Below are 57,259 nucleotides of genomic sequence, written 5' to 3' on the forward strand. Positions count from 1 at the left end.
GATGAGTGCGTTCCTGCTCCTGCACGGCCAGCAAGGTCTGGGTCAGTTGCGTGTTGTCGGTGCGCGCCTGCGCCAGCGCCTCGGTCATGCGGTTGAAATACGCCGCCAGTTGCCGCGCCTCGGGTACGCCTTCGTCGCGCAATCGCACCTTGAGCTGGCCGTCCGAGACCCGTTGCAAGGCGTGCAGCAGGTCATCGAGCAAACCCATGCCACGGCGCACGGCCCAGCGAATCGTCAACAGGCTCAACAACAGCGCCAGACCACACAGGCTGAGCAATTGCTGAAGGGAATCCCAGACTTCGTCGATTTCATCCCGTGGATCGACCGCGATCTGCACCCGTCGGCCATCCTGCAAATCAAGAACCCGCGCACTGTGCCGGGCCTCGGCAAACAACAGTCGCCCGAGCCAGGCATCCAGCCCGTCCTGCACCGGCAGGCGGGCCGCTTCGCCGGGTCCGAGCCAGCGCACGCGCACGTGACGCAGGCTTTGCGTCAAGCGCGGTTGCAGGTTGACGGGATCGCGCGCGGCGGTTTCGCTGAGGTATTCGACCACCGCTTCGGCGGATTGCAGCTCGCGCTCGACATCCGCCAGCGCCTGGTGCACCAGCAAACCCATGCACGCCAGGGTGACCAGGGCAAAAAAGCCGCAGACCCACAGGTTGATCCGCCACAGGGCCGACATGCCTAGTGCCCCGGCGTCACGGGCATGACCAGCAGCGGCGCGGGACGCGGGCCGTGAAGTTTGTCGACGCCGATCAGGCTCAGAATCAGTAACAACGGCAGGAGCAGTGCTTTGAAAATCCGCATGTTCGATCTCCTCCAGTGTGATGGCTGTTGAAGCCCATGCTAAAACCGCGCCGCCCGGTGCGAGCTACTACCTTGGTACTGCCTCACTGGTACTTTCTGCATATTTCATCCCGCCTTCAGCCTTCCTATGCTGGCGCTACCAGGAATGGAGTGCCCTATGCGCCAGCTTGCCCCTTACGCCCTGATCTACCTGCTGGCGATTGCCTGCGCCGCCGGGCTGGCGACCATAAGCCAGGCTGCCGATGCGCCGTTGCAGGTGCAGATCGGCTACCTGGCCTATCGCCCTGATCCAGGGCCATTGCTCTCCAACATCATTCCCGAACCCGTCGACGCCGGGCTGCGCGGCGCCGAACTGGCGATCACCGACAGCAACAGCACCGGGCGTTTTCTCAAGCACAGCTACAGTCTGGTCAGCGCCAACACCGACAATCCCGACGCCTTGCTTGAAGCCGCCAAGGCGCAACACGCTCAAGGCCTGCGGCTGTTTGTGGTGAATGCGCCGATGGCCAGCCTGCGCCAACTCAGTGCCGCCCTGCCCGACAGTCTGCTGTTCAACGCCGGCAGCCCGGATGACAGCCTGCGCACCACCGATTGCCTGCCAAACGTGCTGCACACACTGCCGAGCCGGGCGATGCTCGCGGATGCGCTGGCGCAATTCCTGGTGGTGCGCAAATGGCAACGGGCGCTGCTGATCGTCGGCCCCACCGCCGACGACCAGGCCTATGCCGCCGCCCTGCGCCGCGCGGCGAAACGCTTCGGCCTGCAACTGGTGGCCGAGAAAGCCTGGAGCTTCGATAACGATCAACGCCGCAGCGCCCAGGCCGACATGCCGCTGTTCACCCAGACCGCCGAGTACGACGTGGTGCTGGTGGCGGATGAGCGCGGAGACTTTGGCGAGTACGTGCCCTACCAGACCTGGTACCCGCGTCCGGTGGCCGGCACCCAGGGCCTGACCCCGGTGGGATGGCACAAAACCGTGGAAACCTACGGCGCCGCGCAATTGCAGAAACGCTTCGAAGCCATGGCCGGCCGCTGGATGAACGATCGCGATTTCGCCGCGTGGATGGCCGTGCGCAGCATCGCCAGCGCGGTGAGCAAATTGCGCGAGACCGACCCGATGGCCATCCGCGCCCTGGAAATCAGCGATCAATTGCCACTCGATGGTTTCAAGGGTCGCAAGCTCAGTTATCGCCCATGGAACGGCCAGTTGCGCCAGCCGATCCCCATCGTGCAACCCCGGGCCCTGGTGAGTGCCTCGCCCCAGGACGGTTTCCTGCACCCCTTCAACGAAATGGACAGCCTGGGCTACGACAAGCCCGAGGTCAGTTGCCGCTTTCCCTGATGTCACCACCACAACAATAAGGAATCTGCCATGCGCCGCACCCTGCTTTCATGCGCCCTGCTGCTCGCCGCCGGGCACGCCGCGGCCAGCACCGCCTGGGTTTCCAACGAAAAAGACAACAACCTGAGCCTGATCGACATGCAGACGCTGCAAGTCACCGACACCCTGCCGGTCGGTCAGCGTCCACGCGGTTTGCTGCTGTCCCACGACAGCAAGCTGCTGTACATCTGCGCCAGCGACTCGGACCGGGTCCAGGTGATGGACGTCGCCACCCGCAAGATCATCAAGGAGCTGCCGTCGGGCAAGGACCCCGAGCAATTCGCCCTGCATCCGAACAATCGCTGGCTCTATGTTTCCAACGAGGACGACGCGCTGGTCACGGTGATCGACACCGAAACCTCCAAGGTGCTCAGCCAGATCAATGTCGGCGTCGAACCTGAAGGCATGGCCGTGAGCCCCGACGGCAAATGGGCAGTGAACACCAGTGAAACGACGAACATGCTGCACTGGATCGACACCAGCACCCAGACCCTAGCCGACAGCACACTGGTGGACCAGCGCCCGCGTTTCGTCGAGTTCGCCCCCGACGGCAAGCAACTCTGGGCCTCGGCGGAAATCGGCGGCACGGTGACTATCCTTGACGTCGCGACCCGCCAGGTTCTCAAGACCCTGAACTTCCAGATCAAAGGCGTGCACCCGGACAAGGTGCAACCGGTGGGCATCAAGCTCAGCGCCGACGGCAAATACGGTTTCGTCGCCCTCGGCCCGGCCAACCATGTGGCCGTCATCGATGCCAAGACCTTCGAGATTCTGGATTACCTGCTGGTGGGCCGACGCGTGTGGCAGATGGCGTTCAGCCCGGACCAGAAGCAATTGCTCGCGACCAATGGCGTCAGCGGCGATGTGTCGGTGATTGATGTCGACAGCCTCAAGGTGATCAAGTCGGTGAAGGTCGGGCGCTATCCGTGGGGCGTGGTGGTGACGCCATGAACGCCCTGGAAGTCAGTGACCTGAGCTTCGCCTACGGCGCGCGGGAGGCGTTGCGCCAAGTGAGTTTCAGCCTGGCGCCCGGCCGTTTCGCCGCGCTGCTGGGGCCGAACGGCGCGGGCAAGTCGACGCTGATTGCCCTGCTGACCCGGCTCTACGATGTGCAGCGTGGCGACATTCTGGTGGGCGGCTGTTCGCTGCGGAACGCGGCACGTCCGGCGCTCAGGCAATTGGGCGTGGTGTTCCAGCAAAGCACGCTGGACCTGGACCTCAGCGTCGAACAGAACCTGCGTTATCACGCTGCGCTGCATGGCCTGTCGCGGCGTGAAACCGCGATTAGGGTCGATGCCGAACTTGCGCGCCAGTCCCTGAACGAACGCCGCCGCGAGCGGGTACGTGAACTCAATGGCGGCCATCGTCGCCGCGTGGAGATCGCCCGCGCGCTGCTGCATGAGCCGCGCCTGTTGCTGCTCGACGAGGCCAGTGTCGGCCTCGACCCGGCCAGTCGCCTGGCGCTCAATCAGCACATCCGCAGCCTGTGCCGCGAGCAAGGCATCAGCGTGCTCTGGACCACGCACTTGCTGGATGAAGTGCAGCCCAGCGATGACTTGCTGATTCTCCATCAAGGCCGTTTGGTCGCCAGCGGCCAGGCCGATGCGTTGAGCCTGGAGCACGGCGGCGACCTCGGCTCGGCCTTCGCTCGCCTGACGACCTCGGGAGCCGTCCAATGAATGCTTACTGGCAATGTTTCAGCGGCATCGTGCTGCGCGAATGGCTGCGTTTTGTGTTGCAGCGCACGCGGTTTCTCAGTGCGCTGGTGCGGCCGCTGCTGTGGCTGCTGGTGTTCGCCGCCGGTTTTCGCGCGGCCCTCGGGATTGCGATCATCGAGCCTTACGACACGTACATTCCGTATGAGGTGTACATCATTCCAGGGCTGGCCTGCATGATCCTGTTGTTCAACGGCATGCAAGGTTCACTGTCGATGGTCTACGACCGGGAAATGGGCAGCATGCGCGTGCTGCTGACCAGCCCCCTGCCCCGCACGTTTCTGTTGTGCAGCAAACTGCTGGCCACCTCGCTGATTTCGCTGTTGCAGGTGTATGCCTTCCTGGCGATTGCCTGGGTGTACGGCGTGCAGCCACCGGCGATGGGTTTTTTGCTCGCGCTGCCGGCGTTGCTGCTGGTGGCGCTGATGCTGAGCGCCTTGGGGTTGTTGCTGTCGAACGCGATCCGCCAACTGGAGAACTTCGCCGGGGTGATGAATTTCGTGATCTTCCCGCTGTTTTTCCTGTCGTCGGCGCTGTACCCGCTGTGGAAGATGCGCGAGTCCAGTGAGTGGCTGTACGGGTTGTGCGCGTTGAACCCGTTTACCCATGCGGTGGAACTGGTACGGTTTGCCTTGTACGAGCGCTTCAACCTGCTGGCCATGGCGGTGTGCGTCGGCCTGACGCTGGTGTTCTCGCTGCTGGCCGTCCTCACCTTCAACCCCCAGCACGCCGCCCTGCGCAAACTCAGCTAACCCCAGTCCATCGCCAGCAAGCCGGCTCCTACAAGGAATGTGACCTGCCGTTATTCTCGTGAACGACATCAAACTGTAGGAGCCAGCTTGCTGGCGATCCAGGCAACGCGGTGTATCAGACGCACCGCCATCGCCGGCAAGCCGGCTCCTACAGGAATCTGGGAAACACCGCTATTTTGTGAGCGACATCAAACTGTAGGAGCCAGCTTGCTGGCGATCCAGGCAACGCGGTGTATCAGACACACCGCCATCGCCGGCAAGCCGGCTCCTACCAGGGATGTGACCTGCCGTTATCGTGTGAGCGACATCAAACTGTAGGAGCCGGCTTGCTGGCGATCCAGGCAACGCGGTGTATCAGACGCACCGCCATCGGGATTGGCGTTTAGCGCACCAAAATTACTACTTTAGTACTGGTTAACCTGTCTATCGTCGCATTCCCAACGCACCGCGACTGGCATGTAATGGGTCCATAACTATAAGGACCGAACCCCATGCCGCGTGCCCGACGTCGTCTGCTGCGCCCTGCCCTTGCCGCGCTCTCGCTGAGCCTGTTGCTCGGCGCCGCCCAGGCCGAAACCCCGCTGTTTTCCGCTGAAGGCTATCGCATCAGCCTCTACCGCAGCCCAACGCCAAATCAGGCCGCTGGCGCCGCCATCATCGACACCGCCGCCCTGCAAAACCTGCTCGAACAAACCCCGCGTCCGGTGCTGATCGATGTCTATCACCGCCAATGGCTGCAAGGCCGCTTCATCGAAGACCAGCCCCACGAAAACCTGCCCGGCAGCCACTGGCTGGCCAATACCGGCGATGGTGACCTGACGCCCGACTGGCAGGATTACTTCACGCGCAATCTGGAAAAATTCACCGCCGGCGATCTCCGGCAACCGCTGGTCTTTTACTGCCGCTCCGATTGCTGGTTGAGCTGGAACGCGGTCAAGCGTGCCGCCGCCATGGGCTATAAGACTCTGTATTGGTATCGCGATGGCCTGGATGCCTGGCAAGCGGCGAACCTGCCCGTGACGCCGGCACAGCCCGAACCCTTTCCCTGAAGCTTTACGCGTGCGCGCTGTTGCCACACCATAATCAAAATAACGAGGTGAAAGGCTATGTACAAAATTCTGATTGCCGACGATCACCCGCTGTTTCGCGAAGCCATTCATAACGTCATCAGCGATGGGTTCCCGGGCAGCGAGGTCATGGAAACCGCCGACCTCGACAGCGCCCTGGCGCTGACCCAGGACCACGACGACCTGGACCTGATCCTGCTCGACCTGAACATGCCCGGCATGCACGGCCTTAACGGGCTGATCAACCTGCGCAACGAGTCACCGACCATTCCAGTGGTGATCGTCTCGGCGGAACAAGACAAACAGATCGTGCTGCAAGCCATCACCTACGGCGCGGTGGGTTTCATCACCAAGTCCTCGCCACGGGTGCAGATGACCGACGCCATTCAGCAGATTCTCAACGGCAACGTCTACTTGCCCCCGGACATCATCCGCACCCAGAAAAGCAGCACTCACCGCCGGAACGACACCCCGAGCTTCCCGCCGGAACTGCTCCAGGCCCTGACCCGCAAGCAGTTGCTGGTGCTGGAACGGATGACCAAGGGTGAGTCGAACAAGCAGATCGCCTACACCCTGGAAATCGCCGAAACCACGGTCAAGGCCCATGTGTCGGCGATCCTGCGCAAACTCAATGTGCACAACCGGGTGCAGGCGATCCTGAGTGCCGGGGATATTGATTTCGGTTCTTACCTGCGGCGGTAAACCCGCCCCCCTCCTGTAGGAGCGAGCCTGCTCGCGAAAAACCCGAGAGCGCCACGGGGTGTCAGGCCCCCAACGTTATCGTTGACGTCCATCGTCGGAACGCCGCCCGGAGCCGACTCGCTCCTACAGGCCGAGCAAATGACTCATCGCCGTCTTCAGCTTCATCGGCCGCACCGGCTTGTGCATCAACGTGTGCCCCAGCTCTCGGATCTGCAGCTTGAGCTCATTGCTGTAGTTGGCGGTGATCATCATCGCCGGGATCGCTGAAGCGCGACGGGCGTTGATCCGCGCCACCGCATCCACCCCGTTCTGATCGTCATCCAGGTGGTAGTCGGCAATCAGCAGATCCGCTTCGGCATGGTAGTTGTCCACCTGCCGCGCCAGATCCTGTTCCGACAACGCCGTCACCACCACACAGCCCCAGCCTTCGAGCAAGGTGCGCATGCCGGCACAAATCGCCGCGTCGTTGTCCAGCACCCACACCCGCGCGCCGCGCAGACGTTCGAGCATCGGTTCGCTCATCAACGGGTTGGGCAAGCTTTTCGGTGCCGTGGCGCTCAACGGCACCTCGACGGAAAACATCGAGCCCTTGCCCGGCCATGAGCGCACATGAATCCGGTGCCCGAGAATCCCGGCGATTTTCTCGACGATCGCCAGCCCCAGGCCCAGCCCGCGATCCTGATCCGGACGTTGCACATCACCGCGCTTGAACTCCTGGAAAATCTCCTCCAGCCGGTTTTCCGCGATGCCCATGCCGCTGTCCCACACCTGGATGGACAAGCGTTGATGGTGACGCCGGCAACCCAGTACCACACGCCCGCTGTAGGTGTAGCGAAGTGCATTGCTCAGCAGGTTGCGCAGGATCCGCGCGAGCAATTGAATGTCGCTGCGCACCAGCGCCGAACAGGCGATGAAGTGCAATTCAAGCCCTTCACTGCGCGCCACCTGGGTGTATTCCGCCGCGAGGTTTTCCAGCAGCTCGCTCAGTGCGAACGGCGCAATGTCCGCCTTGATCACCCCGGCATCCAGCTTGGAAATATCCACCAGCGTGCCGAGCAGGTTTTCCACGTCCTCCAGGGAATTGCTGACGTTGCGCACCAGAATCTCGTTGGCCAGCGGTTCCCGGCGTTCGAGCAAGGCGCTGGTGAACAGGCGCGCGGCATTCAGCGGTTGCAGCAGGTCGTGGCTGACGGCAGCAAGAAATTTGGTTTTCGACAGGTTGGCCTGCTCGGCTTCAAGCTTGGCTTCCCGCAGGCGGGATTCCACGCGCCGGCGTTCGTCGATCTCGCGCAGCAACTGGTCATTGAGGGTTGTCAGTTCCGCCGTGCGTTCGCGCACCCGCAGTTCAAGGTTCTGATAGGCCTGATGCAACGCCTCGGCCGTGCGGCGGCGCTCGGTGATGTCGCGGATCAACACGAAAATCCCCACCACTTCCCCGGTGGCCAACCGGTTGGGCACGTAGGAGCGCAGCATGTAGCGCTCCTGATTGTTGATGTTGGTTTCGGCGAACTCGAAGGTCACGCTCTCGCCGGCCAATGCCCGCGCCACGTAGGCTTCCAGGCGTTGGTAATGCTGCTCGCTGTGCACTTCGCGCAGGCTCTGCCCGAGCATCACGCCGCGCGGCCAGCAGTACCATTCTTCGTAGACTTTGTTGGTGAACTCGTAGACCAGGTCGGCATTGAGATAGGCGATCAACGCCGGTACGTGGTCGGTGATCAGGCGTATCCAGCGCTCGCTTTCGCTCAGTGCTTCGGCGTGCTGGTAGCGCTCGGTGATGTCGGTGAAGGTGTTGACGAAGCCGCCCGTGGGCAGCGGATGGGTGCGGATTTCCAGGACGCGGCCGTCGCAGAGGCGTTGCTCGCACTCCTGCAAGGGGCGCCCGTTGGCACTGCGACTGGCCGGGGTCAGCAGGTTCAGTTCGCTGTCGGCGATCACTTCGGCGAACGGCCGGTGCGCCGCCACCGGCGCCAGGCCGCTGAGTTCAAGAAAACGCCGGTTCCACAATTCCAGGATGCCCTCGGCGTTGACCATCGCCACGCCCTGGGACAGGTTGTCGACCGCCCGTTGCAGCAAGTGTGATTTCTGCGCCACCGCCTGCTCACGCCGCACGGTTTCACTGAGTTTGACGTCGGTGATGTCGGTGAACAGGATCACCCGCCCGCCTTCCTGGGTCGGCCGCTCGCTGACTTGCAGCCAGCGCCCGTTTTGCAGGCGATACAGCAGGTTTTCATCGGCCTGCCCGCGCGGTTCCTCGGTAAACAATCCGGTGGCCGACATCAGCCGCTTCACCTCCGCCAGGCGCATGCCGGCGTTGATCCGCACCCGGCTGTTGCCCCAGAACGCCTTGAAGCGGCTGTTGAACAGGACGATGCGTTGTTCGGCGTCGAACAGGACAAAGGCATCGGAAATGCTCTCGATGGCGTCGATCAAGTACCGGTGCGCGGTTTCCGCCCGCAGCCGCGCTTCGCTGAGCAAGTGATTGCCCGACTTGAGTTCGGCCATGGCCTGGTTCAGGGCGTCGGTGCGTTCGCGCACCTGCTCGGCCAGCACCACGGAATGCTGGAACGCCGCGTACGGATCGTTGCCACGGGTGACGCCGGACTCGATCCGCTCGATCAACGCGCCATTGATGCGCTGCAGCTTGTGATTCTCGCGGCGCAGGCTGGCCAGTTCGGCCTGAAGCTCAGCGATTTCCAGGGGAGCGGCCTCGGGCAATGGCAACCCCGGTGAAGGTCTGGTTGATGTGCATGCCATTGAACTGTTCTCCGTAGGTGTTGAAACCGATCACCCGTTGCTCGCGCAAAAACGTGCCGATCGGTTCCAGGCCGCCACTGTCTTCCAGCTCCAGGCGCCGGAGAAAACAGTCGCAACCGATGGTCAGCAACAGGTCGCCGAGGCGTTCCTGCAAACCGTCGAACAAGGTTTGCAGGTTCGGCAGCAACGGGCCCGGGGTCATGACGGTGAGGACGATGCCGTTTTCCACCGCGCAGTAAAAACCCAGGCTCAGGTCCGGATGAACCTGCTGGATGGCCCGCACGTAGTACTGGTCGTTGATCCGTACCGCCAGCGGATGCGCGGCGAAGATCCGGTGATCCAGCTCGGAGACCGGCACGCCGATGTGCCGGGCGTATTCCTCGGCGGCCGGTTCGGCATTCAGTTCGAAGACCCGGCGCGAGGCGCTGTCGGCGCCGGTGACTACCAGCTTCTCCGCTCTCGGCAGGATGTGATGGGTGGTGAAAACCTCGAAATCGAGCCAGGTGTTGACCAGCACCACCACGGCCGCGCCGCTGTGGAACTCGCCACCGAAATAGACGTGGGTGTGGGTCAGGTAATTGTCGTCACCCGCCGAGCCGCCGAAATGCGGGATGTCGCCCAACGCGGCGCTCAATGCCGCGAGCACCATTTCCTCACGGCTGGACAAGCCGTCGAGCAAGGTCAGGGCAAAACTGTTGCCCTTGATCGGCGCCAGGGTATTGCTGCGACAGCCACTGACCAGGCGCTCGACCATTTGCTGGGCATCGATCAGGCTGAAGTGCTCCATCTCGTCGATGAGTTCGGCGTCGATGGAAAAGTGCCGGTGGTCGAAACCCACGGCGGTCACGCAATTGCGACCGTAACCCTGCGGCGTGATTTCCCCGGCGCTGGTGCAGCCCACCAGGCGAATCCCGCCGAAGCCTTGCTGCAACGCATGACCGAGCGCCTGCAAGTCGTACTCGGCGGAACAGAAGAACAAGACGAACCCGAGGTGCGGATGCAGCAACTGCCGCGCCAGCTCCTGCGCCACCTGCTGCGCATCGGTGGCCTGGGACATCGCACTGACGACACCTTCACTCTGAACCTGCTGCATCGTCGCCTCCCGCAGGTGCGCATGTGTGAGGCTCGAGTGTACGAAGGCCGGGGGCGGCACCGTATGCTACTTGGGTAGCGGTCAGGCGGTTCGATGGGATGAGTCATCCACGGCACGCCACTTTCTGCATCACACAAAACCTGTAGGAGCCAGCTTGCTGGCGATGGCGATTCCGAAACCGCCATCGCCGGCAAGCCGGCTCCTACAAATCCGCGCCAGGCACGCCATCTTTTCGCATCACACAAACCTGTAGGAGCCAGCTTGCTGGCGATGGCGGTGGGACAGACACCAATGAAGGTGACTGATGCACCGCAATCGCCGGCAAGGCGGCTCCCACAAGGGATCGGGGTTACCAGGTCAACACTGCCCCCACTGCAAAGGTGTCGGTGTCTTCGTTCTGCGCGCTGGTGTCGTGGCCGTTGATTTCGAACTGGTTGTACTCGGCCACCAGCTTCAGGTTGTCGTTGACGTCGTGGAACAGCGCAATGCCGCGGGTCTCGTAATCCGCGCCGCTGCCGACCACGCCGTTGCCGTCGTCCTTGGTCTTGCCGTAGGACAGGGCCAGACGGTTTTTCCCCAGTTTGTACGAGCCCTGCAACAGGTAGCCGTCGCTGTCGACATTGCGCAGCGTCGGTTCCCCGGCGTTGTTGGTGAAAAACGGGTTGATGCCCTTGGCCTGGAACCCGGAGCCGGTCAGCGACAACCCGCCCATTTTCGCCTGCACGCCATAACCGACGCCTTTGGAAGTCACGGATTGAACCGTGGAATCGGTGTTGTCCGAGGTCTGATAGCTGCCGTTGACCCAGCTGTAGATCTTCGCCCCGGCGACGTCGAACTGGTAGGTGATCTCGCTCTCGGTGCGCGGATTTTCCTGATAAGCCTTGCCCGTCGGGCTGCTGTCGTTGGTGTCCACCGGGTCCATGATCCCCACTGCCACCCGCAGGCCGTCCATCACCGGCGTGCGGTAGGTAATCTGCGACGTCGGAAACGGGTACGGATAGCCGCTGCCGATGTTGCCGAACGACACCCCGCCACCGTCGACCAGCCCCAGCGTGTCGCTGACCTGGCCGTAACCGGCAAGCAACTCGTCGAGCAGGATGTTGGAACGGGCAAACAGGCCGAAATCCTTGCCGATCAGCACCTCGCCCCATTCCGGGTTGGCCACGGTGCCGTAGAACTGACGCACATCGATGGCGGTGTCGGTGCCGTTGGTTTCGCTGTCGTTGATGGTCACCCAGAACGACGCCCGGGCGCCGAGCTTGAGGTCATCGACCTGCTTGCCCATGTTGAAACCCAGGTAGTTCGGCAGGAAGCCCATTTTCACCCGCGCCTGGCGGCGGTCGTATTGGTCGCCGGCGCGGTCGACATCGCTGTTCACGTAGAACGCGTTGATGTAACCGTCGGTGGAAAACGTGGTCTGGTCCTTGTCGTACAGCATGATTTCGGCATCGGCCATGGAGCTCAAACCGAGCGTGGACAGGCTGGCAATGAAGGCTGGCAAGTAACGATGCGTGAAGTTCTTATTCTTGTGCATGACGCGCTCCGCAGCAGGGGACTGGATGTCGGAGGCGATTATCGAAAGCGGACCGGCGGCGTCATACGCTGCCTTGGAGGCGGTTTTGAAGTGCTTTGGCGTGGCCGCAGGCGTGCGACAAATTCGATGTAAGACCGGGCTGCAACGAGGCCCGGAACTTAGGGTGTAAGACTCGTTAGGCGCCGGCCCGGAACAGCATGTAGGCAGCGACCGCAACACAGACGCTGGCGAAGCCGACCTGCAGGACCCGGGCGGGTACTCGCGCGCACAGTTTCCGGCCAATGATCATGCCGACGACGCTCGCGACGATGAACGCCACACCGACAGCATCGATCCTCACCCCGGCATGAAACGCGCCGATCACGCCGATGGCGGAAATCAGGCTGATCACCATCAAGGAGGTCGCGATAATGCCGCGCATCTGCACGTCAGTCAGTTGCTTGAACGCCGGCACGATCAGGAATCCGCCGCCAACGCCGAGCAGCCCGGAGACCACCCCGGTGACCGCACCGAGCGCCGCCAAAGTCGCGGTGCATTTGGCGGTCCAGGAAAAACGCCCGGTCTGCTGATCGAGCATGCAGTTTTTTTGACCCCAGTTGGCGTGGCCGTGGTCGCTCGGTCCTTCTTCCTCGCGTTCGCGTCGCAACATCCGCCAGGCCACCATGACCATCAGCAGGCTGAACAGGATCATCAGGATTTTTTCCGGTAACTGATGGGCGAAGTAGATGCCGACCGGGGAAAAGATCGCCCCCAGCAACGCAATCAACAGCGCCGCGCGATAACGCACCAAGCCGTGGCGCAAGCCGTCAATCGCACCGACCGCCGCCGCGCTGCCCACCGCAAACAGGGCGACCGGGGCCGCCTGAGTCATGGTCAGCCCCAAGCCCAGCACCAAGGCCGGTACCGCGAGAATGCCACCGCCGGCACCGGTCAATCCCAGGACCAGGCCCATCACCACACCGAACAGACTTGCCAGCAACATAAAACTCTCGTGATCCGCGAAAAATGCCGGGAGCGCCCGGTATCGATGATTGACAGGATAGAGCCCGCGCAGTTTTTTACATCAATTGAATTGTCGAGGGGCTGGTCAGCGCAGGGAAAATCACACTACCCTCATGGCTTGTCCCAGAAGAAACGGCCACCATGCCTGCCTTGATTGAAGCCTTCCTCGACCCCGCCTCGTCGACCTACAGTTACGTGATCTACGAGGCCGACGGCGGCCAGTGTGCGATCGTCGACCCGGTGCTCGATTACGACCCGGCTGCCGGGCGCACCGCCACCCTCCAGGCCGACAAGATCGTGGCCTTCGTCCGCGAACACCGCTTGCAGGTGCAATGGCTGCTGGAAACTCACGCCCATGCCGATCACTTGTCCGCCGCGCCTTATCTGCGCCGGGAACTGGGTGGCAGGATTGCGATTGGCCAGTCGATCAGCAAGGTTCAGGGGGTGTTCAAGGGCCTGTTCAACCTTGAGCCGGAATTTGCCGTGGACGGTTCGCAGTTCGATCACCTGTTCGCCCCGGACGAATCCTTCATGATCGGCAACCTCAAGGCCACGGCGCTGCATGTGCCTGGCCATACGCCGGCAGACATGGCCTATCTGATCGACAGCGACGTGATGCTGGTGGGCGACACGCTGTTCATGCCGGATGTCGGCACTGCGCGCTGCGACTTTCCCGGTGGCAATGCCAACCAGTTGTTTGCCTCGATCCAGAAGATCCTGGCTTTTCCGGCGAGCGTGCGGCTTTACGTGTGCCACGACTATCCGCCGGAGGGGCGAGCGCCCCAATGCGAAACCACCGTGGGTGAGCAACGCAAAGGCAACATTCACGTCCACGACGGCATCGATGAAGCCGCGTTCGTCGCCATGCGCACCCGCCGCGATGCCGGACTGGGCATGCCGACGCTGTTGCTGCCGGCGATTCAGGTCAACGTACGGGCGGGGAATTTACCGCCGGCCGAAGACAATGGCGTCACCTACCTGAAAATTCCCCTGAACAAACTCTGAGCCTTGGCGGCGATGTCAAGGACGTCATCGCCAGCAAGCCGGCTCCTACAATTGCGGGGTGTCACACCAATCCCGAATCCGCCCCAAATCCTGTAGGAGCCAGCTTGCTGGCGATGGCGATTCCGAAACAGCCATCGCCGGCAAGCCGGCTCCTACAATTGCGTGGTGTCACACCCAACCCGAATCCGCCCCAAATCCTGTAGGAGCCAGCTTGCTGGCGATGGCGATTTCAAGGACGCCGTCGCCGGCAAGCCGGCTCCTACAATTGCGGGGTGTCAAACCAATCCCGAATCCGCCCCAAATCCTGTAGGAGCCAGCTTGCTGGCGATGGCGGTTTCAAGGACGCCATCGCCGGCAAGCCGGCTCCTACAATTGCGCGGTGTCACACCCAACCCAGATCCACCACAAAACCTGTAGGAGCCAGCTTGCTGGCGATGGCGATTTCAAGGACGCCATCGCCGGCAAGCCGGCTCCTACAATTGCGCGGTGTCACACCCAACCCAGATCCACCACAAAACCTGTAGGAGCCAGCTTGCTGGCGATGGCGATTTCAAGGACGCCATCGCCGGCAAGCCGGCTCCTACAAAGTTTGGGGGCAGGTCAATTCCCCAGGGTCAACCCGTTCGCCGGCAACGGCAACGCGGTTTTGTAGCGCACCTGCTTGAGCGCAAAGCTCGAACGGATGTTGGCAACGCCAGGGACTTTGGTCAGGAAGTCCATCATGAAACGCTCCAGCGACTGAATGGTCGGCACCAGCACCCGGATCAAGTAATCCGGATCACCCGCCATCAGGTAGCACTCCATCACTTCCGGGCGATCCGAAATCGCTTCCTCGAAATGCTGTAACGCCTCCTCCACCTGCTTCTCCAGGCTGACGTGAATGAACACATTCACATGCAAGCCCAGCAGATCCGCGTCCAGCAGCGTCACTTGCTCGCGAATCAGCCCCAATTCTTCCATCGCCTTGACCCGGTTGAAGCACGGCGTCGGTGACAGGTTCACCGAACGGGCAAGGTCGGCGTTGGTGATGCGCGCGTTCTCCTGAAGGCTGTTGAGAATGCCGATATCGGTACGGTCCAGTTTGCGCATGAGACAAAACCACCTGTTTTTTATGTTTATGCAGATTTTTTATCCTCAAATGATCTCAAGCGCAACGAAACAGAGAGAAATATTCTCCTGCGCCGGGCCTATGATGTTTGTAGGACAAGATTTCCATAACACGTGGGATGACGGTCAGCTCACTACAAGAAATTCACAAGATCGAGCGTAGAAGCCATGAACCAAGCGTACGAACCGCTGCGCCTGCACGTCCCTGAACCCTCGGGCCGTCCCGGCTGTAAAACCGACTTTTCCTACCTGCATCTGACCGATGCCGGCACGGTGCGCAAACCTCCAATCGACGTTGAACCCGCCGACACGGCCGATCTGGCCCGCGGCCTGATTCGCGTGCTCGACGATCAGGGCAATGCCCTGGGCCCGTGGGCTGAAGGCGTACCGGTGGAGATCCTGCGCAAGGGCATGCGCGCCATGCTCAAGACGCGGATCTACGACAACCGCATGGTCGTCGCCCAGCGTCAGAAAAAAATGTCGTTCTACATGCAAAGCCTTGGCGAAGAAGCCATCGGCAGCGCCCAGGCCCTGGCGTTGAACATCGACGACATGTGCTTCCCGACCTATCGCCAGCAAAGCATCCTGATGGCGCGCGAAGTGCCGCTGGTGGACCTGATCTGCCAGTTGCTGTCCAACGAGCGCGATCCGCTCAAGGGCCGTCAGCTGCCGATCATGTACTCGGTCAAGGAAGCCGGTTTCTTCACCATTTCCGGCAACCTCGCCACCCAATTCGTCCAGGCAGTCGGCTGGGGCATGGCCTCGGCGATCAAGGGCGACACCAAAATTGCCTCGGCCTGGATCGGCGACGGCGCCACGGCCGAATCAGACTTCCACACCGCCCTCACCTTTGCCCACGTCTACCGTGCGCCAGTGATCCTCAACGTGGTCAACAACCAATGGGCCATCTCCACCTTCCAGGCCATTGCCGGGGGTGAAGCCACTACGTTCGCCGGCCGTGGCGTTGGTTGCGGCATCGCCTCCCTGCGGGTCGATGGCAACGATTTCTATGCGGTCTACGCCGCTTCGGCCTGGGCTGCAGAACGCGCCCGCCGCAACCTCGGCCCGACCATGATCGAATGGGTCACCTACCGCGCTGGCCCGCACTCGACCTCCGATGATCCGTCCAAATACCGTCCTGCCGACGACTGGAGCCATTTCCCGTTGGGCGATCCGATTGCGCGCCTGAAGCAGCACCTGGTGAAAATCGGCCAGTGGTCCGAAGAGGAACACGTCGCCGTCAGCGCCGAACTGGAAGCCGAAGTGATCGCCGCGCAGAAAGAAGCCGAACAATACGGCACCCTCGCCGGCGGCCAGATTCCGAGCGCCGCGACCATGTTCGAAGACGTTTATAAAGAGATGCCGGAGCACTTGAAGCGCCAGCGTCAAGAGTTGGGGATCTGACATGAACGATCACAACAACAATATCAAGCCGGAAACCGCCATGACCACAACCACCATGACCATGATCCAGGCCCTGCGCTCGGCCATGGATGTGATGCTTGAACGTGACGACAACGTCGTGGTGTTCGGCCAGGACGTCGGTTACTTCGGCGGCGTGTTCCGTTGCACCGAAGGCCTGCAGAACAAGTACGGCACCTCCCGCGTGTTCGACGCGCCGATCTCCGAAAGCGGGATCGTCGGCGTCGCCGTGGGCATGGGCGCCTACGGTCTGCGCCCGGTGGCCGAAATCCAGTTCGCCGACTATGTGTACCCGGCGTCGGACCAGATCATTTCCGAAGCCGCCCGTCTGCGTTATCGCTCGGCCGGCGAATTCACCGCACCGATGACCCTGCGCATGCCTTGCGGCGGCGGCATCTATGGCGGCCAGACCCACAGCCAGAGTATCGAAGCGATGTTCACCCAGGTCTGCGGCTTGCGCACGGTGATGCCGTCCAACCCGTACGACGCCAAGGGCTTGCTGATTGCCTCCATCGAAAACGATGACCCGGTGATCTTCCTCGAGCCAAAACGCCTGTACAACGGCCCGTTCGATGGTCACCACGAACGCCCGGTGACGCCATGGTCGAAACACCCGGCCGCGCAGGTTCCAGACGGTTACTACACCGTACCGCTGGACGTCGCCGCCATCACCCGTCCGGGCAAGGACGTGACCATCCTGACTTACGGCACCACCGTCTATGTGTCGCAGGTTGCCGCCGAAGAAAGCGGGATCGACGCTGAAGTCATCGACCTGCGCAGCCTGTGGCCGCTGGACCTGGAAACCATCGTCAAGTCAGTGAAGAAAACCGGCCGCTGCGTCATCGTTCACGAAGCGACCCGCACCTGCGGTTTTGGCGCCGAACTGGCCGCCCTGGTGCAAGAGCATTGCTTCCACTACCTGGAAGCGCCGATCGAACGCGTCACCGGTTGGGACACCCCCTACCCGCACGCGCAAGAGTGGGCGTATTTCCCTGGCCCGTCCCGAGTGGGCGCGGCTTTGCATCGGGTCATGGAGGTCTGAATGGGCACGCACGTTATTAAAATGCCGGACATTGGTGAAGGCATCGCAGAAGTTGAATTGTCTCAGTGGCATGTGAAAGTCGGCGACCTGGTCGTCGAGGATCAGGTGCTGGCCGATGTGATGACCGACAAGGCGATGGTCGACATCCCTTCGCCCGTGCACGGCAAGGTCATTTCGCTGGGCGGCGTGCCCGGTGAAGTCATGGCGGTTGGCAGCATCTTGATCAGCATTGAAGTCGAAGGCGCGGGCAACGTTAAAGAGTCGGCCCAGCCAGCTGTCGTGAAGGAAGCGCCGGTTTCGGCGCCGAAAGTCGAAGCCGCCGTGGAAAGCAAACCCGTTCCGGCACCGGCCCCGCGCGCTGCGGTGTGTCAGGGCCCGATGGTCGCTCGTGAAGCCGATGAACGCCCGCTGGCCTCCCCGGCCGTGCGCAAGCATGCACTCGATCTCGGCATCCAGTTGCGATTGGTGCGTGGCACTGGCCCGGCCGGTCGCGTGCTGCATGAAGACCTCGACGCCTATCTGGCGCAAGGTCAGTCGAACGCATCGACCGCCCCCGCCGCTTACGCCCAGCGTAACGACGAAGAGCAGATCCCGGTGATCGGCATGCGCCGCAAGATCGCCCAGCGCATGCAGGACGCCACTCAGCGCGCCGCCCACTTCAGTTATGTCGAAGAAATCGACGTCACCGCCGTGGAAGAACTGCGCGCGCACCTGAACGAAAAACACGGGGCAACCCGCGGCAAGCTGACGTTACTGCCCTTTTTGGTCCGCGCCCTGGTCGTCGCCCTGCGCGATTTCCCGCAGATCAACGCCCGTTACGATGACGAAGCCCAGGTCATCACCCGCCTAGGCGCGGTGCATGTGGGCATCGCCACCCAGGCCGACATCGGTTTGATGGTGCCAGTGGTGCGTCACGCCGAAGCCCGCAGCCTGTGGGACAGCGCCCAGGAAATCTCCCGCCTGGCCAGTGCCGCGCGAAACGGCAAGGCCAGCCGAGATGAATTGTCCGGCTCCAGCATCACCCTGACCAGCCTCGGCGCGTTGGGCGGTATCGTCAGCACGCCAGTGCTGAACCTGCCGGAAGTGGCGATCGTCGGCGTGAACAAAATCGTCGAAAGGCCGATGGTGGTCAAAGGCCAGATCGTGATTCGCAAGATGATGAACCTCTCCAGCTCCTTCGATCACCGCGTCGTCGATGGCATGGACGCGGCGCAATTCATCCAGGCCGTGCGCGGCTTGCTCGAACAACCCGCCACCCTGTTTGTGGAGTAAGCAATGCAGACTTTGAACACCACGCTGCTGATCATCGGCGGCGGCCCTGGCGGTTATGTGACGGCGATTCGCGCCGGCCAACTGGGCATCTCGACCATTGTGGTGGAAGGTGAATCCTTGGGCGGTACCTGCCTGAACATCGGCTGCATCCCGTCGAAGGCACTGATTCACGTGGCCGAGCAATTTCACCAGACGCAACACCATAGCCAGCACTCGGCCTTGGGCATCAGCGTGTCCGCGCCGACCCTCGACATCAGCAAAAGTGTTGAATGGAAGGATGGCATCGTCGATCGCCTGACCACAGGCGTTTCGGCATTGCTTAAAAAGAATAAAATTCAGGTTATTCAAGGCTTTGCGAAAGTTATCGATGGTAAAACCGTAGAAGTCGGCGACACGCGCATTCAGTGCGAACACCTGGTGCTCGCCACCGGTTCGAAAAGCGTGAACCTGCCGATGCTGCCGATTGGCGGGCCGATCATCTCCTCCACCGAAGCCCTGGCACCCAAGTCGGTACCCAAACGGCTGATCGTGGTCGGTGGCGGTTACATCGGTCTGGAGCTGGGGATCGCTTATCGCAAACTCGGCGCAGACGTCAGCGTGGTTGAGGCGCAGGATCGTATCCTGCCGGCCTACGACGCTGAACTGACCCAGCCTGTTCACGATGAATTGAAAAAACTCGGCGTGAAGCTTTACTTGAAACATAGCGTTCAAGCCTTTGATTCAAATAACAATACCTTGCAGGTTAGCGATCCGGACGGTGACACTCTCAGCCTGGAAACCGACCAGGTGCTGGTGGCGGTCGGTCGCAAACCGAACACCCAGGGCTGGAACCTCGAAGCGCTGAATCTGGACATGAACGGCTCGGCGATCAAGATCGACAACCGTTGCCAGACCAGCATGCGCAACGTCTACGCCATCGGCGACCTGAGCGGCGAACCGATGCTCGCGCACCGGGCCATGGCCCAGGGTGAAATGGTTGCCGAGTTGATCAGCGGTAAATCCCGCGAATTCAACCCGACGGCGATCGCGGCGGTGTGCTTCACCGACCCGGAACTGGTGGTGGTCGGCAAGACCCCGGACGAGGCCAAGGCGGCGGGTCTGGACTGCATCGTGTCGAGCTTCCCGTTCGCGGCCAATGGCCGGGCGATGACACTGGAATCGAAAAGCGGCTTCGTACGGGTGGTCGCTCGTCGGGACAATCATGTGATTGTCGGCTGGCAGGCCGTCGGCGTAGGTGTTTCGGAATTGTCGACCGCGTTTGGCCAGAGCCTGGAAATGGGCGCTCGCCTGGAAGACATCGCAGGCACCATCCACGCCCATCCGACGCTTGGCGAGGCGGTGCAGGAAGCGGCGTTGCGCGCCTTGGGGCATGCGTTGCACCTCTGAATGGCGGCGCGCCCATCGCGAGCAGGCTCGCTCCCACATTTGGAATGCATTCCCCTGTGGGAGCGAGCCTGCTCGCGATTTCTCGAGGACAATACGATTTATCTGCCGGTCATCCGATAGTCCAGGCTGCGAAACAGGCCCGGAATGAAGTATTGTTGTCCCCATCCAAAAAACGTCAGAAGCCTTGAACCGTTTCGACGGTTGTTCAGTGATAGAGGGTGTCATGGGTAACGAAAGCATCAATTGGGACAAGCTGGGTTTTGATTACATCAAGACAGACAAGCGCTATCTCTCGCACTATCGCAATGGCGAGTGGGACGAAGGCACCCTGACCGAAGACAATGTGCTGCACATCAGCGAAGGCTCGACGGCCCTTCACTATGGCCAGCAATGCTTCGAAGGCATGAAGGCCTATCGTTGCAAGGACGGCTCGATCAACCTGTTCCGCCCGGACCAGAACGCCCTGCGCATGCAGCGCAGCTGTGCACGCCTGCTGATGCCGTTCGTGGAAACCGAGCAGTTCATCGAAGCCTGCAAGCAAGTGGTCCGCGCCAACGAGCGCTTCATCCCGCCTTACGGCACCGGCGGCGCGCTGTACCTGCGTCCGTTCGTGATCGGCGTGGGTGACAACATCGGCGTGCGCACCGCGCCCGAGTTCATCTTCTCGATCTTCTGCATCCCGGTCGGCGCTTACTTCAAAGGCGGCCTGACCCCGCACAACTTCCTGATCTCCAGCTACGACCGTGCGGCCCCACAAGGCACCGGCGCAGCCAAGGTCGGTGGCAACTACGCCGCCAGCCTGATGCCAGGTTCCCAGGCCAAGAAGGCGCACTTCGCCGACTGCATCTACCTGGACCCGATGACCCACACCAAGATCGAGGAAGTCGGTTCGGCCAACTTCTTCGGGATCACCCACGACAACAAGTTCGTGACCCCGAACTCGCCATCGGTATTGCCAGGCATCACCCGCCTGTCGCTGATCGAACTGGCGAAGTCCCGTCTGGGCCTGGAAGTGGTTGAAGGTGACGTGTTCATCGACAAGCTGTCCGACTTCAAGGAAGCCGGCGCCTGCGGTACCGCTGCCGTGATCACTCCGATCGGCGGCATCAGCTACAACGATCACCTGCACGTGTTCCACAGCGAAACCGAAGTCGGCCCGGTCACCCAGAAGCTCTACAAAGAGCTGACCGGTGTGCAAACCGGCGACATCGAAGCGCCAGCGGGCTGGATCGTCAAGGTTTGATCTGACCTCCGTGGCATCGAAGCCCTCCATCGCCTTGGCGATGGGGGGCTTTTTTATGAGCCAAACGCCATAACCCTGTAGGAGCCAGCTTGCTGGCGATGGACGTCAGTGCGCCGCGGTGAACCAGTCGGTACGCGTAATCGTTAACGACCATCGTCGGAACGCCGCCCGCAGCAAGCTGGCTCCTACAGGTTTTGTGTTTCCCGGGAGTCCGTGTCAGGAACCCCGTTTGCCAGGGTGATGCGTTTCCCCACCCTGCCCTTAATGCCACTGGCCTGGCCATCCTGCTGCTTGCCGGTGCGGGCCTGGGTGATCAATCCCGGAATCAGCGCGCCTTCGGGCAGGTTTTTCCAGAATCGTGCGGGCAAATGGCCTTGCATGACTTTAGGGTTCAGCCGCGCCGGGTTGAAGATGTGGCTGTAATAGGTCAACCACATGTCGCCGTGGGGATCATCGACGTTCTGCGCCAGTTGCTGCCATTCCACCGGGCATTGGCGCTGATGAATCAACTGTTCGCCGTCGTAGTAAACCCCGTCCCGTGGCGTAGCGATCAGCCAGCGATGCCGTCCCATCCGGCCGATGAAGTGTTCACTGGCGCTGTGCAGGATGTCGTGGGCCGGTTCATGCCAGGCGACGTAATGCGGCCCGTCGTTTTCAGGCAGTTCAACAAATCGCACGAATGCATGTAAATGATGAGATTCACGTTGTATCTGCTTGATTCTTCTCTGTAATTCACTGCCAAGCTGATCGCCCGCCATCATGGCGGTGCGGTCGCCGTGGCTGACGCGCCACAGCACTTCGTAGAGCAGGCTCCAGCGTTGATCGCCGCGATAACGGGCCGCGCGTTCGAGGGTGTCGAGCAACGATCGCGGGATTCGCGCCATGAACGGCCCCGGCGCTTCAGGCAGCGATTCATCGCTGGCAAACAGATCAGCCACCCCTTCACTGGCCCAACTCACCCGGCTCGGGTCCACTTCATGGCTCAACAGCCAGCGAGCCTGCTGGCGCCAGGTGTCGAACAGGTCATCGCAATCCAGCGTGATCATCCCCACAACCCCATTTGCTGTGGCTGCGGCCGGTCGCGCAATTGTTGATACAGCAGATGACTGGTGACCTCGGCCTGCTGCGGGTGGTAGTCGCTGGTGATGAAAAACGGTTTGGCCTTGGCCAGCACACAGCGCATGCGGGCCAGATCTTCATAGCGGATACGCCGCTGCTGGCGCAGTTCCACCAGCCGTTCGGTGGTGCGCAGGCCAATTCCGGGGATGCGGGCGATCAGCGACGCCTCGGCGCGGTTGAGATCCAGCGGGAACACTTCGCGATTCTCCAGCGCCCAGGCCAGTTTGGGGTCGATGTCCAGCGCCAGGTGCCCTGGCCCCTTGAACAGTTCACCCGCCGTGAAGCCGTAACTGCGCAGCAGAAAATCTGCCTGATACAAGCGGTGCTCACGCATCAACGGTGGCGCCGCCAGCGGCACACTCTTCGGACTGTTGGGGATCGGGCTGAACGCCGAGTAATAGACCCGCCGCAAGCGGAAGTTGCCATACAGCGCCTGGGCACTGTGCAGAATGGTGCTGTCGTCGGTGTCATCGGCGCCGACGATCATCTGCGTGCTCTGTCCGGCCGGGGCGAATTTCGGCGCTCGCGGCTCGTTTAGGACGGTTTGTTCGCCGGTGTAGATGGTCTGCATCGCCTGCTTGATCGAGCCGAGCTGCTTCTCGGGGGCCAGGGTTTGCAGGCTGGCGTCGGTGGGCAATTCGATATTCACGCTCAGGCGGTCGGCATAGCGCCCCGCCTCCTCGATCAGCGCCGGATCGGCCTCGGGGATGGTCTTGAGGTGGATGTAGCCGCGAAACTCATGGTCTTCGCGCAGCAGTTTCGCGACGCGGATCAACTGTTCCATGGTGTAGTCCGCCGAGCGGATGATCCCGGAACTGAGGAACAGCCCGCTGACACAGTTGCGCCGGTAGAAATCCAGGGTCAGCGTCACCACTTCTTCCGGCGTGAAGCGGGCGCGCGGTACGTCACTGGAACGGCGGTTGACGCAGTACTGGCAGTCGTAGAGACAGAAGTTGGTCAACAGGACCTTGAGCAACGACACGCAACGCCCGTCCGGCGTGTAGCTGTGGCAAATGCCCATGCCATCGGTAGAACCCAAACCGCTCTTGCCTTCGGAGCTGCGCTTCGGTGCGCCACTGCTGGCGCAGGACGCGTCGTACTTGGCGGCGTCGGCGAGAATGCTGAGCTTGTCGATGAGTTCCATGGGGCGAACCTTATACTGTGTGGATATACAGTATAGAGTCACCTCCCTTGGCACAAGCCATCAATCGACCCTTGGTCGGGTCAGATCACCTCGTGAGCCGGCAGAGGTTTACGTTGCTCCCGCAGCGCCGGGGTTTCAGCTGAAGGCAGCTTCAGGTCAAACCGGACGCCAATTTCCTTGCGTCCCAACGCCGTCAACGCCAACGCCCGACTGTCCAGATCCTGAGTCACCCATTTGCGTTTGATCGCTGTTTGCAGCAACGCCGCGCCCAACGAACCGCCCAGGTGTGGCCGGCGCATGCTCCAGTCCAGGCACGGGCAGGCGAACCGGCGGCGCAGTGTGTTCAGGTCTTTGACCTCGATGCCGAGCCCTTCAAACAGCGCTTCGCCACTGTCGCTCAGCCGATACGCCTGCTCGTCGGTTTCCACCAGCCAGCCTTTTTCCAGCAGACGGTCATGCAGCAGCACCGCCAGCGTCCCGGCCATGTGGTCGTAGCAGGTGCGGGCGAATTGCAGGCGGTCCGGGGTCTTCGGGTTGAAGGCCGGCGCGCGGTTCTGGCCGATTACCATCAAGGCTTCCAGCGCCTGGGCCACGCGCTTGTCCGCCAGGCTGTAGTAGCGATGGCGGCCCTGAACGTGCAGGCGCACCAGCGCCAGGTCCTTGAGTTTGGCCAGGTGCGCGCTGGCGGTGGAAGCGCTGACCTCGGCCACCGCCGCCAGCTCGGTGCTGGTCCGGGCATGGCCGTCCATCAACGAACAGAGGATTCGGGTCCGGGCCGGCTCCGCGATCGCTGCCGCCACGTGGGATACGCCGATGTCGTGCTGCTCTGCGTTCATATTTCGCTCCCGGACGAATCAAGGGCCTTTCGGACTGGAGATAGTAGCAACACTTCTCCCGTCACGAACAAGGCTGCGACCCATGGACCCGATCATCGCTGCGACTCACGCCGATCCTTATCCCTATTACGCGCAATTGCGCACACAAGGTGGACTGGTTTTTCACTCAGAACTCAAATTGTGGGTCGCCAGCACCGCCAGCGCCGTGGCGGCGGTATTGGCACATGCCGACTGTCACGTTCGCCCGGCCCAGGAGCCGGTGCCCAAGGCGATTGCCAGCGGCGTGGCCGGCAACGTGTTCAGCCAGTTGATGCGAATGAACGAAGGCGAACGCCAGCGTTGCCCGCGGTCGGCCATTCAACCGGGGCTGGCGATGATCGACACGGATGAGGTCAGCGCGTTGGTCAGCGCCCGCTTGCTAACTCCGGACCCGGACGGGCTGCACAAGGCGATGTTCCGTGGGCCGGTGGGTGTGGTCGCGGCGTTGCTGGGATTCACGCCAGCCCAGGGTCGGGTGATCAGCGAGCTGACCGCGGATTTCGTCGCATGCCTGTCGCCCCTCAGCATTCAGACGCAACTGGCGGCCGCCCATGCCGCAGCGGAACAACTGAGCGGCTATTTCATTGAGTTGCTGGATGATCCGGACAACCAAAGCGCCCTGCTCGCCGGCATTCGTCAACGATTTGCGAAAACATCGGGCGCAAACGATGCGTTGATCGCCAATCTCATAGGGCTGTTTTCCCAGACGTACGAAGCCACCGCGGGACTGATTGGCAACGCACTGGTGACGTTGATCCGAAACCCGCAATGGCTGGACGGTTCGCTGAACATGGATGACCTGTTGGCCGAGGTCCAGCGCTTCGACCCGTCGGTTCAGAACACCCGTCGTTTCGTGGCCGCCCCCTGTGAAATCGAGGGCGCAGGCCTCAAGCCCGGCGATGTTATTCTGGTGCTGCTGGCGTCGGCCAATCGCGATCCGCAGCTCAACGACCAGCCGGATGCATTCATGCTCGAACGCCCGCAGCGGCGCAGTTTCACCTTCGGCGCGGGACGCCACCAATGTCCGGGACAGATGCTGGCCATAAACATCGCCGGCGCCACGCTGACGCAGATCTTGACGCTGAAACCCGCCCTGGACCGATTGACCTGGCACTACCGCCCTTCCCTGAATGGGCGAATCCCGCTGTTCTCATGAGCCATTCGTTACACCACGTTATAGCTGTAATGACCGGCGGTGCGTTTATCACGGGAGGCTTTCTCCCTAGAGTCCACCGCATACAAGTCAGCGAGACGCCAACGATGCAAACCAGACTGGACACGTCACTGAGTGCTTTTGCGCGAGCAGACCTGCTGCAAGGTCCTACACCGATTCAACGGGCCGAACGCCTGGAAAAGCTGTTGCACCTGGACACCCGGGGCATCGGCCTGTTTCTCAAGCGCGACGATCACATGCTGCTGGGCGGTGGCGGCAACAAGCTGCGCAAGCTCGAATTCCATATCGGCGCGGCGCAGCAGGCTGGCGTCGATACGGTCATTACCGTGGGCGGCCTCCAGTCCAATCATGCGCGCCTGACCGCTGCGGTCTGCGCACGCCTGGGCATCGCCTGCGAACTGATCCTGACCCGCTCGGTGCCCAAGGACGAGGTGGATTACGAGTTCAACGGCAACGTGTTGCTCGACCAATTGTTTGGCGCGGAACTGCAGGTGCTGCCCCGAGGCACCGACTCGCTCGCCCGGGCCGAGGCTCGCGCCGTGCAACTTCGTGATGCAGGGCGCAAGGCGCTGGTAATTCCCATGGGCGGCTCAACGCCCCTCGGCAGCCTCGGTTATGCACGCTGCGCCGGCGAAATCGCGCAGCAGGAAATCGCCCTCGGCCTGATCTTCGATCAAGTCGTGGTGCCCAACGGCAGCGCCGGCACCCACGCCGGATTGGCGAGTGGCTTTGCATTGCTGGACCGCGGCACGGCGATCGTCAAGTCTTACTCGGTGTTGTCGGATCGGGATTCGTCTGCGACTCGTACCCTGAAATTGACCCGGGACACGCTGGCTTTACTGGGCAGCGACGCCGTCGTGCGGCCAGTAGAGATAGTCATCGACGGCAGTCAGTTGGGCGAGGGTTACGGTTTGCCGACGGAAGCCATGCAGGACGCTGTTCGGCTGATGGCCCGCGCGGAAGGTCTCTTGATCGACCCGGTCTACTCCGGCAAGGCGTTTGCCGGGTTGGTGGCGGACATCAGGCAAGGCCGCTTCCGATCCGGGGACAATGTGCTGTTTGTGATGACCGGCGGGGAACCGGGGTTGTATGCCTATCGGGAGACTTTCCAGGATTAGTCATGCCAGGTTGACCGCGTCATCGTTCATCGCCAGCAAGCCGGCTCCTACAGGTATTACGCAATCCCTTGTAGGAGCCGGCTTGCCGGCGATGGCGTCATGACAAACAACACACTTTCCTCTGACACAACAAATCAATCATCCCGGGTCAAAACCTCCAGCAACTCAATCTCGAACACCAAATTCGAATTCGGCGGAATCGCGCCCATGGTGCGCTCGCCATACCCCAGATGCGCCGGCACCAGCAGCTTGCGCTTGCCGCCGACCTGCATCCCCATGATCCCCTGATCCCAGCCCTTGATCACACGTCCGGTGCCAATCACGCACTGGAAAGGTTTACCCCGGCTGTAGGAAGAATCGAACTCGCTGCCGTCTTCCAGCCAGCCACGGTATTGGGTGGTAATCAGCGCACCTTTGACAGCGGTTTTGCCGTCGCCTACTTCAAGATCGATTACCTGCAGTTCATCATTCATCTTGTTCACTCTATTGTTCACTTCGCCCAATTGGGCGTAACGGGCGCCGTTTTCCCAGAAACGTGCGCGATTGGCAACCCAAACGAACTGTTTCCGTCATTCGTCGTGAACTACCATAAGCAACATGCACTTGAGGAATCAAAACGCCATGACGGCAACCTCTGAATGATTTATGTCTGGACCAGCGCAGCCATCGGCGCGTTGCTGCTTATCTTGATCATCGCGCTGATCCTTCGCGAGCGTTCGCTGCGAAAACAGCTCGACCACTATCGCCTGCTCGTCACCCAGCTGTCCGAACGGCAAAACATTCACCAGGACGGCGATGCCGACCGCTTCAAACGCAGCCAGTATTTCGCTCGCATCGGCACCTGGGACTGGGATGTCGACACCGATCGGCTCTACTGGTCTGACGCGATCTACGGCATGTTCGGGTTCAAGATCGGCGAAGTGACGCCCTCCTACGCCTTGTTTTGCGCCTGCGTGCACCCGGACGACCGGGTCAGGGTGCGGGCCGGTGAGTTGCGGTGTCTGGAAACCGGCGAGAACCATGACGAGGAATACCGGGTCATCTGGTCCGACGGCACCATTCGCTGGTTGCGCGAGACCGGCAATGTGGTGAAAAACGACCACGATGAAACGATCAAGATGATGGGCGTGGTGCGCGACATCACCGAGGAAAAGGCGTCCGCCAGTTACCTGCAACACTTGGCGCACTTCGACCCGTTGACCGGCCTGCCCAACCGCCTGGTGCTCGAAGAACGCCTGTCCGAAGCCCTGGAACAGGCGCGCCTCACTGCCACGCGCGTGGCGCTGGTGTTCGTCGACCTCAACGGCTTCAAGGCGATCAACGACCGTTATGGCCATGCCGCCGGCGATCGCGTACTCGTCACCACCGCCACACGCCTGAAGCGCATCCTGCGTTCGACCGATACCGTCGCGCGCATCGGTGGCGACGAATTCGTGGTCATCCTCCAGGGCCTGACGCAAGGTGGCAGCCTGCAAGACGAAGCCCGCATCATCTGCCAGAAAATCTTCGTCGAACTCTCGCCCCCCGTGACCATCGGCAACGATCAGCGCCACATCGGCACCAGCCTCGGCGTCGCCGTGTTCCCGGACCATGCACCTAGCATGGACCGACTCATCCACATTGCCGACCTGGCGATGTATGCGGCCAAGCGAAGCGGGAACAATCAGTATCGCCTGGGTGAGCAGACGGTAAGCCACAGCCGGGTCGAATGACGCCGCGCCTTCTTGAATCCCGATAACCCGCCGCTGCATTGATCCGCTTCACGCATCAATGCATGCCAACTATGCAATTAACATATCGATCCCCCTCCTCCACCATTCGCCCCAATAAGAACCGTGCGCCGCGTCCAGGCGGTGCACGTCATAAAAGCGGTGGAGTACAGGTCAATGACAGCATCAATCCCTTCCGGGCGTTCCCGCGCCAGTGCGATTTTCCGGGTTACCTCGGGCAACTTTCTCGAACAGTTCGACTTCTTCCTTTTCGGCTTCTACGCCACGCAGATCGCTGCCGTGTTCTTCCCGGCCAGCAGCGAATTCGCCTCGCTGATGATGACCTTCGCGGTGTTCGGCGCGGGCTTCCTGATGCGGCCGCTGGGCGCTGTGGTGCTGGGTGCCTACATTGATGATGTCGGCCGGCGCAAAGGGCTGATCGTCACGCTGTCGATCATGGCCAGCGGCACGATTCTGATTGTGCTGGTGCCCGGTTACGAATCCATCGGGTTGTTCGCCCCGGCCATCGTGCTGATCGGTCGTTTGCTGCAAGGCTTTTCGGCCGGTGCGGAAATGGGCGGCGTTTCGGTGTACCTCGCGGAAATCGCCACGCCCGGCAACAAGGGTTTCTTCACCAGTTGGCAGTCGGCCAGCCAGCAAGTGGCGATCATTGTCGCGGCGGCTTTGGGTTACGGGCTGAACCAGTGGATGGCACCGGCGATGATTGCCGACTGGGGCTGGCGGATTCCGTTCTTCGTCGGCTGCATGATCGTGCCGTTCATTTTCTTCTTGCGCCGCAATCTTGAGGAGACCGAAGAGTTCGCCGCGCGCAAACACCGGCCGAGCATGGGCGATGTGTTCCGCACGCTGGCGCAGAACTGGGTGATCGTGTTCGCCGGGATGATGATGGTCGCGCTGACCACCACCGCGTTCTACCTGATCACCGTGTACGCGCCGACCTTCGGTAAAACCGTGCTGCACCTGAGCACGTCCGATGCGTTGCTGGTGACCTTGCTGGTGGGGGTTTCGAACTTCTTCTGGTTGCCGATTGGCGGTGCGCTGTCTGACCGCATCGGTCGGCGTCCGGTGCTGATCGCGATGGCGCTGCTGACCCTGGCCACCGCGTACCCGGCGCTGACCTATCTGGTGAATGCACCGAGCTTCGTCAACATGCTGCTGGTGCTGCTGTGGTTGTCGTTCATTTATGGCTTGTACAACGGCGCAATGATTGCCGCGCTCACGGAAATCATGCCGGTCGAAGTGCGCGTGGCCGGTTTCTCCCTGGCGTACAGCCTGGCGACTGCAGTGTTCGGCGGTTTCACCCCGGCGATGTCGACCTTCCTGATCCAGTACACCGGCGACAAGGCGGCACCGGGTTACTGGATGAGTTTTGCGGCGCTCTGCGCCTTGTGCGCGACCTTGTATCTGTATCGCCGTTCGACCGGTCGCCTGCAACCGGCGATGTCCTGAGCCTTCCCTTTTCGAGAGCATGACCATGAACAAGCTATTCAGTTTTGCCGCCCTCGCCTTGGCGGCCAGCCTTGGCCTGAGCACTGTTGCCCAGGCGGAAGAGATCCGGGTGATGACCTCCGGCGGCTTCACCGCGGCCTATAAAGTCCTCGGTCCGAAATTCGCCGCATCCACCGGCAACACACTCGATACAGCCCTTGGCCCGTCGATGGGCAAGGCGCCGGAAGCGATCCCCAATCGCCTGGCCCGTGGTGAAAAGGCCGACGTGGTGATCATGGTCGGCTACGCCCTCGACGACCTGATCAAGCAAGGCAAAGTCGACCCGGCTTCACGGGTGGAACTGGCGGATTCGCGGATCGGCCTGGTGGTGCGCGAAGGCGCGCCAAAGCCGGACATCAGTTCTGTCGATGGCTTGAAAAAGACCTTGCTCGACGCGAAATCGGTGGCCTACTCCGACAGCGCGAGCGGCGTTTACATCGAGGATCAGCTGTTCAAGCGCCTGGGCATCGAAGACCAGCTGAAACCGAAGTCGAAGATGATCCCGAAAATCCCGGTGGGGTCGGTGGTCGCCACCGGCGATTATCAACTGGGTTTCCAGCAGGTCAGCGAATTGCTGCCCGTGCCGGGGGTGAGTTTTGTCGCGAAGATTCCCGAGTCGGTGCAGTCGGTGACGCGTTTTGCCGCGGGCATTCCGGTGGGTGCGCAACACCCGGCACAGGCCAGGGCGCTGCTTGACTACCTGGCCTCCCCGGCGGCTCAAACGGATGTGAAAGCCACCGGGCTGGATTCAGTCAGTCGCTGACCTGGACTTTCATTTCCACCACCAGCCGTTCCAGCTCCAACGCTGCCGGGGTCAACGTTCGACCCCGGCGCTTGATCAAGCCGACGCTGCGCATCACCTGCGGATCGGTCAGCGGCAACCGCGTCAGAATCGGGTGATCCGCCGCCGGCATCGCCATCAGCGGCACCGCCGCCACACCCAGCCCCGCTTCCACCAGCCCGATCATCGTCGTCACATGCCGGGTTTCGCAGATGCTCTGGCGCTGCGGCACGATGCCGGTCAGGGCCTGATCCAGCAGAAAACGGTTACCCGACGTCTTGTCCAGCGAGATGTAATCCTGCTGATAGAACTCGTCCCAGGTCACACTGCTGCGCCCGGCCAACGGATGATCGCGCCGACACGCCACCACATAACCTTCCTGCACCAGCGGCTCGAAATCGACTTCCGCCTCCAGGGTGCCCATGAAACTCAGGCCGAAATCCGCTTCGCCGTTGACCACGGCGCTGAGGACGTCGTGGGCACTGGAGTCGAGCACTTTGACCTTGATCCGCGGAAATTGCCGATGGTAGTGGGCGATCACACGCGGCATGAAGTAATAGGCCGCCGAGGGCACGCACGCGACCGTGACATGACCGAGCCGGGTCGAGGCGACTTCGCTGATGCCGAGCAGCGCCACGTCGAGATCATCGAGCAGGCGCTCGACGCTGGGCATGAAACCGCGACCGGCCTGGGTCAGGCTGACCTTGCGCGTGGTGCGCTCGAACAACCGCACGCCGAGGGCGTCTTCGAGTTTTTCGATGCGCCGGCTCAGGGCCGGTTGGGAGATGCGCACGGTGTCGGCGGCCTTGCGGAAACTGCCCTGCTCGACCACGGCGCGGAAGGCTTGCAGGTCGTTGAGGTCGAAGTTGATGGCCATGGTGCGCACTCGGAATTACGGTCTGATTGATCAGCTTATCCTATGGATGTAACCAATTGATGCAGAATGTAACCAGATCTTTGTTGTCTATCAGGCCGCCATCGCGAGCAGGCTCGCTCCCACAGGGGTTTTGTGATCGACGCAAAAACCCTGTGGGAGCGAGCCTGCTCGCGATGGCGCCAGTTCAGTCGACACAATTCATGTTCAGGCTGACGCATCAAGCCTCACCCTTTATCCTTGTGCCCCCCGCCGCACCGAGTTCTGGAGTTTCGCCATGCCCCATGAAGGCAACCTGTTGCAAGCCGCTGTCGTGTTTCTGCTCGCGGCGGTGCTCACCGTTCCCTTGGCCAAGCGCCTGCAACTGGGCGCGGTGCTCGGTTATCTGTTTGCCGGCGTGATCATCGGGCCCTCAGTGCTGGGCTTGATCCGCAACCCGCAAAGCGTCAGCCACATTTCCGAACTCGGCGTGGTGTTGCTGCTGTTCATCATCGGTCTTGAACTGTCGCCCCGGCGTTTGTGGGTGATGCGCAAATCGGTGTTTGGCGTGGGCCTGGCGCAGGTGTTGCTGACCGGTACGGTAATCGGCGTGGTGGCGCTGTTCCTGTTCGGCCAGCCATTGAACAGCGCCATTGTTCTCGGCCTTGGCCTGGCCTTGTCGTCCACCGCCTTCGGCCTGCAAAGCCTGGCCGAGCGCAAGGAGCTGACCAGCCCCCATGGGCGGCTGGCGTTTGCCATTCTGCTGTTCCAGGACATCGCCGCGATCCCGCTGATCGCCATGGTGCCGCTGCTCGCGGGCGGCGATCACACCACCACCGCATCTGAAGATTTGAATCATGGCTTGCGAGTGTTGGGCAGCATCGCCGTGGTGGTGATCGGCGGGCGCTATCTGCTGCGACCGGTGTTCCGCGTGGTGGCCAAGACCGGCTTGCCGGAGGTTTCCACCGCCACCGCCTTGCTGGTGGTGATCGGCACGGCGTGGCTGATGGACCTGGTCGGCGTGTCCATGGCACTGGGCGCATTCCTTGCCGGTCTGCTGCTGGCGGACTCCGAATATCGCCACGAACTGGAAGCGCAGATCGAACCGTTCAAGGGCCTGCTGCTGGGGCTGTTTTTCATCAGCGTCGGCATGGGCGCCAATTTGAGCTTGCTGCTCAGCGCGCCCATCACCGTACTGGGGCTGACCCTGCTGCTGATCGCCATCAAGTTGCCGTTGTTGTTTGTGGTGGGCCGACTGGCCGGTGGCTTGGGCAAGGTCAGTGCGATCCGCCTCGGCATCGTGTTGGCGGCGGGGGGTGAGTTTGCGTTCGTGGTGTTCAAGATCGGTCGCGATCAGGGGCTGTTCGAACCGCGCCTGTACGACCTGCTGGTGCTGACGATTACCCTGTCGATGGCCGTGACGCCGCTGTTGCTGCTGATCTGCGCGCGGCTGGTCAGCCCGAAAGTGCAACCGGTGGTGGTGCCGGAGAAATTCCGCGAGATCGACACCGACGAGCCACGCGTGGTCATCGCCGGCATGGGCCGGATGGGGCAGATCGTCGCCCGGATCCTGCGCGCGCAGAACATCAAATTCGTGGCCCTCGACACCTCGGTGGAAACCATCGAGCTGTCCCGCAGTTTCGGCGGTGTGCCGGTGTTCTACGGCGACCCGATGCGCCCGGAAATCCTCAGCGCAGCCAAGGTCGAGCAGGCGGAGTATTTCATCATCGCCACCGATGACCCGGACACCAACATCAAGACCGCCGAGGTGGTGCACCGGTTGTACCCGCACATCAAGATCATCGCCCGCGCCCGCAACCGCCAGCATGTACACCGCTTGGTGGACCTGGGCGCCGAGGCGATTCGGGAAACCTATTATTCGAGCCTGGAAATGAGCCGCCGCACCCTGGTGGGATTGGGCCTGACCCAGGCGCAGGCGGATGCGCGGATCAAGCGCTTCAAACACCATGACGAACAGGTGCTGGAAGCGCAGCACGCGGTGTATGACGATGCGGCGAAAGTGCTGCAGACCGCGCAGGAAGCTCGGGCGGAACTGGCGAAGCTGTTTGAGTCGGATCAGTTAGAAGAAGAATCCCGCAAGAGTTGAGGTGAATATTCGGGCCTCATCGCGAGCAGGCTCGCTCCTACAGTTGAAATGCATTCCCCTGTAGGAGCGAGCCTGCTCGCGATGAACGATGACGCGGTCCCCCAAGCAAACAATGATTTTCAAGGAACCCACCATGGCCGACCAAGCAGCCCCCGCCCTGAAGGAAATCTTCAACACCGAGCGCCTCAACCACATCGCCACCGAGATGACCGCGGTCTATCCCGGGTTCAACGCCAAGGCTTTCCTGAAAATGGCCAACGACGGGTTGGCCGAGCTGTCGATCATGCAGCGCATGGCCCGGGTCAGCGAGTGCCTGCACGCGGTGCTGCCGCTGAGTTATGAAGCCTCGCTCGACGTGCTGCGCGCCCTCGCCCCGCGCCTCAACAGCGGTTTCGTCAGCATCTCGCTGCCGCACTACGTTGCCACTTACGGCGCCCATGCGTTCGAACGCTCCATGGACGCGCTCAAATACTTCACCACCTTCGGCTCCGCTGAATTCGCGATCCGCTACTTCCTGCGCAACGACCTCGAGCGCGTGTTGGCGGTGATGCACGATTGGTCGCTGGATGAAAACGAACACGTTCGTCGTCTCGCCAGCGAAGGCTGTCGTCCCCGTTTGCCGTGGTCTTTTCGCCTGGAGCAGATCCAGGCGGACCCGACACTCGCCGCTGCGATCCTCGACAATCTGAAGGCCGACGAAAGTCTCTATGTGCGCAAGTCGGTGGCCAACCACCTCAACGACATCACCAAGGACCACCCCGAGTGGGTGCTGGACCTGATCGAAGGCTGGTCGCTGGACAACAAACACACCGCGTGGATCGCCAAACATGCATTGCGCAGTCTGATCAAGCAGGGCAATCAGCGTGCATTGGCGATTATCGGCGCAGGCGGCAAGCCCGAGGTCGAGATCATCGAGGTGAAAGTTGAGCCGGCGGTGATTGCGCTGGGGGAGAAAATCACCTTGTCCTTTAGCGTCAAATCCACGGTCGAGGCGAGTCAGCGGCTGGTGATCGATTACGCCATCGACTACGTCAAAGCCAACGGCAGCGCCTCGGCGAAGGTGTTCAAGCTCAAGGCCCTGACGTTACCGGGCAAAGCGACGGAGTTCGTTGCCCGTGGCCAGCACATCAAGGAACTCACCACCCGCAAACACTACGCCGGCCGGCATGCGGTGCATGTTCTGGTGAACGGTGAACGCCTCGCCAGCACAGCCTTCGAAATCCTCGCCTGAACCACGGTCCCCTGTGGGAGCGAGCCTGCTCGCGATGGACGTCAACGATGACGCGGGATGCCTGATTTATCGCGGCGCTCTGGCGTCCATCGCGAGCAAGCTCGCTCCTACAGGGGGTCGGGGTTTAGCAGCAGGTCTTGCTCGCGCTCACACAACTCCACCACGTAATCCCACAACACCCGCAGTCGCACCGATTTGTGCAGCTCGCGACGGGTGCTGATCCAGTAGCTGCGCTGGATGCTTTCATCCGGCAACAGCGGCACCAGCTGCGGATCGGCGCTGGCCATGTAGCACGGCAGCACCGCGATCCCCAGCCCCGAGCGCGCCGCCTCTTGCTGGGCGATCACGCTGGTGCTGTGGAACACCACCTGCGGGTTGCGGCAGAAGCTGTTGAGGAACATCAGTTCCTGGCTGAACAGCAAGTCGTCGACATAACCGATCCAGGCATGGCGCCCAAGATCTTCGCGGCTGCGCAACGGTGGCGCCCGGTCGAGGTAGGCCTGGCTGGCGTAGAGCGCCAGTCGATAGTCAGTGAGTTTACGCGTGACCAGCATGTCCGCGGCGGGACGCTCCAGATGGATGCTGATCTCGGCTTCGCGGTTGAGGATGCTGACAAATCGCGGCACCGCCACCAGTTCCACTTCCAGCCCCGGATAACGTTCGAACAGCCCGTTCATGCGACTGGCGAGAAACATGATGCCCAGCCCTTCGGTCACGCCGACGCGAATCTTGCCCAGCGGCGCCGTCGACTGAGTGATTTCTTCCTGCGCCAGCAACGCCACGTTTTCCATCGCCTCGGCGTGCTTGAGCAGCGCTTCGCCGGCCGGAGTCAGCTCGTAGCCCTGGGCATGCTGAACGAACAGCGCCGTGCCGAGGCTTTTTTCGATGGCCTCGATGTGCCGGGCCACCGTAGCGTGGGTGGTGTTCAGGCGGCGGGCAGCGGTGAGCAATCGCCCGCTGCGCTGCAACTCGAGAAAAAACCGCAGGTCGTTCCAGTCGAACATGAACCATCCTTAGGGCAAGGCCTGTTTAAAAACGCACAGCGGCTGCGCAAAAACTAACATTCTTTTAACGAAAGCTAACAACTAGGATGACCGACAACAAGAACAACAATATGAGGTCAGGGATGCAGACTTCCCTTGATGAATTCGACTACATCGTGGTCGGGGCCGGGCCGGCGGGTTGTTTGCTGGCCAATCGCTTGTCGGCCGACCCGCAACACCGGGTGCTGCTGCTCGAAGCCGGCGGCCGCGACAACTACGCATGGATTCACATTCCCGTGGGTTACCTGTTCTGCATCGGCAACCCGCGCACCGACTGGTGCTTCAAGACCGAAGCCCAACCAGGCCTGCAAGGGCGCGCCCTGAGTTACCCGCGCGGCAAAGTGCTGGGTGGCTGCTCCTCGATCAACGGCATGATCTACATGCGCGGCCAGGCCGGCGACTACGACGGCTGGGCGGCCGACGGCAATCCCGGCTGGCGCTGGGACGACATCCTCCCCCTGTTCAAGAAAAGCGAAAACCACTTTGCCGGCGACTCGGAGTTTCACGGTGCCGCCGGGGAATGGCGCATCGAACGGCAACGGCTGTCATGGCCGATTCTCGATGCGTTCCGCAGCGCCGCCGAGCAAAGCGGCATCGCCAGCATCGATGACTTCAACCAGGGCGACAACGAAGGCTGCGGCTACTTCCAGGTCAATCAGAAAGGCGGGATTCGCTGGAACGCGGCGAAGGCCTTCCTCAAACCGGTTCGTCATCGGCCCAACCTCACGGTGCTGACTGACGTTGAAGTGGATCGCGTGCTGCTGGAAAACGGCCGCGCATCGGCGGTCATCACCCGCTGGCAAGGTCAGGCAAAAACCTTCAAGGCCCGCAAGGAAATCGTGCTCTGCGCAGGTGCCGTTGGCTCCCCGACTATCCTGCAACGCTCCGGCATCGGCCCTCGTCCGCTGCTGGAAAAGCTCGGGATCGGCGTGGCTCACGAGCTGCCGGGCGTGGGTGGCAATCTGCAGGATCACCTGCAATTGCGGTTGATCTACCAACTGGAAAACGCGCGCACCCTGAACCAGATCGCCGGCAGTGTGTGGGGCAAGATGGGCATGGGCTTGCGGTATCTGTATGACCGCAGCGGCCCGTTGTCGATGGCGCCGAGTCAGCTTGGCGCGTTTGCCCGTTCGGGGCCGGAGCAGACCTCCGCCAACCTTGAGTACCACGTGCAGCCACTGTCGCTGGAGCGTTTCGGCGAGCCGTTGCACGCCTTCCCCGCCTTCACCGCGTCGGTCTGCGACCTGCGTCCGCAAAGCCGTGGGCGCATCGACATCCGCTCGGGCAATCCCCAGGAAGCGCCGCTGATTCAACCCAATTACCTGAGCCACCCGGAAGACCTGCGCGTCGCCGCCGATGCGATCCGCCTGACTCGGCGCATCGTTTCCGCGCCTGCGTTAAAAGCGTTCAAACCGCTGGAATACCTGCCCGGGGACAGTTTGCAGAGCGAAGAGCAACTGCACGAAGCCGCCGCCCGCATCGGTACGACGATCTTTCACCCGGTCGGCACCTGCCGCATGGGCAACGATGCGGACGCGGTGGTCGACGCCCAACTCAACGTCCACGGCATCCCCGGCCTGCGCATCGCCGACGCCTCGATCATGCCGCGCATCACCTCGGGCAACACCTGTTCGCCGACGCTGATGATCGCCGAGAAAGCCGCCCAACTCATCCTCAACCCCGCCACAAGGAGCATCACCCCACCCATGGAACTGGCGACCAATGCCTGACCTCCAAACCCAATATCGTAGGAGCCAGCTTGCTGGCGATAGCGGCCGACCAGCCAACATTAATGGCGCCTGACACACCGCCATCGCCGGCAAGCCGGCTCCTACAAGTTATGTGGTGGGCACAAAATAGTGAGCGACAACGATCTACTGTAGGAGCCGGCTTGCTGCGGGCTCTTACAAAGAAAGGTTGCATCCGATGCATCGCAGTAGCGGCACCACCCACAAGGACGGCGCCGGCAGTGGAACAACAAAAACAATCACTGTGAGGGATACCGATATGTCAGAACATGTTCAGCCTCTGGAAATCACGCGCAGCACCGACGCCGGGCGTGATACCCGCAAAGTCATTTTCGCTTCGTCACTCGGGACAGTGTTCGAGTGGTACGACTTCTTCCTCTACGGCGCCCTCGCGGCGGTGATCAGCAAACAATTCTTCGCCGGGGTCAACGACACCACTGCGTTCATATTTGCCCTGATGGCGTTCGCCGCCGGCTTCATCGTGCGGCCCTTCGGTGCATTGGTATTCGGCCGCCTCGGCGACATGATCGGACGCAAATACACGTTCCTCGCCACCATCATCCTCATGGGCGTGGCGACGTTCTGTGTCGGGCTGCTGCCGACTTACGCCAGCATCGGCATCGCTGCGCCGATCATCCTGGTGGTGCTGCGCATGCTTCAGGGCCTGGCCCTGGGCGGTGAATACGGTGGCGCCGCCACCTATGTCGCGGAACATGCGCCCATCGGCAAACGCGGTTTCCACACCAGCTGGATTCAATCCACCGCCACCCTCGGCCTGCTGCTCTCGTTGCTCGTGGTACTCGGCTGCCGCTACTTCACCGGCGATCAATTCGAAGTCTGGGGCTGGCGGATTCCGTTCCTGTTCTCGATCGTGTTGCTGGGCATCTCCACCTGGATCCGCCTGAGCCTGCACGAATCGCCCGCGTTCGTGAAAATGAAAGAGGAAGGCAAGGTCTCCAAGTCGCCGCTGCGCGATTCCTTCGGCAAATGGGAAAACCTCAAGGTCGTGCTGATCGCGCTGTTCAGCATCAATGCCGGACAAGCCGTGACGTTCTACGCCGCGCAGTTTTATGTGCTGTTCTTCCTCACTCAGTTCCTGAAAATGGACCCGGCCCTGGCCAACAGCCTGCTGATCGTCAGTGTGATCATCGGCGCGCCGTTCTTCATTTTCTTCGGTTGGCTGTCGGACAAGGTCGGGCGCAAACCGGTGCTGATGATCGGCCTGCTACTGGCCACGGCGCTGTACTTCCCGATCTTCAAGACCCTGGCGCACTACGCCAACCCGGCCATCGACCAGGCCAGCCGTCAGGCGCCGATCACCGTACTGGCCGACCCGGCCACCTGTACCTTCCAGTTCGATCCGGTGGGCAAGGCGAAATTCGACAGCCCGTGCGACAAGGTCAAAACCTTCCTGGTGAAACAGGGCCTGCCCTACAGCAGCGAAGCGGCCCCGGCCGGCAGCGGCGTGCAGGTCAGCGTCGGTGACGTGAAGCTCGATGGCTTTGACGAAGCGGCCCTGCGTGGCGCCGTGACCTTGGCCGGGTATCCGTCGCAGGCCGACACCCAGTCGATCAACAAGCCGATGATTGTGGCGCTGATTGTCGCGCTGATCATCATCTCGGCCATGTGCTACGGACCTCTTGCGGCGTTGATGGTGGAGCTGTTCCCGACGCGGATTCGCTATACGTCGATGTCCCTGCCGTATCACATCGGCAATGGCTGGTTTGGTGGGTTTCTGCCGACAGTGTCGTTTGCTCTCGTGGTTTACACCGGGGATATTTTCTATGGGCTTTGGTACCCGGTGGTGATTACGGCGGTGAGCCTGGTGGTGGGGATGATTTGTTTGCGTGAGACCAAGAATGTGGATCTGGATAAGAACTGAGGGGGGGGGTGATTGGGGGCATATCCATTTCTGCGGTAACGGCGGCTAATGGTTTCGCCCTTACGGCGAGTTACTTGGAGAAGCGCCAAGTAACCAAGCGCTTTTGCCCCTGTCGTTCGGTGCCTCGCCTAGGCTCGGCATGCCCTCGCTCCGGTCCTGCTCCGTGGGCCTCACGAGGGGGCGTGCACCTCAAAATCCAGATCAAAAGCGAAAGGCGAGCTAACGCTCGGCCTGATGAGTGGTGAAGATCAAAAGCGTACGCGATCCCTGTAGGAGCCAACTTGCTGGCGAAAAACGCCCAGACACCGCGTTTATCCAGACAACCCACGTTACCGTTGACGTCCATCGCCAGCAAGCTGGCTCCTACAGTTTCAAACTGTGTGAACCCAATCTATTTGTAGCGAAAAGCGCCCAGACACCGCGTTCATCCAGACAACCCGCGTCATCGTTGACGTCCATCGCGAGCAGGCTCGCTCCCACAGGGGAATGCGGTCGAACAGATAGCCAGGTCGGCTTTAAGGCCGCCTCGGCGGCTGTGGCGGTGGTCGCCCCCTCGAGAGGCCGAGTGGAGGTTCTGCGTAGTGGGCAACCCGGCATGGATGCCGGGTTAGCCGCGCACGGCCAGGGATGGCCGATCGCGGCGGGCCCACGGAGCAGGACCGGAACGAGGGAATGCCGAGCCTAGGCGAGGCACCGAACGAAAGGGGCAAGAGCGCTTGGTTACTTGGCGCTTCTCCAAGTAACTCGCCGTAAGGGCGAAACCAATAGCCGCCGTGACCGCGGGAATGGATATGTACACCATCAAAAAATCCCCTGCCTGATACATAGCCATCACCGGCAAGCCAGCTCCTACAAAGCCCCCGAATAACCTACAAGACCGAGCCACCACACATTTCCCAAAGCCCAACAGAATTACCGCAAACGCAATTCGTTTTGGTTACTCTGAACCCCAAGCCACCATCGCCCCGCCACTCATCCGACCGAGGCACCATGATCATTTCATCCGCATCCGACTACCGCGAGGCCGCGCGCCGCAAACTTCCCCGGTTCCTGTTCGACTACATCGACGGGGGCGCTTACGCAGAACACACGCTGCGCGCCAACAGCGCCGACCTGACAGGCATCAGCCTGCGCCAGCGCATCCTGAAAAACGTCGAAACCCTCAGCCTCGAAACCACCCTATTCAACCAGCCGCTGACCATGCCGATTGTCCTGGCGCCGGTTGGCCTGACAGGCATGTTCGCCCGGCGCGGTGAAGTACAGGCTGTCAAAGCCGCCGAGAACAAAGGCATCCCGCTGTGCCTGTCGACGGTTTCGGTGTGTTCGATCGAGGAAGTGGCAAGCCAGACCCAGCAATCCATCTGGTTCCAACTCTATGTACTGAAAGACCGCGGCTTCATGAAAAACGCCCTGGAGCGGGCCAAGGCCGCCGGGGTGAAAAACCTCGTGTTCACCGTCGACATGCCCACGCCCGGCGCCCGTTACCGCGACGCGCACTCAGGCATGTCCGGGCCGTTCGCCTCTTCGCGACGAATCCTGCAAGCCATGACCCGACCCGACTGGGCGTTCAACGTCGGCGTCATGGGCCGTCCCCACGACCTGGGCAACATCTCCCGATACCTCGGCAAAGCCGTGACCCTCGAAGACTACATGGGCTGGCTGGCCAACAACTTCGACCCGTCGATCAGCTGGAGCGACCTGGAGTGGATTCGCGACTTCTGGCAAGGCCCGATGATCATCAAGGGCATCCTCGACCCTCAGGATGCCCGAGACGCGGTCAGCTTCGGCGCGGACGGCATCGTCGTGTCGAACCACGGCGGGCGACAGCTCGACGGCGTGCTGTCCACCACCCGGGCGTTGCCGCCGATCATGCAGGCGGTGGGCAATGACCTGACGGTGCTGGTCGATTCCGGCATCCGTTCGGGGCTGGATGTGGTGCGCATGCTCGCCCTCGGCGCCAAAGGCGTATTGCTCGGGCGGTCCATGGCGTACGCGCTGGCCGCCGATGGTCAACGCGGGGTCGAGAACATGCTGGATATCTTCGCCAAGGAAATGCGCGTGGCGATGACACTGACCGGGGTGACTTCGATTGAGCAGATCGATGAATCGACGCTGGTGCAGGCCGTTCGGGAACTGAAGGCCTGATCGTAAAAACGCCCTGCCAATGCAGGGCGTTTTCAGCTACTCGACGTCCTTGAGAATTTCAAACGTGACTTGATCGGGATAGAACGCACAGTAACCCCGGATCTGCTCGACTGACACCTTGGGATCTTCATAGCTCCACACCGCGTTGGCGCCTTCGTGCCCGGGAACCTGCAGGCTGAAATAACTCGCGTCGCCCTTGTAAGGGCAATAGCTCGTGTGATCGGTGCGGGCGAAATACTTCTCGTCAATGTCTTCGCGCGGGACGTAGTACACCGGAGGGTAATTCGCCTCCAGCAGCACCAGCGCGCGCGCGGATGCGGCCACCTGGATACCGTGAAACTTCACCAGCAGGCAGCCGGGCTGCTCGGCGATGGTGATGACAGGACTGGGACCGGAGCTTTTCATGAAATGCGATCCTCGGGACGATGAAAAACCTGTAGGAGCCTGCAATGCGGCGATCCGGTCTGCCTGCGACGGGTCGCCCAGCGGCCCCAAAACGTGAGAACACCGCTGACAGGTATAACCCAGATTTTGTCATCGCGACGGGTTCACAGCCGAACGGGGGCAGAGGTCAGTCGTCCGTGGACCGGCTCACCACCTCCCACCGGTCAATCTCTGCCTGCATCGTCGCCAGCCGTTCGCGCACTAACTGCAACGCATCGCTGCCGAGCAACAGGTGCGCGGGCGGTGCAGCGCTGTCGATCAGGGTCAGCATGGCGCGCGCGGCTTTCACCGGGTCGCCCAACTGCTTGCCGCTCTTGCTCTGCCGCGCCTTACGGATCGGGTCAAAGGAGGCATCGTAGTCGGCAATGCTGCGTTCCGAGCGGCGCATCGACCGCCCCGCCCAGTCGGTGCGAAACGAACCCGGCGCGACGGCCGTGACCGCGATGCCGAACGGCTTGAGCTCCTTGCTCAAGGTGTCGGAAATGCCTTCCAGCGCGAATTTGCTCCCGCAGTAGTAAGCAATCCCGGGCAGTGTGATGAAACCGCCCATGGAGGTGATGTTGATGATGTGCCCGGCCCGGCGCTGGCGGAAAAACGGCACGAAGGCCTTGGTCATCGCCACCGCACCGAACACATTCACCTCGAACTGCTGGCGCATTTCCTCAAGGGCCGATTCCTCGAAAACACCTTCATGGCCATACCCGGCGTTGTTGACCAAAACATCCACCGGGCCAAAGGTTGCTTCGACTTCGGCCGCTACCGCATCGATGCGGGCAAAGTCGGTGACATCCAGGCAGCGTCCGAAGGCCTGATTCGAAGCATGGGATTCGAACGCAATCCGCGCCGACTCGCTGCGCACGGTGCCGATCACCCGATGCCCCGCTGCGAGCGCTTCATTGGCCAAGGCCTGGCCGAAACCGCTGCTGACGCCGGTGATGAACAGGGTCTTTTTCGTACTCATGGTCGCACTCCACTTCAGGGTGTTGCTGCCGCACCACGCGGCAATCAGCTTGAAGGAAAGGTTAGACGCGCGCCTCCTTCACCTGAACGCCTATTGCTGCGGATGATTTGCCTATTCCTATGAACCGGTTGCTTTACGCAGCCGACAGGACCACATTCGTACCCAATGAATACTCGCAAGGATCGGACAGTGAGCCCGACAGCCATTGATCAAAACGATTGCCAGCAACGGACAATCTCACTGCTCGCCCGCCTCGCTCCAGACGAAGGTTACAACCTCACCGCGCTGGCGGACGTGCGATTGCTGCGCTCGAACCGACCGCTGGAACGCACACCGGTGCTTTACGATCCGGGCATCGTCATCGTCTGCCAGGGGCGCAAACGCGGTTATTGGGGGCAAACCACTTACCTCTACGATGCCCGGCATTATCTGGCGGTAACCGTGCCCGTGCCGTTCACCATGGAAACGGATGCCAGCGAGGCAGAGCCGCTGCTGGCGATCTACCTGCATCTGGACTTCAACCTTGTCGCCGAACTGATGTTGCAACTTGGCGATCAACCGACCACGGCGCCCCAAGGCATGTTCGCCTCGCCCATGGAGCCGCGGCTGAGCGAGTCGGTGCTGCGCCTGCTCGAAGCGCTCGATTCGCCGCTGGACAGTCGAATGCTCGGACCGGCGCTGGTGCGCGAGATCTACTACCGGATTCTCACCGGCGCCCAAGGCGGATCGATGCGCGCCGCCCTCACCGCCAGTGGCCGTTTCGGCCGGATATCCCAGGCCTTGCGAAAAATCCACACCTGCCTCGGCGACCGACTGGAAGTGGAAGACCTGGCCCGAGAGGCCAACATGAGCGTGCCGACCTTCCACGCTCATTTCAAAGCGATCACCCACACGTCGCCGATGCAGTACCTGAAGACCACGCGCCTGCACCAGGCCCGCTTGTTGATGGCGCGCAACGGTTGCAGTGTCGCTTCGGCGGCTGCTCAAGTCGGTTATGAAAGCGGCTCGCAGTTCAGCCGGGAATTCAAAAGACTCTTCGGCCGGACACCCACGGATGAGGTGACGCGCATGAAAGGTTCGTTCGCGCTGCCGCCTCTGGAAAACGCTTTGTTCGTGTCGTCTCATTGAACCTCACCGGACCAACGGCTCAACGGCGCCGGCACATCGTCTACGATCAATAGCACCGTTGATCCCTGCTTCGCAGTCTGGTCGTCGTGGCGCGGGGTTCGAGTCTCAGAAACCTGAGGATCACCGACATGCCGGCCAGCCGATTTTCTCTCGATAAAACCCTGATCACCCTCGACGCCCGCCCGGATCGCCTCGACCTGCGCGACCGCCTGTTCACGCCACGGGTGCAATCGTTGCCACCGTCCTGGCCCGCCGACGCCGACATCGCTTCCGAACTCTCCGGGTATCTGGCCCGGGACATGGTGCTGTTCCAGGGCAACGAAGGCGCGTGCACCGGGTTCGGCCTCGCGGCGGTGGTCAACTTCCTGTTGTGGCGACGGGAACGCGCTGCCACCAAAACCAGCCCGCGCCAGCTCTATCATTTGGCCAAGCTGTATGACGAATGGCCCGGCGAGGATTACTCGGGGTCGAGCTGTCGCGGTGCGTTGAAGGGTTGGCACAAGCACGGCGTTTGCGCGCAGGAGTTGTGGCCTTACACCGTCAAGCCCGACGGCTCGGTTCCGGCGTTCGAAGCGCCTGCGGAAAACTGGGCCATCGATGCCGTGACCCGGCCGCTGGGCGTTTACTACCGAGTCGAAAAGGACGACGTCACGGCGATGATGGCGGCGCTGTATGAAGCCGGTGCACTGTACGTCTCGGCCAATGTGCATCAGGGCTGGGCATTGATGCGCCCCAAAGGCAAAGACACCCCGGTCGCCGCGTTCGAAAGCATGTCGCAACTGCCCGTGATCAAAGCGTCGGCGACCACTCAGGGCGGCCATGCCTTTGCCTTGATTGGCTACACCAGCCGGGGCTTCATCGTGCAGAACTCCTGGTCGACCGACTGGGGCTTTTCCGGCTTCGCCATCCTGACGTTTGAAGACTGGCTGGCCAACGGCACCGATGCCTGGACCGTGGCCCTCGGCGTGCCGATCGAGCACGGCGGGCTGCCCCTCAACTCGCGCCCGTCACGTTCGAAGGCCGATGTCCGCTCACCGTTTCGCAACGCCCTGACCGGGTCGATCGCCAAGCGCGAAGGCTTCTCGCTGTTCACCGCCAGCTCCCGCGATGCCGATCGCAAAGGACCCGCGTTGCTAAGCAAGGATCAGGCGTACGGCCTGACCGTGGTCTTGGAAAACAACGGCAACATCGGCCCCCGGCTGACAGACGTGGAGAACGTTCGCGCCGGGGTCAGACGCATCGTCTACGAAGCCCCGCGCGCCTGGTTCGACAAGCTGCCCGCGGCCAACAAACCCGCGGTGCTGCGGATCGCCGTCGTCGCCCACGGCGGGCTCAACTCCGAACAGGACTCCATCAACCGCATCTGCGCGATGGCGCCCTACTTCCTCGAAAACGGTGTTTATCCGCTGTTTGTCACTTGGCGCACCGGCGCGCTGGAAACCCTGGCGGATATCATCCAGGACGCCCTGCCCGGCGTGTTCGAGGCTGGCGGCATCAGCGACGTGTTGAAGCTGATCAAGGACAAGACCCTGGAAGGCCTTGATCGCACGGTCGAACTGGCCACCAAGAAGCTCGGCGGCGATCAGTGGAGCCAGATGAAACAGAACGCCGAAGCCGCTGCCGTGTCGGGCTTCACCCCACGTGGCCTGGTGGAAATGGCGGACAACCTGAAAAAACTGGCCGACGACCTCGGCCAGAAAAAAGTCGAGCTGCACCTGCTCGGCCACTCGGCAGGCTCGTTGATCAATGGCCACTTGATTCGCCTGCTGTGGGCGCGAAAGCTGCCCATCGAAACCTCGACGCTGATGGCCCCGGCGTGCACCCTCGACTTCGCCAACCAGACCTACCGCAAAGTCATCGAGGACGGTGGACTCAAGCGCAAGGATTTCCACATTCACCTGATGTCCGATCAGCGCGAACAGGCGGACAACGTCATTGGTGCTTATCACAAGTCGCTGCTGTATCTGGTTTCCCGGGCCTACGAAGAACTGCAACGCATGCCGCTGCTGGGCATGGCCAAGGCCCTGGACAAGGATTTTCAGGACTTCAGCGAACCCGACCTCGCGGAGTGGAACATCGCCGCGAAAAACATGACCGAACAATGGAACCGGTTTTACTGGGGCAACACGATTCCGTCCGGTTTCGCCACGACGGGGCGCGGCCTTCCCGATGCGTTCGCGTCGACGTTGCACATCTTCAACGAAGCGAAAATGAACTACGGCGCGGGTATCAAGAAGGACACCTCCCACGGCGGGTTCGACAATGACGTGAATGTCATCACCGCCGTGCTGCTGACGATGTTGCGGCAGGCGCCGGGCACGAAGCTGACGCAGCCGGTGGTTAACCTCAACTATTGACCGGCACGAGACCTGTAGGAGCCGGCTTGCTGGCGATGGACGCAAGAGCGCCGCATTCATTCAGGCAGCCCGCGTTATCGTTAACGTCCATCGCCAGCAAGCTGGCTCCTACAATGGGTGCGCCCACGATCCTGTAGGAGCCAGCTTGCTGGCGATGGACTCAAGGGCGCCGCGTTCATTCAGGTACCCCGCGTTATCGTTAACGTCCATCGCCAGCAAGCCGGCTCCTACAGGATTGATTGCAATGACTGGAAACTCACAAGCTGTACATCCATACAGATAAAGATTGCCCCATCGCTCATCTGCCGCCATTCTGTGCACCTCCCGGCAATTGATCGACGATGGTGGTTATGCGGCTGTACCTCTGTGAAAAACCTTCCCAGGCCAAAGACATTGCGGCCGTGCTCGGCGCCCGGCGTCGTGGCGACGGCTGCTGGCTGGGAACGGACGTCACGGTGACCTGGTGCATCGGCCACCTGCTGGAAACCGCACCGCCGGATGCCTACGACGCGCGTTACAAACGCTGGGTACTGGCTGATCTGCCGATCATTCCGGACAAATGGAAAATGACCGTCAAACCCCGCACCGCCAGCCAGTACAAGGCGGTCAAGCGGTTGCTCGGCGAAGCCAGCGAACTGGTGATCGCCACCGACGCCGACCGCGAGGGTGAAATGATCGCCCGGGAACTGGTGGAGCATTGCCGTTACCGCGGGCCGATCCAGCGTTTGTGGCTGTCGGCGCTGGACGACGCGTCGATCCGCAAGGCGTTGGCCGCGCTGAAACCGGGGGCGGAGACGTTCAGTCTTTATCATTCGGCGCTGGGCCGCTCCCGCGCCGACTGGCTGATCGGGATGAACATGAGCCGGCTGTTCACCTTGCTGGGACGCCAGTCCGGCTATCAGGGCGTATTGCCGGTGGGCCGAGTGCAAACGCCAACCCTGCGGCTGGTGGTGGATCGCGACCGCAGCATCGCCGACTTCGTCCCGGTGGCTTACTGGGCCATCGACGTGCAACTGCTGCACGACGACACCGCGTTCACCGCACAATGGCGCGCCGCCTCCGACGCGTGCGACGATCAGGATCGCTGTCTCGATCAGGCGCTGGCCCAACGCGCGGCAATCGCGCTTGGCAGCGCGGCGAGTGCCCGGGTGATCAGGCTGCGCACCGAGCGCATGCGCGAAGTGGCGCCCCTGCCGTTTGATCTCGGCACCTTGCAGGAAGTCTGCTCGAAGAAACTCGGCCTCGGCGCCCAGGAAACCCTCGACATCGCCCAGGCGCTTTACGAAACCCACAAGGTCATCACATACCCGCGCAGCGATTGCGGCTACCTGCCCCTCAGCCAGCACAGTGAAGCGCCGGGCATTCTCGCCGCCTTGAGACAGGCTGATCCGGCCCTCAACGCCTTGCAGGATTATCTGGAACCTCAGCGTCGATCACGGGCGTGGAACGATGCAAAAGTCAGCGCTCACCACGGCATCATTCCCACGGCGGCAGCGAAGAACCTTGATCGGCTGGCGGGCAAGCAGCGCGCGGTCTACACCCTGATCCGCGCGCGCTATCTGGCGCAGTTCCTGCCCAATCATGAATACGACCGGACCCAGGCCGATTTCAACTGCGCCGGCGAAGCCCTGCGCGCCGTCGGCAAGCAGATCGTCGAACCCGGCTGGAAACGTGCCCTGCCCGAAGCGCTTGCCCCCGCCAAGGGTCGCGAAGCGCCGGCACCGCAAACGCTGCCGGCATTGGCCGAAGGTCGTGAGTGCGCGGTAGCCGACGTGAAGCTCAAGGACCTCTGGACTCAACCACCCAAGCCGTTCACCGAAGGTGACCTGATCAAGGCGATGAAGAACGTCGCCAAACTGGTGGAAGACCCGTTGCTCAAGCAGAAACTCAAGGACACCACCGGGATTGGCACCGAAGCCACCCGCGCGTCGATCATCCAGGGCTTGCTCGACCGTGGTTACCTGATCAAGAACGGCAAGGCTCTCGCCGCGACGCCGGCCGCGTTCAGCCTGATCGATGCGGTGCCGCGCGCCATCGCCGATCCAGGCACCACCGCCATCTGGGAACAGGCGCTGGACATGGTGCAAAGCGGCGAAATGAGCCTCGAAGAATTCGTCACCAAGCAAGCCGCATGGATGAGCAAGCAAGTCGCCCGCTGCTCAGGGCTCAGCCTGACCATCAGCGGCCCGGCAAGCCCCGCCGGGCGCGGTGCCACGCCATGGAAAAACAAACGCAAATCGGCCAAGCGCAAACCTGCGAGTGGTGGCAAACGTGCGGCGAAACCGGCCAGTAAAGCTTGAGGGCACTTCGAAAGGACCGCGATGGTCTAGTGTTCTTCAAGCCCGACGACAACCTGTGTTCTGAAAAGGCATCGACCATGATTATCGTGCACCACCTGAACAACTCCCGCTCCCAACGCATCCTATGGCTGCTGGAAGAACTGGCCATCCCTTACGAACTGAAACGGTATCAGCGCGACCCGAAAACCAACCTGGCCCCGCCGGAACTGAAAGCGGTCAACGCCCTGGGCAAATCGCCGGTCATTGAAGACGGCTCGCAGAAGCTTATCGAGTCCGCGGCGATCATCGACTACCTGATTCGCCGCCATGGCGACGGCGGCCTGCAACCCGATCCATCCACCCCCGCCTACGACGAATACGTGCAGTGGCTGCATTTCGCCGAAGGCTCGGCGATGCTGCCGTTGATGTTGAACCTGTATGTCGGACGACTCGGTGAAGCCGGCGCGCCGTTGCATCCACGGATCAACGCTGAAGTGGCCAACTACCTCGGCTACCTGAATACGGCGCTAAGCCAGTCCGATTACCTGTTGGGCACTGAATTCAGCGCGGCCGATATCCAGATGAGTTTTATCGGCGAAATCGCCCGGGCGCAGGGCAAGCTTGGCGACTACCCTCATGTGGGGGCCTGGGTCGAGCGCTTCCAGGGGCGTCCGGCCTATCAAGCCGCATTGAAGAAAGGCGGCAAGTACGACTTCGCACCGCACTGACAAATCCCGCTCTGAACAGGAGCCCGCCCGCATGCCGTCGATAGAACTGCACGCCGCCCAGCGCGACGAACTGGAAACCCTGGAAAACCTGATGCAGTTCTATCTGTACGACTTCAGTGAGTGGCTGCCGCTGAAACTCGGCGGACACGGTTTCTTCGAGATCCAGGATCTACAGGAATACTGGCGCGATCCTGCCACCCGCCCCTACCTGATAAAGGTTGACGATGAGCTGGCCGGTTTCGTGACCGTGGATGACCGCACTCATCTTTCCGGTGCCGAGCACAACATCGGCTACCTGTTTGTCAGCCGGCGCTTTCGTGGCCAAGGTGTCGCGCGGTTTGTCGTGTCCACCCTCTTGAGCCGGTTGCCCGGTCAATGGCAGATTTTCCACATCGACGCCAATCAGCCGGCGCGGCTGTTCTGGAGCAGAGTGATCACTGATCTCACGGCAGGTGCATTCACCCGGCATCAGCAGCCAGTGGACGGTTATCCCTGCACCTTTTACCGTTTCCAGCGCGTATAGCCATTGCCCCGAATGGCGTTTACCCACCTCGTGCGCTCATTCCAAACAGCTTTGTCCGACAATATGTAGTGCTTGAAAATAATCACTACAAAACCGTTGACGCTTCCGATTTGCCCTTGCATGATGCAGACATCTCCCCGATCGGGAGTGCCGCAACATGTTTGAGCAAGCTCGTCTGACCGCCGAGCTGTTTTTCCCGGATACACGCTGCCCACAAGGCAGATTGAAGAAGCTGACCTGGCCCGAACGTCCAGTACAAGGACGAGAAGCGCTGGCGATCAATCCTCATGAAGCTTGTGGCCGACCCTGAAAAGTCGGTAGTGGCCTGAAGGTTATCGCTGCTTCTCTTCGTTGTGACGCTATCGCGTAGCAGTTATTCAACACGACTACATGCAACAGACGCGGGACCCCGCCACTTTCGGCGGCCGACCGCTGACGTCCTGGTTTCGGTGCCAGGGATCAACTAACCGATGGGCTACCTGTTTTAGCGAATCAACTTTGAAAGATCACCAATTGGTCAAGGGGCATATTATGAATCTGAACAATCAACCAACTATCGATGAACTGGCTCGTATGTTCGCTGCGCAAAAAGACAGCCACGACAGCCACATCCTGTGGATCAGCAAATCGGGCCAGGTTCATATCGATTGCCTGTCACCGCATGCCCATGAAGCCGAGTTCGACCAGAACAACCAGAACCTGCTGGCCCGACTGAAAATGTACCGTCGCGGCCAGGGTTATGTCGGCAAGAAAGCGGCAGCCGACAAGGCCTTCATCGGTAATGTCCTGCAGACGCTGAAACAGGCGTGGGACTCGATGCAGAACCACAACGAAGTTCGGGTGATTGACCGGTTCTACTGATAACCCTGCAAACAAAAAGACCCCGTTCGATTACTCGAACGGGGTCTTTTTGTTGGCGCGGTCAATTGTAGGAGCCGGCTTGCCGGCGATGGTCGTGAACGATAACGCGTAAAACCAAATGCCCCGTGGCGATCTTGAGTTTTTCGCGAGCAAGCTCGCTCCTACAGGGATTAGACATCTCCAGTTTGCCAAACGAAGCTATCGTTAGCGTACGCGCTGTTGGCCTCTGGAGACTTGCGATGAAAAACAAGCTGATGTTCCTGCTGTTGCTGGTTATCACTAACGCTGCTCAGGCAAACAGCGTCGACGGTGTTCCCTCGTTCGCTGTCGAGTGCCCCGGCAAGATCCTGGTCCAGGCGGATCAGGACGGGCCGGTGCTCATCAACAACAAGGAAGCTGACACCAAAATCATCAGTGAGCGCCGCTTCGAAGCCAAAGGCTCCGGCATCACCTTGTCCATCGTGCTTGCCGATGATGATTCAGTCGCCGTGACCTCCACCGGCAAGGCGCCCAACGGCGTGTGCCAGTCAGTGGATGACTGACGCAGCCTCAGCAGTCCCCAGCACCAGTTCCATGAACGCCACCGACGCGGCACTGTGGTAGTTGTTCTGACGTCGCAACAACGCGGCGCCGCGTTTGGGCGCCGCCCCCAATAATGGAATTTTGTGCAACGCACGGTCCTGGGTGGCGATGGGTTCCGGAAGGATGGTGGCGATCGCGGTGTGGCGGATGACTTCCAGCAACGTGCTCACCGAGTTCACCTCGATGGCCACTTTCGGCGTAATCCGTTCATTGGCGAAGTACGCATCGATTCGGGTGCGGGTGACGAAGTCCGTGGCCAGCAAGGCAAAATCCAGCTGTGCCAGCGCATCGGCGGATAGCGCCGCCTGACTGCCGTAGAGCGGATGATCCCGCCCCACCATCACCCCCAGCGTTTCGGTAAAGGCCGGAATCGATTCGATGTCGGCATTCCTGACTTCATTGAAGGCAATGGCGATGTCCAGTGAGTCCTCCAGCAACCCGGCCTCGATGTCGTCCATCGACAGCTCGAAAATCTGCAAGTGGATGTTCGGATACTGCGCCACGTAATCCCGCACCAGCGGCCCCACCAGATACGCCATGAACGTCGGCGTCATCGCCAGTCGCAGCGTTCCGCGGGACAAGTCCTTCACGTCATGCAGCGCTCGCTTGCCTGCCTCCAGTTCCACCAGCACCCGCCGGGCGCATTCGATGTAGGCCTGCCCCGCGTCAGTCGGCTTGACCGTGCGCGAGGTGCGGTCGAACAGGCTCACTCCGAGGGTTTCCTCCAGTTGGCGGATCTGTTGCGACAAGGTCGGCTGGGACACGTGCAATGCCTCCGCAGCCCGGGTGAAGCCGCCGTGGTCGGCCACCGCCAGCAAGTAGCGCAAATGTCGGAGCAGCATCAGGATTCAACCTATAGGCAATACTTATGCAAAGCATTGTATATCGATCTTGGACGCTATGAATCAATCGGCAGAAGATGGCTTCACACCCAAGCGATACCAACCCGATAGGAGATTCACCATGCAACAGTCCCACGCCTACAACGACACCAGCCTCGAACTGACCGCCAAAATCCTCGACGCCAAGGCTCGCAAAAACCTGTCCTTCGAAGAAGTGACAGAAGGCACCGGCCTCGGCCTGGCCTACGTCACCGCTGCCCTGCTCGGCCAGCATCCGCTGCCTGAAGCGGCGGCCAAAGTGATCGGCGAAAAGCTCGACCTGGATGCCGACTCGGTCGCCCGCCTGCAAATCATCCCGCTGCGCGGCAGCCTGTCCGGTGTGCCGACCGACCCGACCATCTACCGCTTCTACGAAATGATCCAGATCTATGGCACCACCTTGAAAGCCCTGGTTCACGAACAGTTCGGCGACGGCATCATCAGCGCGATCAACTTCAAGCTCGACATGAAAAAAGTCGAAGACCCGGAAGGCGGCCACCGTGCCGTGATTACCCTCGACGGCAAATTCCTGCCACTGCGTCCTTTCTGAGTTGATCCCGGCCCGCACTCCGGTGCGGGCCCTGCCGCCTGCGTTGCTCCCCAATTACCGAAAGGAAATACCCATGAAAGCGCTCATCGACGGTTTTTTGAAATTCCAGAAAGAAGCCTTCCCGCAACGGACCGACCTGTTCAAACACCTGGCCACCACGCAACACCCCGGCACCCTGTTCATCACCTGTTCCGACAGCCGTGTCGTGCCCGAACTGCTGACGCAACAGGAACCCGGTGAACTGTTCGTGATCCGTAACGCCGGCAACATCGTGCCGTCCTACAGCCCGCATCCGGGTGGTGTTTCGGCCACGGTCGAATACGCGGTGGCCGTGCTTGGCGTGACCGACATCGTGATCTGCGGCCATTCGGATTGCGGCGCGATGACCGCCGTCGCCAGCTGCAAATGCATGGACCACCTGCCCGCCGTCAGCGGCTGGTTGCAACACGCCGAGTCGGCGAAAGTGATCAACGAATCCCGGCCCCACGCCAGCGATGCGGCGAAGGTGAGTTCGATGGTGCGGGAAAACGTGATCGCCCAACTGGCCAACATCCAGACCCACCCAAGCGTGCGACTCGCTCAGGAAAAAGGCCTGCTGAACCTGCACGGCTGGGTCTACGACATCGAAACCGGTTCGATCGACGCACTGGATGCCAACAGCCGTACCTTCGTGTCACTGGTCGAACACCCGAGCACCTGCGCCGTTCATGGCAAAGCGGCCGAAGCCGCTTGATCCATGGGGCAACTAGAGTTCCAGCACCAGCGGTTCATCGCCCTCGGCGGGCACCGCGCAGCAGATCAGCACTTCCCCTTCCACCGGCAACTCGGCGGGCATGTTCAGGTAATGCACCTGCCCGCTGACCAGCCGCGTGCGGCATGTCCCGCAGGACCCGCCACGACAGCTGTACTCCGGATTCAGGCCACGGCTTTCCGCCAACTCAAGCAGACTTGCGCCACCCGGTTCCCAGCGCGCTTCCTTGGCCGAAGCGGCGAACACCACCTTCACCGAACTCTGTGCCGCGGGCACTTGCTCGCGGGCCGGGGTCAACTGGTCGCGCAAGCGAACCAGAGTCGAGGGGCCGAAGGTTTCCGCGTGAATCCGATCGTCACCGATGCGCAAGGCACGCAAGCTGTCGTACAACGCCTGGGTGAAAGCACCGGGGCCACACAGGTAAAAATCGTAGTCATCCAGTGGCAACAGGTTTTTCAGCAGTTCGATATCGACGCGCCCCGCCAACTCGAAATCCTCACCTTCGCGAGCGTGATCCTCGGGCTGGCTGAGCAGGCGCAGGGCCCGCACCGAATCCTTGGCACGCGTGGCCAGCTCGAACAGTTCGTCGCGAAAGCCGAGATCGGCCAGGCTGCGGGCACTCTGAATGAACCAGGTCGGGCGCGTGCGGCGGATCCGTTCACCTTCGTAGATCACTTCACGCAACATCGACAGCAAAGGCGTCACCCCAACGCCTGCTGCCAGCAGCACCAGCGGCCGGCGTTCGTCCGGCACCACGGTGAAACGGCCCTGCGGCGCACGTGCCTCGATCAGATCGCCTTCGTGGATTCGCTCGTGCAAGTGCGTCGAGATCAGTCCATCACGCTTCACGCTTATGCGAAAGAAGTCATCCGACGGCGCGCTCGATACGCTGTAAGTACGCACCAACGGCGCTTGCCCCTCGGCCAGGCAAAACCGCACCGGCAAGTGCTGGCCCGCCTCGAAACGCGGCAACCCCGCGTCATCGGCAGGCTCCAGATAGAAAGAACGAATGCTCTGGCTTTCTTCGACAATGCGCGCCACCCGTAGCGTGCGCCATTGATCGCGCAAGGCATCCGCCTGCAAACGCCCCTCGGCTTGCTCCCAACTGCCGGTCAACAGGCTGTTGGGCGAAAACCCCTCGAACTGCCAACGCACCGACAGCACGGCGGCACGCCGCACAACGTGCTCCACGGTCAGTTTCCACAGGCGCTCGGCCCCTTGGAACGCGGCGATTTCAGGTCCTTCAAGAATAATCTCGGTACGCCCGGCGACCTGCAGCATATCGCCCGACGCGAAATCCACGAACAGCAAGCCGGCCTGCGGGTTGAGCAGCAGATTGCCCAGGGTATTGAAATGCAGGTTGCCGGCGAAGTCCGGAATCGTCAGCACGTTGCCTTCGACCCGCACGAAACCGCTGTTGCCGCCGCGGTGCGACACATCCACCGAACGCTTGGCCGGGTCGTTGTCGAGGTCCACGTAGCTGGCGAGGAAGAAGGTATCGGCGCTACCAATCACCGCGCGCGCCGCGTCGTCGAGGTCGTTGAAGCGCTCGGCGATAACGTTCGACGACGTGCCTCCCATCGACACCGGATCAAGGGCGCGCAACTGAATGTATTGAGGGCAATTGCCGAAGGCGTGTACGACAGAAACAGAAAAGCCGCCTGAGGGGGCGGCATGCAGATGGCCATTCATTCGGTTGCGGCGGCGGGTTTTCAGGTCGATCCCCAACAGCCCCACCGGCACGCCGTCCTTGAGCGCGGGCCCGGCGGGATCACCTTCGGCCGGCAGACGCTCAAGCTGTAAATGATGGGGATCCGGTGAATGGGCAAAACCGGGCGGACCTTCGATAATCGTCGCCCACGGCACACCGTGCTCATCGACAACCCCGAGCAACAGATAGGGCAACTGCTCGTAGAACAATCGATGCTGATCGGGCATGTAGTCGCGAACTACCTTGCGCCCGAACACCTCCATCCGGTCCGCTACGCCGACCGTTTCCTGCAGCTGTCGCTCGCCGGCATGCCAGGGCGATTCGTCCTGTTCGTCTGTCTGAGTCATGTCAACCTCTACGCTGTCGGGCTATGGCACTTGCGGTGCCTCGTACCACTCGCGGGACGGTGTCGCCACGCGCATTTTCTGGCGAATATTCACCACGTTTTCGGCGCTGCTCAGCTGATCCAGCAACAGAAAAGCCACTTCGATGGCGGTACCCGGCCCGCTGGAAGTGATGATTCGACCATCGACGACCACCGGCCGGTCGACAAAACAGGCACCGGTTTCCAGCAGTTGGTTTTTGCGTTTGCCGCCCACCTGGTGATAGGTGGTCGCGTTCTTGCCGCGCAACACCCCGGCGGCGCCCAGGCACAGCGACGACACGCAGACACTGGCGACGGTTTTGCCGGCCGCGACGAAGTGGCGAATGGTCGCCAGGAACGGCTCGCTCAACGCCTCTTCATAAAAGCCCGACGGTTCGAATCCACCGGGCAAGGCCAGCGCATCGAAGCTGTCGAGGTCCAGTTCGCTCAGTTGATGGCTGGGCGTCAGCGACAGGCCAAAGGTAGTGGTGATCTGCGTCCTAAGGCCGGCGTTGACCAATTCCACGGGCTGGTCGCCGAGCAGGTCGGCCCAGCCGAGCACGTCGGTGAACGCGGCCATTTCCATGGGTTCGACACCGTTGGCCAGCAACATCAGAACGCGTTTCATCGGGCAAAACCTCCGCCGTGCAGCATAGACACAAAAGACTGGATGGCGCTCATCCTCGGCTTTAGCGGTCAGCGAGGGAATGACCAGAAAACACAATCCACTGTTTCACCTGATGAAATGGCGACTCACGGCATCTCCAGCCGCAAGGCCGGGTGCTCGCGCAGCGCATCGACGATAAAGTCGACAAAGCTGCGCAAGCGCATCGACGCCTTGCGCCCCTCGCGGTACACCACATGCACCGGCAGCGCCGGCAATTCGTAGGGCTGCAAGACCCGACGCAGACGTCCACTGTTCAGATACCCGTACACCGGATAACTCAGGCAGCGGATCAACCCTGCACCACTGGCCGCCGCATCGATGGCCGTCTGGACCGTGGCGCAACTGAGCCGCGAGCGCGCCTTGATGCTGAACGGCTCGCCATGCTCCTGGAAATCCCACTGAACCCGGTCGCGGTAACCTTGCGTCGCGACCAGTCGATGATCGTTCAAGTCCTGCGGAACGGACGGCTCACCCTTGGCAGCCAGATAGCCGGGGCTGCCGCAGACGATGTAACGCACATGCCCCACCGGGCGGGCAATCAACGACGAGCTGGGCAAGTCACCCACCAGCACCGCCACATCGACCCCTTCTTCATTCAGGTTTGGCAAGCGGTCGTGGTAATGGGCATAGAGCCGAACCTCGGGATACAAATCCATGTACCGCGTGAGCAATGGCGTGATGACGTAACGGGTGAACAACAAGGGCATCACCACCGTCAGGTTCCCTCGCGCCTGGATATGCAGGCCCTTG

The 57,259-nt window shown here is 61.5% G+C and carries 50 protein-coding genes (2 of these 50 only partly in view); 31 read left to right on the forward strand and 19 right to left on the reverse strand.

Translation table 11 applies throughout. The features are described 5' to 3' along the window. Both ACF6ZU_RS28865 and ACF6ZU_RS28870 read right to left on the reverse strand, forming a co-directional pair. Window positions 1-682: the 5' portion of a histidine kinase gene (locus tag ACF6ZU_RS28865; protein ID WP_392889322.1), read on the reverse strand. The gene continues 581 nt to the left of window position 1, outside the view; 682 of the gene's 1,263 nt are visible here — the first part of the coding sequence; its start codon is at window positions 680-682; its stop codon lies off the left edge, out of view. A 2-nt stretch (window positions 683-684) separates the two neighbouring features. Further along, window positions 685-807, reverse strand: coding sequence for a hypothetical protein (locus ACF6ZU_RS28870; protein WP_392889323.1), 123 nt, complete (start codon window positions 805-807; stop codon window positions 685-687). A 157-nt stretch (window positions 808-964) separates the two neighbouring features. Between ACF6ZU_RS28870 and ACF6ZU_RS28875 the strand changes: the two genes are divergently transcribed. From ACF6ZU_RS28875 to ACF6ZU_RS28900, 6 genes are all read left to right on the forward strand, one after another. Continuing rightward, a complete protein-coding gene (locus tag ACF6ZU_RS28875; RefSeq protein ID WP_392889324.1) occupies window positions 965-2,149 on the forward strand; it encodes an ABC transporter substrate-binding protein in 1,185 nt (394 codons plus the stop codon). Between the two features lie 30 nt (window positions 2,150-2,179). Beyond that, on the forward strand, window positions 2,180-3,139 hold the full coding sequence (locus tag ACF6ZU_RS28880) for a YVTN family beta-propeller repeat protein (protein ID WP_392889325.1): 960 nt from the start codon (window positions 2,180-2,182) through the stop codon (window positions 3,137-3,139). After that, window positions 3,136-3,867: an ABC transporter ATP-binding protein gene (locus ACF6ZU_RS28885; RefSeq protein WP_392889326.1), complete on the forward strand. Its 732-nt coding sequence runs from the start codon at window positions 3,136-3,138 to the stop codon at window positions 3,865-3,867. The genes ACF6ZU_RS28880 and ACF6ZU_RS28885 overlap by 4 nt, the downstream gene beginning before the upstream one ends. Further along, window positions 3,864-4,655, forward strand: coding sequence for an ABC transporter permease (locus ACF6ZU_RS28890; RefSeq protein ID WP_392889327.1), 792 nt, complete (start codon window positions 3,864-3,866; stop codon window positions 4,653-4,655). The genes ACF6ZU_RS28885 and ACF6ZU_RS28890 overlap by 4 nt, the downstream gene beginning before the upstream one ends. Before the next feature lie 491 nt (window positions 4,656-5,146). After that, window positions 5,147-5,704: a PQQ-dependent catabolism-associated CXXCW motif protein gene (locus ACF6ZU_RS28895; protein ID WP_392889328.1), complete on the forward strand. Its 558-nt coding sequence runs from the start codon at window positions 5,147-5,149 to the stop codon at window positions 5,702-5,704. 57 nt (window positions 5,705-5,761) lie between these two features. Next, a complete protein-coding gene (locus ACF6ZU_RS28900) occupies window positions 5,762-6,424 on the forward strand; it encodes a response regulator (protein WP_392889329.1) in 663 nt (220 codons plus the stop codon). A 123-nt stretch (window positions 6,425-6,547) separates the two neighbouring features. On the opposite strand, the gene nahK is transcribed toward ACF6ZU_RS28900, so the two are convergent. The 4 genes from nahK to ACF6ZU_RS28920 all read right to left on the reverse strand — a co-directional run bounded on the left by nahK (window position 6,548) and on the right by ACF6ZU_RS28920 (window position 12,787). Then, on the reverse strand, window positions 6,548-9,178 hold the full coding sequence (nahK, locus tag ACF6ZU_RS28905) for a hybrid sensor histidine kinase/response regulator NahK/ErcS' (RefSeq protein ID WP_392889330.1): 2,631 nt from the start codon (window positions 9,176-9,178) through the stop codon (window positions 6,548-6,550). Further along, window positions 9,108-10,271 carry a nitric oxide-sensing protein NosP gene (nosP, locus tag ACF6ZU_RS28910; RefSeq protein WP_392889332.1) on the reverse strand — a complete coding sequence of 388 codons (1,164 nt, stop codon included), beginning with the start codon at window positions 10,269-10,271 and terminating at the stop codon, window positions 9,108-9,110. The genes nahK and nosP overlap by 71 nt, the downstream gene beginning before the upstream one ends. 349 nt (window positions 10,272-10,620) lie before the next feature. Further along, window positions 10,621-11,805, reverse strand: a complete 1,185-nt coding sequence (locus ACF6ZU_RS28915) for a porin (RefSeq protein WP_392889335.1) — start codon at window positions 11,803-11,805, stop codon at window positions 10,621-10,623. A gap of 175 nt (window positions 11,806-11,980) precedes the next feature. After that, the gene (locus ACF6ZU_RS28920) at window positions 11,981-12,787 is read right to left on the reverse strand and encodes a sulfite exporter TauE/SafE family protein (RefSeq protein ID WP_392889337.1); all 807 of its coding nucleotides are present in this window, start codon (window positions 12,785-12,787) and stop codon (window positions 11,981-11,983) included. Between the two features lie 161 nt (window positions 12,788-12,948). Between ACF6ZU_RS28920 and ACF6ZU_RS28925 the strand changes: the two genes are divergently transcribed. Further along, window positions 12,949-13,812 carry an MBL fold metallo-hydrolase gene (locus ACF6ZU_RS28925; RefSeq protein ID WP_392889338.1) on the forward strand — a complete coding sequence of 288 codons (864 nt, stop codon included), beginning with the start codon at window positions 12,949-12,951 and terminating at the stop codon, window positions 13,810-13,812. 600 nt (window positions 13,813-14,412) lie between these two features. On the opposite strand, the gene bkdR is transcribed toward ACF6ZU_RS28925, so the two are convergent. Then, window positions 14,413-14,901 carry a Bkd operon transcriptional regulator BkdR gene (gene bkdR / locus ACF6ZU_RS28930; protein ID WP_007915088.1) on the reverse strand — a complete coding sequence of 163 codons (489 nt, stop codon included), beginning with the start codon at window positions 14,899-14,901 and terminating at the stop codon, window positions 14,413-14,415. Between the two features lie 186 nt (window positions 14,902-15,087). Here bkdR and ACF6ZU_RS28935 point away from each other — a divergent pair, with 186 nt between their 5' ends. The 5 genes from ACF6ZU_RS28935 to ACF6ZU_RS28955 all read left to right on the forward strand — a co-directional run bounded on the left by ACF6ZU_RS28935 (window position 15,088) and on the right by ACF6ZU_RS28955 (window position 21,284). Further along, window positions 15,088-16,323: a 3-methyl-2-oxobutanoate dehydrogenase (2-methylpropanoyl-transferring) subunit alpha gene (locus tag ACF6ZU_RS28935; RefSeq protein ID WP_392889341.1), complete on the forward strand. Its 1,236-nt coding sequence runs from the start codon at window positions 15,088-15,090 to the stop codon at window positions 16,321-16,323. Window position 16,324: 1 nt separating this feature from the next. Next, window positions 16,325-17,383 (forward strand): alpha-ketoacid dehydrogenase subunit beta, encoded by a 1,059-nt coding sequence (locus ACF6ZU_RS28940; protein ID WP_392889343.1) that lies wholly within the window; start codon window positions 16,325-16,327, stop codon window positions 17,381-17,383. Beyond that, window positions 17,384-18,655: a dihydrolipoamide acetyltransferase family protein gene (locus ACF6ZU_RS28945; RefSeq protein WP_392889345.1), complete on the forward strand. Its 1,272-nt coding sequence runs from the start codon at window positions 17,384-17,386 to the stop codon at window positions 18,653-18,655. It abuts the gene before it with no gap. Window positions 18,656-18,658: 3 nt separating this feature from the next. After that, on the forward strand, window positions 18,659-20,041 hold the full coding sequence (gene lpdA, locus ACF6ZU_RS28950) for a dihydrolipoyl dehydrogenase (RefSeq protein WP_392889347.1): 1,383 nt from the start codon (window positions 18,659-18,661) through the stop codon (window positions 20,039-20,041). A 223-nt stretch (window positions 20,042-20,264) separates the two neighbouring features. After that, window positions 20,265-21,284: a branched-chain amino acid aminotransferase gene (locus ACF6ZU_RS28955; RefSeq protein ID WP_392889349.1), complete on the forward strand. Its 1,020-nt coding sequence runs from the start codon at window positions 20,265-20,267 to the stop codon at window positions 21,282-21,284. A gap of 185 nt (window positions 21,285-21,469) precedes the next feature. Here ACF6ZU_RS28955 and ACF6ZU_RS28960 read toward each other — a convergent pair whose 3' ends face one another. The 3 genes from ACF6ZU_RS28960 to ACF6ZU_RS28970 form a co-directional block, all read right to left on the reverse strand. After that, entirely contained in the window at window positions 21,470-22,330 is an 861-nt protein-coding gene (locus ACF6ZU_RS28960; RefSeq protein WP_392889351.1) for a TIGR03915 family putative DNA repair protein, read from the reverse strand. Further along, window positions 22,327-23,547, reverse strand: coding sequence for a putative DNA modification/repair radical SAM protein (locus ACF6ZU_RS28965; protein WP_392889353.1), 1,221 nt, complete (start codon window positions 23,545-23,547; stop codon window positions 22,327-22,329). The genes ACF6ZU_RS28960 and ACF6ZU_RS28965 overlap by 4 nt, the downstream gene beginning before the upstream one ends. An 80-nt stretch (window positions 23,548-23,627) precedes the next feature. Then, a complete protein-coding gene (locus ACF6ZU_RS28970) occupies window positions 23,628-24,383 on the reverse strand; it encodes an ArsR/SmtB family transcription factor (RefSeq protein ID WP_392889355.1) in 756 nt (251 codons plus the stop codon). An 82-nt stretch (window positions 24,384-24,465) separates the two neighbouring features. Here ACF6ZU_RS28970 and ACF6ZU_RS28975 point away from each other — a divergent pair, with 82 nt between their 5' ends. Beyond that, complete coding sequence (locus ACF6ZU_RS28975; protein ID WP_392889357.1) at window positions 24,466-25,578, forward strand: cytochrome P450; 1,113 nt, start codon at window positions 24,466-24,468, stop codon at window positions 25,576-25,578. A gap of 104 nt (window positions 25,579-25,682) precedes the next feature. Continuing rightward, a complete protein-coding gene (locus ACF6ZU_RS28980; protein WP_392889359.1) occupies window positions 25,683-26,714 on the forward strand; it encodes a D-cysteine desulfhydrase family protein in 1,032 nt (343 codons plus the stop codon). A gap of 134 nt (window positions 26,715-26,848) precedes the next feature. On the opposite strand, the gene ACF6ZU_RS28985 is transcribed toward ACF6ZU_RS28980, so the two are convergent. Further along, window positions 26,849-27,187, reverse strand: a complete 339-nt coding sequence (locus ACF6ZU_RS28985) for an FKBP-type peptidyl-prolyl cis-trans isomerase (protein ID WP_392889361.1) — start codon at window positions 27,185-27,187, stop codon at window positions 26,849-26,851. Window positions 27,188-27,352: 165 nt separating this feature from the next. On the opposite strand from ACF6ZU_RS28985, the gene ACF6ZU_RS28990 reads away from it, so the two are divergent. The 3 genes from ACF6ZU_RS28990 to ACF6ZU_RS29000 all read left to right on the forward strand — a co-directional run bounded on the left by ACF6ZU_RS28990 (window position 27,353) and on the right by ACF6ZU_RS29000 (window position 30,695). Beyond that, window positions 27,353-28,426: a diguanylate cyclase domain-containing protein gene (locus ACF6ZU_RS28990; RefSeq protein WP_392889363.1), complete on the forward strand. Its 1,074-nt coding sequence runs from the start codon at window positions 27,353-27,355 to the stop codon at window positions 28,424-28,426. A 174-nt stretch (window positions 28,427-28,600) separates the two neighbouring features. After that, window positions 28,601-29,893, forward strand: coding sequence for an MFS transporter (locus ACF6ZU_RS28995; protein WP_392889364.1), 1,293 nt, complete (start codon window positions 28,601-28,603; stop codon window positions 29,891-29,893). Window positions 29,894-29,918: 25 nt separating this feature from the next. Further along, window positions 29,919-30,695, forward strand: coding sequence for a substrate-binding domain-containing protein (locus tag ACF6ZU_RS29000; protein ID WP_392889366.1), 777 nt, complete (start codon window positions 29,919-29,921; stop codon window positions 30,693-30,695). Here the strand turns inward: ACF6ZU_RS29000 and ACF6ZU_RS29005 are convergent. Then, window positions 30,685-31,590: a LysR family transcriptional regulator gene (locus ACF6ZU_RS29005; RefSeq protein WP_392889367.1), complete on the reverse strand. Its 906-nt coding sequence runs from the start codon at window positions 31,588-31,590 to the stop codon at window positions 30,685-30,687. The two genes, ACF6ZU_RS29000 and ACF6ZU_RS29005, sit on opposite strands and share 11 nt — an antisense overlap. Before the next feature lie 274 nt (window positions 31,591-31,864). Between ACF6ZU_RS29005 and ACF6ZU_RS29010 the strand changes: the two genes are divergently transcribed. Then, window positions 31,865-33,673: a monovalent cation:proton antiporter-2 (CPA2) family protein gene (locus ACF6ZU_RS29010; RefSeq protein ID WP_392889368.1), complete on the forward strand. Its 1,809-nt coding sequence runs from the start codon at window positions 31,865-31,867 to the stop codon at window positions 33,671-33,673. 133 nt (window positions 33,674-33,806) lie between these two features. After that, a complete protein-coding gene (locus ACF6ZU_RS29015) occupies window positions 33,807-34,904 on the forward strand; it encodes a DNA alkylation repair protein (protein WP_392889370.1) in 1,098 nt (365 codons plus the stop codon). A gap of 107 nt (window positions 34,905-35,011) precedes the next feature. Here the strand turns inward: ACF6ZU_RS29015 and ACF6ZU_RS29020 are convergent, their stop codons facing one another. After that, complete coding sequence (locus ACF6ZU_RS29020) at window positions 35,012-35,908, reverse strand: LysR family transcriptional regulator (protein WP_392889372.1); 897 nt, start codon at window positions 35,906-35,908, stop codon at window positions 35,012-35,014. Between the two features lie 122 nt (window positions 35,909-36,030). On the opposite strand from ACF6ZU_RS29020, the gene ACF6ZU_RS29025 reads away from it, so the two are divergent. The 3 genes from ACF6ZU_RS29025 (at window position 36,031) to lldD (ending at window position 41,722) form a co-directional block, all read left to right on the forward strand. Further along, complete coding sequence (locus ACF6ZU_RS29025; protein ID WP_392889374.1) at window positions 36,031-37,677, forward strand: GMC family oxidoreductase; 1,647 nt, start codon at window positions 36,031-36,033, stop codon at window positions 37,675-37,677. 277 nt (window positions 37,678-37,954) lie between these two features. Continuing rightward, window positions 37,955-39,577 (forward strand): MFS transporter, encoded by a 1,623-nt coding sequence (locus ACF6ZU_RS29030; RefSeq protein ID WP_392889376.1) that lies wholly within the window; start codon window positions 37,955-37,957, stop codon window positions 39,575-39,577. A gap of 990 nt (window positions 39,578-40,567) precedes the next feature. Further along, a complete protein-coding gene (lldD, locus tag ACF6ZU_RS29035; protein WP_392889378.1) occupies window positions 40,568-41,722 on the forward strand; it encodes an FMN-dependent L-lactate dehydrogenase LldD in 1,155 nt (384 codons plus the stop codon). A 36-nt stretch (window positions 41,723-41,758) separates the two neighbouring features. On the opposite strand, the gene ACF6ZU_RS29040 is transcribed toward lldD, so the two are convergent. Both ACF6ZU_RS29040 and ACF6ZU_RS29045 read right to left on the reverse strand, forming a co-directional pair. Further along, window positions 41,759-42,127, reverse strand: a complete 369-nt coding sequence (locus ACF6ZU_RS29040; RefSeq protein WP_392889380.1) for a DUF427 domain-containing protein — start codon at window positions 42,125-42,127, stop codon at window positions 41,759-41,761. 166 nt (window positions 42,128-42,293) lie between these two features. Then, on the reverse strand, window positions 42,294-43,127 hold the full coding sequence (locus tag ACF6ZU_RS29045) for an oxidoreductase (protein ID WP_392889383.1): 834 nt from the start codon (window positions 43,125-43,127) through the stop codon (window positions 42,294-42,296). Between the two features lie 204 nt (window positions 43,128-43,331). Here ACF6ZU_RS29045 and ACF6ZU_RS29050 point away from each other — a divergent pair, with 204 nt between their 5' ends. The 7 genes from ACF6ZU_RS29050 to ACF6ZU_RS29080 all read left to right on the forward strand — a co-directional run bounded on the left by ACF6ZU_RS29050 (window position 43,332) and on the right by ACF6ZU_RS29080 (window position 51,545). Further along, window positions 43,332-44,255, forward strand: coding sequence for an AraC family transcriptional regulator N-terminal domain-containing protein (locus tag ACF6ZU_RS29050; RefSeq protein ID WP_392893961.1), 924 nt, complete (start codon window positions 43,332-43,334; stop codon window positions 44,253-44,255). A 128-nt stretch (window positions 44,256-44,383) separates the two neighbouring features. Further along, window positions 44,384-46,612: a C1 family peptidase gene (locus ACF6ZU_RS29055; protein ID WP_392889385.1), complete on the forward strand. Its 2,229-nt coding sequence runs from the start codon at window positions 44,384-44,386 to the stop codon at window positions 46,610-46,612. A 350-nt stretch (window positions 46,613-46,962) separates the two neighbouring features. After that, on the forward strand, window positions 46,963-48,912 hold the full coding sequence (locus ACF6ZU_RS29060) for a DNA topoisomerase III (RefSeq protein ID WP_392889387.1): 1,950 nt from the start codon (window positions 46,963-46,965) through the stop codon (window positions 48,910-48,912). A gap of 77 nt (window positions 48,913-48,989) precedes the next feature. Beyond that, window positions 48,990-49,619, forward strand: a complete 630-nt coding sequence (locus ACF6ZU_RS29065; RefSeq protein ID WP_392889389.1) for a glutathione S-transferase family protein — start codon at window positions 48,990-48,992, stop codon at window positions 49,617-49,619. 31 nt (window positions 49,620-49,650) lie between these two features. Continuing rightward, window positions 49,651-50,142, forward strand: a complete 492-nt coding sequence (locus ACF6ZU_RS29070; protein WP_392889391.1) for a GNAT family N-acetyltransferase — start codon at window positions 49,651-49,653, stop codon at window positions 50,140-50,142. A gap of 531 nt (window positions 50,143-50,673) precedes the next feature. Continuing rightward, window positions 50,674-51,003: a hypothetical protein gene (locus ACF6ZU_RS29075; protein WP_392889393.1), complete on the forward strand. Its 330-nt coding sequence runs from the start codon at window positions 50,674-50,676 to the stop codon at window positions 51,001-51,003. 239 nt (window positions 51,004-51,242) lie between these two features. Then, window positions 51,243-51,545, forward strand: coding sequence for a hypothetical protein (locus ACF6ZU_RS29080; protein WP_392889394.1), 303 nt, complete (start codon window positions 51,243-51,245; stop codon window positions 51,543-51,545). Here the strand turns inward: ACF6ZU_RS29080 and cynR are convergent. After that, the gene (cynR, locus tag ACF6ZU_RS29085; protein WP_392889396.1) at window positions 51,531-52,427 is read right to left on the reverse strand and encodes a transcriptional regulator CynR; all 897 of its coding nucleotides are present in this window, start codon (window positions 52,425-52,427) and stop codon (window positions 51,531-51,533) included. The two genes, ACF6ZU_RS29080 and cynR, sit on opposite strands and share 15 nt — an antisense overlap. Before the next feature lie 121 nt (window positions 52,428-52,548). Between cynR and cynS the strand changes: the two genes are divergently transcribed. Together cynS and ACF6ZU_RS29095 are read left to right on the forward strand one after the other, a co-directional pair. Continuing rightward, window positions 52,549-53,016, forward strand: coding sequence for a cyanase (gene cynS, locus ACF6ZU_RS29090; RefSeq protein WP_392889399.1), 468 nt, complete (start codon window positions 52,549-52,551; stop codon window positions 53,014-53,016). A gap of 73 nt (window positions 53,017-53,089) precedes the next feature. After that, window positions 53,090-53,749, forward strand: coding sequence for a carbonic anhydrase (locus tag ACF6ZU_RS29095; RefSeq protein ID WP_392889401.1), 660 nt, complete (start codon window positions 53,090-53,092; stop codon window positions 53,747-53,749). 12 nt (window positions 53,750-53,761) lie between these two features. On the opposite strand, the gene ACF6ZU_RS29100 is transcribed toward ACF6ZU_RS29095, so the two are convergent. From ACF6ZU_RS29100 to ACF6ZU_RS29110, 3 genes are all read right to left on the reverse strand, one after another. Then, complete coding sequence (locus tag ACF6ZU_RS29100) at window positions 53,762-55,825, reverse strand: pyridoxamine 5'-phosphate oxidase family protein (RefSeq protein WP_392889404.1); 2,064 nt, start codon at window positions 55,823-55,825, stop codon at window positions 53,762-53,764. A 21-nt stretch (window positions 55,826-55,846) separates the two neighbouring features. Further along, on the reverse strand, window positions 55,847-56,470 hold the full coding sequence (locus tag ACF6ZU_RS29105) for a DJ-1/PfpI family protein (RefSeq protein WP_392889406.1): 624 nt from the start codon (window positions 56,468-56,470) through the stop codon (window positions 55,847-55,849). Between the two features lie 125 nt (window positions 56,471-56,595). Beyond that, a protein-coding gene (locus ACF6ZU_RS29110) for a LysR family transcriptional regulator (protein ID WP_392889408.1) crosses the window boundary here: on the reverse strand, window positions 56,596-57,259 show its 3' portion. Its footprint extends 248 nt past the window's final position; the window shows 664 of its 912 coding nt (coding positions 249-912); its start codon lies beyond the right edge, outside the window; it ends in the stop codon at window positions 56,596-56,598.

It is taken from the genome of Pseudomonas migulae (assembly GCF_043225285.1).
Lineage (GTDB): Bacteria > Pseudomonadota > Gammaproteobacteria > Pseudomonadales > Pseudomonadaceae > Aquipseudomonas > Aquipseudomonas migulae_C.

Coding starts and splice junctions, on each gene's coding strand:
- ACF6ZU_RS28990 (WP_392889363.1), top strand. CDS start 27,353: ATGATTTATGTCTGGACCAGCGCAGCCATCGGCGCGTTGCTGCTTATC.
- ACF6ZU_RS28975 (WP_392889357.1), top strand. CDS start 24,466: ATGGACCCGATCATCGCTGCGACTCACGCCGATCCTTATCCCTATTAC.
- ACF6ZU_RS28875 (WP_392889324.1), top strand. CDS start 965: ATGCGCCAGCTTGCCCCTTACGCCCTGATCTACCTGCTGGCGATTGCC.
- ACF6ZU_RS28920 (WP_392889337.1), bottom strand. CDS start 12,787: ATGTTGCTGGCAAGTCTGTTCGGTGTGGTGATGGGCCTGGTCCTGGGA.
- bkdR (WP_007915088.1), bottom strand. CDS start 14,901: ATGCGCAAACTGGACCGTACCGATATCGGCATTCTCAACAGCCTTCAG.
- ACF6ZU_RS29040 (WP_392889380.1), bottom strand. CDS start 42,127: ATGAAAAGCTCCGGTCCCAGTCCTGTCATCACCATCGCCGAGCAGCCC.
- cynS (WP_392889399.1), top strand. CDS start 52,549: ATGCAACAGTCCCACGCCTACAACGACACCAGCCTCGAACTGACCGCC.
- lldD (WP_392889378.1), top strand. CDS start 40,568: ATGATCATTTCATCCGCATCCGACTACCGCGAGGCCGCGCGCCGCAAA.
- ACF6ZU_RS29015 (WP_392889370.1), top strand. CDS start 33,807: ATGGCCGACCAAGCAGCCCCCGCCCTGAAGGAAATCTTCAACACCGAG.
- ACF6ZU_RS28925 (WP_392889338.1), top strand. CDS start 12,949: ATGCCTGCCTTGATTGAAGCCTTCCTCGACCCCGCCTCGTCGACCTAC.
- cynR (WP_392889396.1), bottom strand. CDS start 52,427: ATGCTGCTCCGACATTTGCGCTACTTGCTGGCGGTGGCCGACCACGGC.
- ACF6ZU_RS29025 (WP_392889374.1), top strand. CDS start 36,031: ATGCAGACTTCCCTTGATGAATTCGACTACATCGTGGTCGGGGCCGGG.
- ACF6ZU_RS28970 (WP_392889355.1), bottom strand. CDS start 24,383: ATGAACGCAGAGCAGCACGACATCGGCGTATCCCACGTGGCGGCAGCG.
- ACF6ZU_RS28940 (WP_392889343.1), top strand. CDS start 16,325: ATGAACGATCACAACAACAATATCAAGCCGGAAACCGCCATGACCACA.
- lpdA (WP_392889347.1), top strand. CDS start 18,659: ATGCAGACTTTGAACACCACGCTGCTGATCATCGGCGGCGGCCCTGGC.
- ACF6ZU_RS29030 (WP_392889376.1), top strand. CDS start 37,955: ATGTCAGAACATGTTCAGCCTCTGGAAATCACGCGCAGCACCGACGCC.
- ACF6ZU_RS28895 (WP_392889328.1), top strand. CDS start 5,147: ATGCCGCGTGCCCGACGTCGTCTGCTGCGCCCTGCCCTTGCCGCGCTC.
- ACF6ZU_RS29000 (WP_392889366.1), top strand. CDS start 29,919: ATGAACAAGCTATTCAGTTTTGCCGCCCTCGCCTTGGCGGCCAGCCTT.
- ACF6ZU_RS29060 (WP_392889387.1), top strand. CDS start 46,963: ATGCGGCTGTACCTCTGTGAAAAACCTTCCCAGGCCAAAGACATTGCG.
- ACF6ZU_RS28965 (WP_392889353.1), bottom strand. CDS start 23,547: ATGGAACTCATCGACAAGCTCAGCATTCTCGCCGACGCCGCCAAGTAC.
- ACF6ZU_RS28885 (WP_392889326.1), top strand. CDS start 3,136: ATGAACGCCCTGGAAGTCAGTGACCTGAGCTTCGCCTACGGCGCGCGG.
- ACF6ZU_RS28995 (WP_392889364.1), top strand. CDS start 28,601: ATGACAGCATCAATCCCTTCCGGGCGTTCCCGCGCCAGTGCGATTTTC.
- ACF6ZU_RS28915 (WP_392889335.1), bottom strand. CDS start 11,805: ATGCACAAGAATAAGAACTTCACGCATCGTTACTTGCCAGCCTTCATT.
- ACF6ZU_RS29095 (WP_392889401.1), top strand. CDS start 53,090: ATGAAAGCGCTCATCGACGGTTTTTTGAAATTCCAGAAAGAAGCCTTC.
- ACF6ZU_RS29020 (WP_392889372.1), bottom strand. CDS start 35,908: ATGTTCGACTGGAACGACCTGCGGTTTTTTCTCGAGTTGCAGCGCAGC.
- nahK (WP_392889330.1), bottom strand. CDS start 9,178: ATGGCATGCACATCAACCAGACCTTCACCGGGGTTGCCATTGCCCGAG.
- ACF6ZU_RS29065 (WP_392889389.1), top strand. CDS start 48,990: ATGATTATCGTGCACCACCTGAACAACTCCCGCTCCCAACGCATCCTA.
- ACF6ZU_RS29045 (WP_392889383.1), bottom strand. CDS start 43,127: ATGAGTACGAAAAAGACCCTGTTCATCACCGGCGTCAGCAGCGGTTTC.
- ACF6ZU_RS29100 (WP_392889404.1), bottom strand. CDS start 55,825: ATGACTCAGACAGACGAACAGGACGAATCGCCCTGGCATGCCGGCGAG.
- nosP (WP_392889332.1), bottom strand. CDS start 10,271: ATGCAGCAGGTTCAGAGTGAAGGTGTCGTCAGTGCGATGTCCCAGGCC.
- ACF6ZU_RS29105 (WP_392889406.1), bottom strand. CDS start 56,470: ATGAAACGCGTTCTGATGTTGCTGGCCAACGGTGTCGAACCCATGGAA.
- ACF6ZU_RS29005 (WP_392889367.1), bottom strand. CDS start 31,590: ATGGCCATCAACTTCGACCTCAACGACCTGCAAGCCTTCCGCGCCGTG.
- ACF6ZU_RS29080 (WP_392889394.1), top strand. CDS start 51,243: ATGAAAAACAAGCTGATGTTCCTGCTGTTGCTGGTTATCACTAACGCT.
- ACF6ZU_RS29070 (WP_392889391.1), top strand. CDS start 49,651: ATGCCGTCGATAGAACTGCACGCCGCCCAGCGCGACGAACTGGAAACC.
- ACF6ZU_RS28890 (WP_392889327.1), top strand. CDS start 3,864: ATGAATGCTTACTGGCAATGTTTCAGCGGCATCGTGCTGCGCGAATGG.
- ACF6ZU_RS28945 (WP_392889345.1), top strand. CDS start 17,384: ATGGGCACGCACGTTATTAAAATGCCGGACATTGGTGAAGGCATCGCA.
- ACF6ZU_RS28980 (WP_392889359.1), top strand. CDS start 25,683: ATGCAAACCAGACTGGACACGTCACTGAGTGCTTTTGCGCGAGCAGAC.
- ACF6ZU_RS28870 (WP_392889323.1), bottom strand. CDS start 807: ATGCGGATTTTCAAAGCACTGCTCCTGCCGTTGTTACTGATTCTGAGC.
- ACF6ZU_RS28960 (WP_392889351.1), bottom strand. CDS start 22,330: ATGATCACGCTGGATTGCGATGACCTGTTCGACACCTGGCGCCAGCAG.
- ACF6ZU_RS29055 (WP_392889385.1), top strand. CDS start 44,384: ATGCCGGCCAGCCGATTTTCTCTCGATAAAACCCTGATCACCCTCGAC.
- ACF6ZU_RS28900 (WP_392889329.1), top strand. CDS start 5,762: ATGTACAAAATTCTGATTGCCGACGATCACCCGCTGTTTCGCGAAGCC.
- ACF6ZU_RS29075 (WP_392889393.1), top strand. CDS start 50,674: ATGAATCTGAACAATCAACCAACTATCGATGAACTGGCTCGTATGTTC.
- ACF6ZU_RS28880 (WP_392889325.1), top strand. CDS start 2,180: ATGCGCCGCACCCTGCTTTCATGCGCCCTGCTGCTCGCCGCCGGGCAC.
- ACF6ZU_RS28955 (WP_392889349.1), top strand. CDS start 20,265: ATGGGTAACGAAAGCATCAATTGGGACAAGCTGGGTTTTGATTACATC.
- ACF6ZU_RS29010 (WP_392889368.1), top strand. CDS start 31,865: ATGCCCCATGAAGGCAACCTGTTGCAAGCCGCTGTCGTGTTTCTGCTC.
- ACF6ZU_RS28935 (WP_392889341.1), top strand. CDS start 15,088: ATGAACCAAGCGTACGAACCGCTGCGCCTGCACGTCCCTGAACCCTCG.
- ACF6ZU_RS28985 (WP_392889361.1), bottom strand. CDS start 27,187: ATGAATGATGAACTGCAGGTAATCGATCTTGAAGTAGGCGACGGCAAA.